The organism is Pseudomonas sp. Ag1 (assembly GCF_000278565.1).
Taxonomy (GTDB): domain Bacteria; phylum Pseudomonadota; class Gammaproteobacteria; order Pseudomonadales; family Pseudomonadaceae; genus Aquipseudomonas.
This window is the reverse complement of record NZ_AKVH01000096.1, coordinates 57106-112820: the sequence shown is the minus strand read 5'-3', so window position 1 is coordinate 112820 and position 55715 is coordinate 57106. Positions and strand designations below refer to the sequence as shown.

The 55715-nt window shown below is 61.7% G+C and carries 60 protein-coding genes and 1 pseudogene (2 of these 61 only partly in view); 33 read left to right on the top strand and 28 right to left on the bottom strand.

Annotated features, from left to right (window positions below; all coding sequences use genetic code 11):
- A protein-coding gene (locus A462_RS17795; RefSeq protein ID WP_032899322.1) for a LysR family transcriptional regulator crosses the window boundary here: on the top strand, positions 1-79 show its 3' end. The gene continues 818 nt to the left of window position 1, outside the view; 79 of the gene's 897 nt are visible here — the last part of the coding sequence; the start codon falls outside the window, past its left edge; the stop codon is at positions 77-79.
- A gap of 127 nt (positions 80-206) precedes the next feature.
- Here the strand turns inward: A462_RS17795 and A462_RS17800 are convergent, their stop codons facing one another.
- Positions 207-629, bottom strand: a complete 423-nt coding sequence (locus A462_RS17800) for an NUDIX hydrolase (protein ID WP_008434774.1) — start codon at positions 627-629, stop codon at positions 207-209.
- A 394-nt stretch (positions 630-1023) separates the two neighbouring features.
- Between A462_RS17800 and phnC the strand changes: the two genes are divergently transcribed.
- The 15 genes from phnC to A462_RS17875 all read left to right on the top strand — a co-directional run bounded on the left by phnC (position 1024) and on the right by A462_RS17875 (position 15737).
- On the top strand, positions 1024-1857 hold the full coding sequence (gene phnC, locus A462_RS17805; protein ID WP_003210623.1) for a phosphonate ABC transporter ATP-binding protein: 834 nt from the start codon (positions 1024-1026) through the stop codon (positions 1855-1857).
- A gap of 32 nt (positions 1858-1889) precedes the next feature.
- Positions 1890-2891, top strand: a complete 1002-nt coding sequence (gene phnD / locus A462_RS17810; RefSeq protein ID WP_003210622.1) for a phosphonate ABC transporter substrate-binding protein — start codon at positions 1890-1892, stop codon at positions 2889-2891.
- A gap of 148 nt (positions 2892-3039) precedes the next feature.
- Positions 3040-3822 carry a phosphonate ABC transporter, permease protein PhnE gene (gene phnE, locus A462_RS17815; RefSeq protein ID WP_003210621.1) on the top strand — a complete coding sequence of 261 codons (783 nt, stop codon included), beginning with the start codon at positions 3040-3042 and terminating at the stop codon, positions 3820-3822.
- 35 nt (positions 3823-3857) lie between these two features.
- The gene (gene phnF, locus A462_RS17820) at positions 3858-4562 is read left to right on the top strand and encodes a phosphonate metabolism transcriptional regulator PhnF (protein WP_023659262.1); all 705 of its coding nucleotides are present in this window, start codon (positions 3858-3860) and stop codon (positions 4560-4562) included.
- A gap of 11 nt (positions 4563-4573) precedes the next feature.
- Entirely contained in the window at positions 4574-5011 is a 438-nt protein-coding gene (gene phnG, locus A462_RS17825) for a phosphonate C-P lyase system protein PhnG (RefSeq protein ID WP_003210619.1), read from the top strand.
- A complete protein-coding gene (phnH, locus tag A462_RS17830) occupies positions 5011-5601 on the top strand; it encodes a phosphonate C-P lyase system protein PhnH (protein WP_008434769.1) in 591 nt (196 codons plus the stop codon). Before phnG ends, phnH begins: the two co-directional genes overlap by 1 nt.
- Positions 5601-6677 carry a carbon-phosphorus lyase complex subunit PhnI gene (locus A462_RS17835; protein ID WP_008434767.1) on the top strand — a complete coding sequence of 359 codons (1077 nt, stop codon included), beginning with the start codon at positions 5601-5603 and terminating at the stop codon, positions 6675-6677. The genes phnH and A462_RS17835 overlap by 1 nt, the downstream gene beginning before the upstream one ends.
- Positions 6670-7536 (top strand): alpha-D-ribose 1-methylphosphonate 5-phosphate C-P-lyase PhnJ, encoded by an 867-nt coding sequence (locus A462_RS17840; RefSeq protein WP_008434764.1) that lies wholly within the window; start codon positions 6670-6672, stop codon positions 7534-7536. Before A462_RS17835 ends, A462_RS17840 begins: the two co-directional genes overlap by 8 nt.
- Positions 7497-8306, top strand: a complete 810-nt coding sequence (gene phnK / locus A462_RS17845) for a phosphonate C-P lyase system protein PhnK (protein WP_085984643.1) — start codon at positions 7497-7499, stop codon at positions 8304-8306. The genes A462_RS17840 and phnK overlap by 40 nt, the downstream gene beginning before the upstream one ends.
- Positions 8306-9025 (top strand): phosphonate C-P lyase system protein PhnL, encoded by a 720-nt coding sequence (phnL, locus tag A462_RS17850; protein WP_008434762.1) that lies wholly within the window; start codon positions 8306-8308, stop codon positions 9023-9025. The genes phnK and phnL overlap by 1 nt, the downstream gene beginning before the upstream one ends.
- Positions 9015-10160 (top strand): alpha-D-ribose 1-methylphosphonate 5-triphosphate diphosphatase, encoded by a 1146-nt coding sequence (locus tag A462_RS17855; RefSeq protein WP_008434759.1) that lies wholly within the window; start codon positions 9015-9017, stop codon positions 10158-10160. Before phnL ends, A462_RS17855 begins: the two co-directional genes overlap by 11 nt.
- Positions 10160-10723 (top strand): phosphonate metabolism protein/1,5-bisphosphokinase (PRPP-forming) PhnN, encoded by a 564-nt coding sequence (gene phnN / locus A462_RS17860; RefSeq protein WP_003210611.1) that lies wholly within the window; start codon positions 10160-10162, stop codon positions 10721-10723. Before A462_RS17855 ends, phnN begins: the two co-directional genes overlap by 1 nt.
- Complete coding sequence (gene phnP, locus A462_RS17865; RefSeq protein ID WP_003210610.1) at positions 10714-11463, top strand: phosphonate metabolism protein PhnP; 750 nt, start codon at positions 10714-10716, stop codon at positions 11461-11463. The genes phnN and phnP overlap by 10 nt, the downstream gene beginning before the upstream one ends.
- Positions 11464-11811: 348 nt before the next feature.
- On the top strand, positions 11812-13308 hold the full coding sequence (locus A462_RS17870; protein ID WP_008434756.1) for a M10 family metallopeptidase C-terminal domain-containing protein: 1497 nt from the start codon (positions 11812-11814) through the stop codon (positions 13306-13308).
- 446 nt (positions 13309-13754) lie between these two features.
- On the top strand, positions 13755-15737 hold the full coding sequence (locus A462_RS17875; protein WP_008434752.1) for a M10 family metallopeptidase C-terminal domain-containing protein: 1983 nt from the start codon (positions 13755-13757) through the stop codon (positions 15735-15737).
- Positions 15738-15894: 157 nt separating this feature from the next.
- Here the strand turns inward: A462_RS17875 and A462_RS17880 are convergent, their stop codons facing one another.
- Positions 15895-17091: an MFS transporter gene (locus A462_RS17880; protein WP_032899318.1), complete on the bottom strand. Its 1197-nt coding sequence runs from the start codon at positions 17089-17091 to the stop codon at positions 15895-15897.
- A gap of 178 nt (positions 17092-17269) precedes the next feature.
- Here A462_RS17880 and A462_RS17885 point away from each other — a divergent pair, with 178 nt between their 5' ends.
- Positions 17270-17884: a DUF5666 domain-containing protein gene (locus A462_RS17885; protein WP_008434747.1), complete on the top strand. Its 615-nt coding sequence runs from the start codon at positions 17270-17272 to the stop codon at positions 17882-17884.
- A 177-nt stretch (positions 17885-18061) separates the two neighbouring features.
- Here A462_RS17885 and A462_RS17890 read toward each other — a convergent pair whose 3' ends face one another.
- From A462_RS17890 to A462_RS17915, 6 genes are all read right to left on the bottom strand, one after another.
- A complete protein-coding gene (locus A462_RS17890) occupies positions 18062-19066 on the bottom strand; it encodes a sulfate ABC transporter substrate-binding protein (RefSeq protein ID WP_003210600.1) in 1005 nt (334 codons plus the stop codon).
- Between the two features lie 107 nt (positions 19067-19173).
- On the bottom strand, positions 19174-19998 hold the full coding sequence (locus A462_RS17895) for an ion transporter (RefSeq protein ID WP_008434745.1): 825 nt from the start codon (positions 19996-19998) through the stop codon (positions 19174-19176).
- A gap of 31 nt (positions 19999-20029) precedes the next feature.
- The gene (locus A462_RS17900; RefSeq protein WP_008434742.1) at positions 20030-20905 is read right to left on the bottom strand and encodes an urea transporter; all 876 of its coding nucleotides are present in this window, start codon (positions 20903-20905) and stop codon (positions 20030-20032) included.
- Between the two features lie 153 nt (positions 20906-21058).
- Positions 21059-21868: a helix-turn-helix transcriptional regulator gene (locus A462_RS17905; protein WP_008434741.1), complete on the bottom strand. Its 810-nt coding sequence runs from the start codon at positions 21866-21868 to the stop codon at positions 21059-21061.
- 5 nt (positions 21869-21873) lie between these two features.
- On the bottom strand, positions 21874-22413 hold the full coding sequence (locus tag A462_RS17910) for a kinase inhibitor (RefSeq protein ID WP_008434739.1): 540 nt from the start codon (positions 22411-22413) through the stop codon (positions 21874-21876).
- A gap of 101 nt (positions 22414-22514) precedes the next feature.
- Positions 22515-23378: a LysR family transcriptional regulator gene (locus tag A462_RS17915; protein ID WP_008434736.1), complete on the bottom strand. Its 864-nt coding sequence runs from the start codon at positions 23376-23378 to the stop codon at positions 22515-22517.
- 114 nt (positions 23379-23492) lie between these two features.
- On the opposite strand from A462_RS17915, the gene A462_RS17920 reads away from it, so the two are divergent.
- Positions 23493-24101, top strand: coding sequence for a LysE family translocator (locus A462_RS17920; RefSeq protein ID WP_003215589.1), 609 nt, complete (start codon positions 23493-23495; stop codon positions 24099-24101).
- 17 nt (positions 24102-24118) lie between these two features.
- Here the strand turns inward: A462_RS17920 and A462_RS17925 are convergent, their stop codons facing one another.
- On the bottom strand, positions 24119-24691 hold the full coding sequence (locus tag A462_RS17925; protein WP_008434733.1) for a helix-turn-helix domain-containing protein: 573 nt from the start codon (positions 24689-24691) through the stop codon (positions 24119-24121).
- A 309-nt stretch (positions 24692-25000) separates the two neighbouring features.
- On the opposite strand from A462_RS17925, the gene A462_RS17930 reads away from it, so the two are divergent.
- Positions 25001-25864, top strand: coding sequence for a sensor domain-containing diguanylate cyclase (locus tag A462_RS17930; RefSeq protein WP_008434731.1), 864 nt, complete (start codon positions 25001-25003; stop codon positions 25862-25864).
- On the opposite strand, the gene A462_RS17935 is transcribed toward A462_RS17930, so the two are convergent.
- Positions 25861-26487 (bottom strand): LysE family translocator, encoded by a 627-nt coding sequence (locus A462_RS17935; protein ID WP_003215595.1) that lies wholly within the window; start codon positions 26485-26487, stop codon positions 25861-25863. The genes A462_RS17930 and A462_RS17935 overlap by 4 nt on opposite strands.
- A gap of 95 nt (positions 26488-26582) precedes the next feature.
- A complete protein-coding gene (locus A462_RS17940) occupies positions 26583-27209 on the bottom strand; it encodes a glutathione S-transferase family protein (RefSeq protein WP_003215600.1) in 627 nt (208 codons plus the stop codon).
- Between the two features lie 145 nt (positions 27210-27354).
- Between A462_RS17940 and A462_RS33370 the strand changes: the two genes are divergently transcribed.
- Positions 27355-27516, top strand: a complete 162-nt coding sequence (locus A462_RS33370; protein ID WP_008434728.1) for a DUF2986 domain-containing protein — start codon at positions 27355-27357, stop codon at positions 27514-27516.
- A 46-nt stretch (positions 27517-27562) separates the two neighbouring features.
- Positions 27563-28093: a hypothetical protein gene (locus A462_RS17945; protein ID WP_008434726.1), complete on the top strand. Its 531-nt coding sequence runs from the start codon at positions 27563-27565 to the stop codon at positions 28091-28093.
- A gap of 62 nt (positions 28094-28155) precedes the next feature.
- On the opposite strand, the gene A462_RS17950 is transcribed toward A462_RS17945, so the two are convergent.
- From A462_RS17950 to A462_RS17975, 6 genes are all read right to left on the bottom strand, one after another.
- Positions 28156-28572 (bottom strand): addiction module antidote protein, encoded by a 417-nt coding sequence (locus A462_RS17950; RefSeq protein WP_008434724.1) that lies wholly within the window; start codon positions 28570-28572, stop codon positions 28156-28158.
- A 1-nt stretch (position 28573) separates the two neighbouring features.
- Positions 28574-28891 carry a type II toxin-antitoxin system RelE/ParE family toxin gene (locus A462_RS17955; RefSeq protein ID WP_008434722.1) on the bottom strand — a complete coding sequence of 106 codons (318 nt, stop codon included), beginning with the start codon at positions 28889-28891 and terminating at the stop codon, positions 28574-28576.
- Positions 28892-29079: 188 nt separating this feature from the next.
- On the bottom strand, positions 29080-30645 hold the full coding sequence (locus A462_RS17960; RefSeq protein WP_008434720.1) for a DHA2 family efflux MFS transporter permease subunit: 1566 nt from the start codon (positions 30643-30645) through the stop codon (positions 29080-29082).
- Complete coding sequence (locus A462_RS17965; RefSeq protein ID WP_008434719.1) at positions 30642-31751, bottom strand: HlyD family secretion protein; 1110 nt, start codon at positions 31749-31751, stop codon at positions 30642-30644. The genes A462_RS17960 and A462_RS17965 overlap by 4 nt, the downstream gene beginning before the upstream one ends.
- Before the next feature lie 22 nt (positions 31752-31773).
- Positions 31774-32295 carry a winged helix-turn-helix transcriptional regulator gene (locus tag A462_RS17970; RefSeq protein ID WP_008434717.1) on the bottom strand — a complete coding sequence of 174 codons (522 nt, stop codon included), beginning with the start codon at positions 32293-32295 and terminating at the stop codon, positions 31774-31776.
- Between the two features lie 185 nt (positions 32296-32480).
- The gene (locus tag A462_RS17975) at positions 32481-33665 is read right to left on the bottom strand and encodes an MFS transporter (protein ID WP_003215607.1); all 1185 of its coding nucleotides are present in this window, start codon (positions 33663-33665) and stop codon (positions 32481-32483) included.
- A 94-nt stretch (positions 33666-33759) separates the two neighbouring features.
- Here A462_RS17975 and A462_RS17980 point away from each other — a divergent pair, with 94 nt between their 5' ends.
- From A462_RS17980 to A462_RS17995, 4 genes are all read left to right on the top strand, one after another.
- Positions 33760-34653 carry a LysR family transcriptional regulator gene (locus A462_RS17980; protein WP_032899315.1) on the top strand — a complete coding sequence of 298 codons (894 nt, stop codon included), beginning with the start codon at positions 33760-33762 and terminating at the stop codon, positions 34651-34653.
- A 250-nt stretch (positions 34654-34903) separates the two neighbouring features.
- Positions 34904-35359 carry a (2Fe-2S)-binding protein gene (locus A462_RS17985; protein WP_008434715.1) on the top strand — a complete coding sequence of 152 codons (456 nt, stop codon included), beginning with the start codon at positions 34904-34906 and terminating at the stop codon, positions 35357-35359.
- Positions 35359-37611 (top strand): xanthine dehydrogenase family protein molybdopterin-binding subunit, encoded by a 2253-nt coding sequence (locus tag A462_RS17990; RefSeq protein WP_008434712.1) that lies wholly within the window; start codon positions 35359-35361, stop codon positions 37609-37611. Before A462_RS17985 ends, A462_RS17990 begins: the two co-directional genes overlap by 1 nt.
- 17 nt (positions 37612-37628) lie before the next feature.
- On the top strand, positions 37629-38972 hold the full coding sequence (locus A462_RS17995; protein WP_003215611.1) for a c-type cytochrome: 1344 nt from the start codon (positions 37629-37631) through the stop codon (positions 38970-38972).
- A gap of 139 nt (positions 38973-39111) precedes the next feature.
- Here A462_RS17995 and msrA read toward each other — a convergent pair whose 3' ends face one another.
- From msrA to A462_RS18030, 7 genes are all read right to left on the bottom strand, one after another.
- A complete protein-coding gene (gene msrA / locus A462_RS18000; RefSeq protein ID WP_003215613.1) occupies positions 39112-39618 on the bottom strand; it encodes a peptide-methionine (S)-S-oxide reductase MsrA in 507 nt (168 codons plus the stop codon).
- Positions 39615-41102, bottom strand: coding sequence for an MFS transporter (locus A462_RS18005; RefSeq protein WP_003215615.1), 1488 nt, complete (start codon positions 41100-41102; stop codon positions 39615-39617). The genes msrA and A462_RS18005 overlap by 4 nt, the downstream gene beginning before the upstream one ends.
- Before the next feature lie 201 nt (positions 41103-41303).
- Positions 41304-41774 carry an Lrp/AsnC family transcriptional regulator gene (locus A462_RS18010; protein ID WP_003215617.1) on the bottom strand — a complete coding sequence of 157 codons (471 nt, stop codon included), beginning with the start codon at positions 41772-41774 and terminating at the stop codon, positions 41304-41306.
- A 27-nt stretch (positions 41775-41801) separates the two neighbouring features.
- Positions 41802-43109, bottom strand: a complete 1308-nt coding sequence (locus A462_RS18015) for an NAD(P)/FAD-dependent oxidoreductase (RefSeq protein ID WP_008434708.1) — start codon at positions 43107-43109, stop codon at positions 41802-41804.
- Between the two features lie 83 nt (positions 43110-43192).
- Positions 43193-44032: a transporter substrate-binding domain-containing protein gene (locus A462_RS18020; protein WP_008434706.1), complete on the bottom strand. Its 840-nt coding sequence runs from the start codon at positions 44030-44032 to the stop codon at positions 43193-43195.
- Positions 44033-44106: 74 nt separating this feature from the next.
- Complete coding sequence (locus A462_RS18025; protein ID WP_008434704.1) at positions 44107-44871, bottom strand: amino acid ABC transporter ATP-binding protein; 765 nt, start codon at positions 44869-44871, stop codon at positions 44107-44109.
- A gap of 15 nt (positions 44872-44886) precedes the next feature.
- A complete protein-coding gene (locus A462_RS18030) occupies positions 44887-45852 on the bottom strand; it encodes an amino acid ABC transporter permease (RefSeq protein ID WP_008434702.1) in 966 nt (321 codons plus the stop codon).
- A gap of 215 nt (positions 45853-46067) precedes the next feature.
- Between A462_RS18030 and A462_RS33365 the strand changes: the two genes are divergently transcribed.
- Positions 46068-46475 carry a VOC family protein gene (locus A462_RS33365; protein ID WP_083853205.1) on the top strand — a complete coding sequence of 136 codons (408 nt, stop codon included), beginning with the start codon at positions 46068-46070 and terminating at the stop codon, positions 46473-46475.
- A gap of 33 nt (positions 46476-46508) precedes the next feature.
- On the opposite strand, the pseudogene A462_RS35240 reads toward A462_RS33365, so the two are convergent.
- The 4 genes and pseudogenes from A462_RS35240 to A462_RS18045 all read right to left on the bottom strand — a co-directional run.
- A pseudogene (locus A462_RS35240) lies at positions 46509-46640 on the bottom strand (DUF6124 family protein); the annotation flags it as partial.
- A 303-nt stretch (positions 46641-46943) separates the two neighbouring features.
- Positions 46944-48194: a flavin-containing monooxygenase gene (locus A462_RS18035; RefSeq protein ID WP_008434698.1), complete on the bottom strand. Its 1251-nt coding sequence runs from the start codon at positions 48192-48194 to the stop codon at positions 46944-46946.
- Positions 48195-48303: 109 nt separating this feature from the next.
- The gene (locus A462_RS18040; RefSeq protein WP_032899328.1) at positions 48304-48747 is read right to left on the bottom strand and encodes a type II 3-dehydroquinate dehydratase; all 444 of its coding nucleotides are present in this window, start codon (positions 48745-48747) and stop codon (positions 48304-48306) included.
- Positions 48748-48764: 17 nt separating this feature from the next.
- A complete protein-coding gene (locus A462_RS18045; protein WP_003215629.1) occupies positions 48765-49199 on the bottom strand; it encodes a RidA family protein in 435 nt (144 codons plus the stop codon).
- A 217-nt stretch (positions 49200-49416) separates the two neighbouring features.
- Here A462_RS18045 and A462_RS18050 point away from each other — a divergent pair, with 217 nt between their 5' ends.
- The 7 genes from A462_RS18050 to argE all read left to right on the top strand — a co-directional run.
- Positions 49417-50391, top strand: a complete 975-nt coding sequence (locus A462_RS18050; protein ID WP_008434694.1) for a LysR family transcriptional regulator — start codon at positions 49417-49419, stop codon at positions 50389-50391.
- 380 nt (positions 50392-50771) lie between these two features.
- Positions 50772-52289 (top strand): amino acid ABC transporter permease/ATP-binding protein, encoded by a 1518-nt coding sequence (locus A462_RS18055; RefSeq protein ID WP_003215631.1) that lies wholly within the window; start codon positions 50772-50774, stop codon positions 52287-52289.
- Between the two features lie 35 nt (positions 52290-52324).
- Positions 52325-53197 carry a phytanoyl-CoA dioxygenase family protein gene (locus A462_RS18060; protein WP_008434690.1) on the top strand — a complete coding sequence of 291 codons (873 nt, stop codon included), beginning with the start codon at positions 52325-52327 and terminating at the stop codon, positions 53195-53197.
- Between the two features lie 28 nt (positions 53198-53225).
- A complete protein-coding gene (locus A462_RS18065; protein ID WP_023658745.1) occupies positions 53226-54059 on the top strand; it encodes an ABC transporter substrate-binding protein in 834 nt (277 codons plus the stop codon).
- Positions 54060-54153: 94 nt separating this feature from the next.
- The gene (locus tag A462_RS18070; RefSeq protein WP_008434687.1) at positions 54154-54885 is read left to right on the top strand and encodes a class II aldolase and adducin N-terminal domain-containing protein; all 732 of its coding nucleotides are present in this window, start codon (positions 54154-54156) and stop codon (positions 54883-54885) included.
- A 27-nt stretch (positions 54886-54912) separates the two neighbouring features.
- Positions 54913-55590 (top strand): DUF1028 domain-containing protein, encoded by a 678-nt coding sequence (locus tag A462_RS18075; protein ID WP_008434686.1) that lies wholly within the window; start codon positions 54913-54915, stop codon positions 55588-55590.
- Positions 55587-55715, top strand: the start of a protein-coding gene (gene argE / locus A462_RS18080; protein WP_008434684.1) for an acetylornithine deacetylase. It continues 1029 nt past the right edge of the window; only the first 129 of its 1158 coding nucleotides appear in the window; the start codon lies at positions 55587-55589; the stop codon falls past the right edge of the window. The genes A462_RS18075 and argE overlap by 4 nt, the downstream gene beginning before the upstream one ends.

Here is a 55715-nt window from a genome sequence, read left to right as displayed (position 1 = left end):
TCAGTCGCCGTTGCCGCTGAAGCTGCGGGCGTTTCTGGATTTTGTGATGCCGCGATTGCGCGCCCGCATCGCTCAATAACACCGACGAATTTGGACCTGATGAATCAAAATGTGGGAGCTGGCTTGCCTGCGATAGCGGTGTATCAGGTTTTGAAACTGTTGCTGATCCACCGCTATCGCGGGCAAGCCCGGCTCCCACATTGGATTTACGTTGCCAGTTGGATCTCGGCAAGGCGCGGCTTTAGAAACTCCAGGGCATCTTTAAACACCTGATGCCACTCTTCTGACGGTTCGCTCGCCAGCGGGGGCCAGAAGAACTGGAACTCGTGGCCGCCATCATCCTTTGCAAAATGGGTCCAGGTATCTGGCAGGTCTTCAGGGATCAGGCATTGATGAAAGGCCCATGTATGCCCCGTGGACGCTGAGTGCCAAGTGCCCAGGTCACGTATCACCTTGCCGGTTATCCCGGCCTCTTCAAGCAACTCTCTAACTGCCGCAACCTCGGTACTTTCGCCAGGCTCCACGCTGCCCTTGACCAGTTGAAGACCTGCCAGTGGGTGTTTGAAGGCGAGGATTTCCAGGGATTGGCGGGTTCGCAGGATGACCGGACATGCCTTGTCTTTTCCCATCACGTTGTCCTTTTGCACATATTGGCGGCCAGCTATTGCACCACAGTCCGGCACATTTCCAATGCCGGGCGAAGACCTTGTGGCGAGGGAGCAAGCTCCCTCGCCACAGGTTAGGTATGGATCGTTCCCACGCTCTGCGTGGGAATGCATCCCGTGACGCTCCGCGTCACCACTGCGCAAGACTTCAATGGACGCAGAGCGTCCGAGGCGGTATTCCCACGCAGAGCGTTGGGAACGATCAACGTCCTACAGCTACTTCCAACCTTTCATCAAACCTTCATCAAACGGTTTTACTCCAGTCATGTGCAAGTCATAGGGCTGACACAGCCCGCGCCTACTGTCGTTTGAACTCAAACGCAGCCACGGATGGCTGTTCAACCAGACAGAGAAGCCCATGACTCCAGCTATCCATGTCGATCATCTGAACAAGACCTTTGCGAAGAAATCCGCGCTGGTCGACCTCGAACTCACCGTTGCCACCGGTGAGATGGTCGCGCTGATTGGCGCTTCCGGCTCCGGCAAGTCCACCTTGCTGCGCCACCTCGCGGGCCTGGCCTGTTGCGACAAGAGCAACGGCGGCAGCGTCAAGGTGCTGGGCCGGGAAGTGCAGGCCAGCGGGCGGTTGAATGGCAAGGTGCGGCGCCTGCGCGCCGACATCGGCTACATCTTCCAGCAGTTCAACCTGGTCAACCGCCTGAGCGTGCTCGACAACGTACTGCTCGGTTGCCTGGGCCGCATGCCGCGCTGGCGCGGCAACCTCGGGTTGTTCAATGCCGAGGAAAAACAGTTCGCCATGGAATCCCTGGCCCGCGTCGGCCTGGCAGACCTGGCCAGCCAGCGCGCCTCCACCTTGTCCGGCGGCCAGCAGCAACGCGTGGCAATCGCCCGCGCTTTGACGCAACGCGCCGAAGTGATCCTGGCGGATGAACCCATCGCCTCCCTGGACCCAGAGTCGGCGCGCAAGGTCATGGAGATCCTCGCCGACATCAACGGCCGCGACGGCAAGACCGTGGTGGTCACCCTGCACCAAGTCGATTACGCCATGCGTTATTGCCCCCGAGCCGTGGCGCTCAAGGGCGGGCGGATTCACTTCGATGGCCAGGCCAGCGAGCTGAGCAGCCAGTTCCTCAACGATTTGTACGGTGCCGATGTGGACACCAGCCTGATGTTTTCCGACCAGACCCGCACACCCGTCGTCCCCGCACGGTTGGCCCTGGCCCGCGCTTGAAACCTTACTAACGACCCACAGGAATCCTCTCCATGTTGAACCGTATCGGTCATGTGTTTCTGTCTGCCGTGCTGCTTGCCAGCGTGGCCATGGGCACTGCCCAGGCCGCCGACAAGGCGATCAATTTCGGCATCATGTCCACCGAGTCTTCGCAGAACCTCAAGAGCATCTGGCAGCCCTTCCTGGATGACATGCACAAGAAGACCGGCCTCACCATCAACGCCACCTTCGCTTCCGACTACGCCGGCCTGATCCAGGGCATGCGCTTCAACAAAGTCGACGTGGCCTGGCTGGGCAACAAGGCCGCGATGGAAGCGGTGGACCGTTCCAACGGCGAAATCTTCGCCCAGACCGCCGCCGCCAACGGGGCTGCCGGTTACTGGAGCGTGCTGATCGTGCGCAAGGACAGCCCGATCAACAACGTCGATGACATGCTCAAGAACGCCAAGAACCTGACCTTCGGCAACGGTGACCCGAACTCCACTTCGGGCTACCTGGTACCCGGCTACTACGTGTTCGCCAAGAACCACGTCGACGCCGCCACCGCCTTCAAGCGCACCCTCAACTCCAGCCATGAAGTCAACGCATTGAGCGTGGCCAAGGGGCAGTTGGACGTCGCCACCTTCAACACCGAAAGCTGGGACCGCCTGGAAGTCACCCAGCCGGACAAGGCCGCCATGCTCAAGGTGATCTGGAAGTCGCCGCTGATCCCGGCCGACCCGATGGTGTGGAGCAAGGCCCTGAGCGACAGCGAGAAGACCAAGATCCGCGACTTCTTCGCCAACTACGGTGACACCGACGAAGAGAAGGCCGTGCTGAAGAACATGCAACTGGGCAAGTTCCTCAAGTCCAGCGACGACCAGCTGTTGCCGATCCGCCAACTGGAGCTGTTCAAGCAGCGCACCACCATCAGCGCCGACGACAAGCTGGAAGCGGCTGACAAGGCCAGGAAGCTTGCCGACATCGACGCCGACCTGGCCAAGCTGCAAGAGCGCATCACCGAACTAGACAAGAAGACCGCAGCCAACGGCTAACCCCCTGTAGGAATCGGGTTCATGTGGGAGCGGGCTTGCTCGCGAATACGGTGTGTCATTCAACGCATCCGGCGACTGAGTCACCGCATTCGCGAGCAAGCCCGCTCCCACATTAAGCCCAGTTCCAACCCTACACCGAGAGTGACCCATGACTACCTTGCATGCTGAAGCAGTGGGCAAAAGGACTTGGCCGCAATACCTGGGCTGGGGCCTGTTCCTGATCCTGCTGGCCTGGGCCTGGCACGGCGCCGAGATGAACCCGCTGGCGCTGTACCGCGATTCCGGAAACATGGCGACCTTCGCCGCCGACTTCTTCCCGCCGGACTTCCACGAATGGCGCTCCTACCTCAAGGAGATGATCGTCACCGTGCAAATCGCCCTCTGGGGCACGGTGCTGGCGATCGTCTGCTCGGTGCCCCTGGGCATCCTGTGCGCCGACAACATCACCCCATGGTGGATTCACCAGCCGCTGCGCCGGGTGATGGACGCCTTCCGTTCGATCAACGAAATGGTGTTCGCGATGTTGTTCGTGGTCGCCGTCGGCCTCGGTCCTTTTGCCGGTGTCCTAGCCTTGTGGATCAGCACCACCGGGGTCCTCGCCAAGCTGTTTGCCGAAGCCGTCGAAGCCATCGACCCGGGCCCCGTTGAAGGTGTGCGAGCCACCGGTGCCAGTGCCTTGCAGGAAGTGATCTACGGCGTGATCCCGCAAGTGATGCCGCTGTGGGTGTCCTACGCGCTCTACCGCTTCGAGGCCAACGTGCGTTCGGCGACGGTGGTGGGGATGGTCGGTGCCGGCGGGATCGGCGTGATCCTCTGGGAGAACATCCGCGCGTTCCAGTTCGTGCAGACCTGCGCGGTGCTGCTGGTGATCATCGTGGTGGTGAGCTGTATCGACGTGCTGTCCCAACGCCTGCGCAAGCAGTTCATCTGACGTCGGAGGGGTGCCCCAGGGCGCTTTTTTTAAGCATGCAGTTGTCTAGACAAGATGAGCCGGTGTACCGCGAACTCGCTGACATCCTGCGCCGCGAACTGAGCAGCTACCAGGCCGGTGAATTCCTGCCGGGCGAGGTGCAACTGGCTGAACGCTTCGGCGTCAACCGCCACACCCTGCGCCGCGCCATCGACGAGCTGGTGTTCGAAGGCAGCCTGTTGCGCCGCCAGGGCAAGGGCACCCAGGTGCTGGACCGCCCGCTGATTTACCCGATGGGCGCCGAGACCTCCTACAGCCAGTCCTTGTCGGCCCAAGGCGTGGGCGTGGAAGCGATGCTGCTCAAGCGCCGCTACTGCTTTGCCAGCCGCGAAGAGGCCCAGCAACTGGGCATCGCCGAGATGGCGCCGATGATCGAGCTGCAAACCCTGCGCAAGCTCGACCACCAGCCGGTCAGCCTGATCCGCCACCGTTACTGCGCCAGCCATGCGCCGCTGCTGGCGGACTACAACGGCGGCTCGCTGCGCCACTACCTGCGTGAGCGCGACATGCCGTTGACCCGTACCCAAAGCCTGATCGGCGCGCGTTTGCCCAACCGCGACGAAGCCGCACTGCTGATGATGCCCCGGCACTTGCCGGCGCTCACCGTATTCACCCTTTCCCGCGATCGCGACGGCCGCCCGGTGGAGCTGGCGCAGTCCACCAGCCGTTCGGATCGCTTCCAGTACCAAGTGGTGACCTGATGGAGACCCCGATGAACCTGTCCCCGCGTCAACACTGGATCGGCGTGCTCGCCCGCGCCTTTCGCAGTGAATTGCTGCCCCATGAAGACGCCTTGCGCGACGTGGATTACCAACTGATCCGCGCCCCGGAAATCGGCATGACCCTGGTGCGTGGCCGCATGGGCGGCAATGGCGCGCCGTTCAACCTCGGCGAAATGAGCGTGACCCGCTGCGTGGTGCGCCTGGCAGACGGGCGCACCGGCTACAGCTACCTGGCCGGGCGCGACAAGGTCCATGCCGAACTGGCGGCCCTGGCGGATGCGCATTTGCAGGGCGCACACCCGAGCCCCTGGCTCAGCGACCTGATCGGCGCACTGGCCAACGCCCAGGCCGAGCGCCGGGCGCAAAAAGAGGCCGACACCGCCGCCACCAAGGTCGAGTTCTTCACCCTGGTTCGAGGAGAAAACTGATGAATGCCCAACGCTTGCAACCGGCCTTTGTAGACCCGGTGCTGGACGCCCAGCGCGGTTTTCGCGGGGCCCTCAAGGCCCTCGCCGAGCCCGGCCTGATCCAGTCCTTGCCCGCGGCCCCCAGCCTTGAAGGCCTGGCGCCCGCTACCTATGCGCTGTGCCTGGCGCTGCTGGATATGGACACACCGCTCTGGCTGGCGCCGTGCTTCGACACGCCGCTGATCCGCGCCAACCTGTCCTTCCACTGCGGCTGCCCGCTGACCGCCAACCGGGAAGAGGCCGCGTTCGCCTTGCTCGGTGAACAGGACTTGCTCGACCTCAGCGGCTTCGACCACGGCAATGACCGCTACCCGGATCAGTCCTGCACCTTGCTGGTCCAGTTGACCGACCTGGAAGCCGGTCGCGCCTTGAACTGGCGCGGTCCGGGGATCAAGACCCAGCGTCAGGTCAACCTGCCGGTGCCTCAAGCATTCTGGCTGGAACGTCAACGCCGCGAGACGTTTCCCCGTGGCCTGGACGTGTTGTTCGCCGCCGGCCATCACCTGATCGGCCTGCCACGCAGCACCCGAATTCCACAGGAGCATGCCTGATGTACGTAGCCGTCAAGGGTGGCGAACAGGCCATCGACAATGCCCACCGCCTGCTGGCGAAAAAACGCCGGGGCGATACTTCCATTGCGGAACTGAGCGTGGAGCAGATCCGCGAGCAACTGCCGCTGGCGGTCGCGCGAGTGATGAGCGAAGGCTCGCTGTACGACACGGAGTTGGCTGCACTGGCGATCAAGCAAGCGGCGGGGGATCTGGTGGAAGCGATCTTCCTGCTGCGGGCCTACCGCACCACGTTGCCGCGCTTCAGCCCGAGCCTGCCGATCGATACCGCGCAGATGTCACTGAGTCGGCGTTTGTCGGCCACCTTCAAGGACGTGCCGGGCGGGCAACTGCTGGGCCCGACCTTCGATTACACCCACCGCCTGCTGGACTTTGCGCTGCTGGCCGAAGGTGAATACCCCGGCCCGCAAACCACGCCGGATGCCACTCTGGAAGCGTGCCCGCGGGTACTCGGCCTGCTGGCCAAGGAAGGGCTGATCAAGAACGAATCCGACGACACCGGCAGCGTCGCCGACATCACCCGCGACCCGCTGGAATACCCGGCCAACCGCGCCCAGCGCCTGCAAGCCCTGGCCCGTGGCGACGAAGGTTTCCTGCTGGCACTGGGATACTCGACCCAACGTGGTTACGGCCGCAACCACCCGTTCGCCGGCGAGATTCGCATCGGCGATGTGGAGGTGTGGATCGACCCGGAAGAGCTGGGTTTCCCGATCTGCCTGGGCAGCATCGAAGTCACCGAGTGCGAGATGGTCAACCAGTTCGTCGGCTCGGCCACCGAGCTGGCGCAGTTCACCCGGGGCTACGGCCTGGCATTCGGGCATGCCGAGCGCAAGGCGATGGGCATGGCCCTGGTGGACCGCTCGCTGCGGGCCAATGAGTTCAACGAAGAGATCGTCTCGCCGGCCCAGCAGGAAGAATTCGTGCTGTCCCACTGCGACAACGTCGAGGCGGCGGGCTTCGTTTCCCACCTCAAATTGCCTCACTACGTGGACTTCCAGTCCGAGCTGGAACTGATCCGCAAACTGCGCCAACCGGCCGAGGGCACCCGCCATGAATGACCTGACTCAAGCGCCTGCGCGTGACCCGGCGTACAACTTCGCCTACCTCGACGAGCAGACCAAACGCATGATCCGCCGCGCCTTGCTCAAGGCCGTGGCGATCCCCGGTTACCAGGTGCCGTTCGGTGGCCGCGAGATGCCGCTGCCTTACGGTTGGGGCACCGGCGGCATGCAACTGACCGCCGCGATCCTGGGGGCTGACGACGTGCTCAAGGTGATCGACCAGGGCGCCGACGACACCACCAACGCCGTGTCGATCCGCCGCTTCTTCGCCCGTACGGCGGGCGTCGCCACCACCGAAAGCACCCCGGACGCCACGGTGATCCAGACCCGCCACCGCATCCCGGAAACCCCGTTGCAGGCCGATCAGATCATGGTCTACCAGGTGCCGATCCCGGAGCCGCTGCGTTTTATCGAACCGTCGGAAACCGAGACCCGCACCATGCACGCCCTGAATGACTACGGGGTGATGCACGTAAAGCTCTACGAGGACATCGCCACCTTCGGCCATATCGCCACCAGCTACGCCTACCCGGTGATGGTGGATGAGCGCTACGTGATGGACCCCTCGCCGATCCCGAAATTCGACAACCCGAAACTCGACATGAGCCCGGCGCTGATGCTGTTCGGTGCCGGTCGCGAAAAGCGCCTGTACGCGGTGCCGCCGTACACCCAGGTCACCAGCCTCGACTTTGAAGACCATCCGTTCGAAGTGCAGAAGTGGGAACACACCTGCGCGATCTGCGGCAGCCATGAATCGTTCCTCGATGAGCTGATTCTCGACGACGCCGGTACCCAGAGTTTTGTGTGTTCCGACACCTGGTACTGCGCCCAACGGGTCAAGGAGAACAACCAGTGAGCCAGCCTCTTTTGCAAGTGCGTGACCTGTCGTTGTTGTACGGGGAAGAGAAGGGCTGCCAGGACGTCAGCTTCGATTTGTACCCCGGTGAAGTGTTGGGGATTGTTGGTGAGTCGGGCTCAGGCAAGTCCACCTTGCTCTCGCTGCTCAGCGGGCGTCTGCCACCGCAGGCCGGCCACATCGGCTATCGCGGCAAGGACGGTGAATGGCTGGATCTGTACAGCGCCAGCGAAGCCGAACGCCGCACCTTGCTGCGCACCGAATGGGGCTTTGTCGAGCAAAACCCACGGGACGGTTTGCGCATGGGGGTCTCTGCCGGCGCCAATATCGGCGAGCGCCTGATGGCCCAGGGCGTGCGCAACTATGAGCAACTGCGTGGCGCCGGCCTCGACTGGCTGGGCCAGGTGGAAATCGACCCGCAGCGTATCGACGACTTGCCCCGGACCTTCTCCGGCGGCATGCAACAACGCCTGCAAATCGCCCGCAACCTGGTCTCCAGCCCGCGCCTTGTGTTTATGGACGAACCCACCGGCGGCCTGGACGTGTCGGTACAGGCGCGCTTGCTCGACCTGCTGCGCGGCCTCGTTCGCGAGCTGGATCTGGCGGTGGTGATCGTGACCCACGACCTCGCCGTGGCGCGCCTGCTGGCCGACCGCCTGATGGTGATGCGCCGTTCCCGCGTGGTGGAAACCGGGCTGACGGACCAGATCCTCGACGATCCACAGCACCCTTACTCTCAACTGCTGGTGTCTTCGGTATTGCAGCCATGATGAATGCCTTGATCGAGGTCCGTGACCTCTCGAAAACCTTCACCTTGCACCAGCAGAACGGCGTGGTGCTGAACGTGCTGCGCGGGGTGGAGTTCAGTGTGAAAGGCGGTGAGTGCCTGGTGCTGCATGGCCAGTCCGGCGCCGGTAAAAGCACGTTGCTGCGCACCCTGTACGGTAACTATCTGCCGGCGGGCGGCAGCATCCGGGTACAGCACCTTGGCGAATGGCTGGAGCTGGTTGGTGCCGAGCCGCGTGAGGTGTTGCAGGTGCGCCAGCAGACCCTGGGCTACGTCAGCCAGTTTCTGCGGGTGATCCCGCGGGTGGCCTGCCTGGATGTGGTGATGGAGCCCGCCCTGGCCCGTGGCTGGTCGAAGGCCAATGCACAGTCGCGCGCCGAGCATCTGCTGACCCGCCTGAATATCCCGCAACGCCTGTGGCAGCTGGCGCCCGGTACGTTCTCCGGCGGCGAGCAACAGCGGGTCAACATCGCCCGCGGCTTCATGGTGGATTGGCCGGTGATGCTGCTGGACGAACCCACCGCGTCCCTCGACGACAGCAACCGCCAGGTGGTGCTGGAACTGATGAACGAAGCCAAGGCTGCCGGCGCGGCCTTGATCGGCATCTTCCACGACCGCGCCGCCCGTGAAGCGGTCGCAGACCGCCATTTCGACATGACCCCAGCGCCTGTTGCCCAAGAGGAATACGCCCATGCCCGCTGAACAGATCCTCAGTAATGCCCGGCTGGTGACGGCTGATCGCATGTTCCTTGGCAGCATCGTGCTGCGTGACGGGCTGATCGTCGACATCGCCGAAGGCCGCAGCCAACTGCCCCAGGCCCAGGACCTTGACGGGGATTTCCTGTTGCCGGGCCTGGTGGAACTGCACACCGACAACCTGGAAAAACACATGACCCCGCGCCCCGGCGTGGACTGGCCGTCGACCTCGGCGGTGCTCAGCCATGATGCGCAGATCATCGCGGCCGGCATCACCACGGTGTTCGACGCGGTGTCCATCGGCGACGTGAACCCCAAGGGCAACCGCATGCAGAAACTGCCGGCGATGCTCAATGCCATCGCGGCAGCAGAAAGCGCCGGCCTGACCCGCGCCGAACACCACCTGCACCTGCGCTGCGAGCTGTGCCACCCCGACACCCTGAGCGTGTTCCGCGACCTGGTGGAAAACCCGTTGGTGCAGTTGGTGTCAGTGATGGACCACTCGCCGGGCCAGCGCCAGTTCGTGCTTGAATCCAAGTACCGTGAGTACTACATGGGCAAGTACCACCTGAACGACGAGACCATGGACGCGTTCATCAAGCTGCAAATGGCCAACTCCAGGGAGTACAGCGACCGCTACCGCGCCGCGATCGTCGAGCATTGCCTGGAACGCGGCCTGTCGGTGGCCAGCCATGACGATGCGACCCTGGCTCACGTCGAGGAGTCGGCGCGCTACGGCATGACCATCGCCGAATTCCCCACCACCCTGGAAGCCGCCCGTGGCTGCCGGCAACTGAACATGAAAGTTCTGATGGGCGCGCCGAACGTGGTGCGTGGCGGGTCCCACTCGGGTAATGTGGCCGCCGCCGGCCTGGCCGCCGAAGGATTGCTGGATATACTTTCCAGTGACTACTACCCGGCCAGCCTGTTGCAGGCGGCGTTCGTGCTGGCCGATCAACAGGATGGCGGCGATCTGTCGCGGGCAATCAGGATGATCAGCCTGGCGCCCGCGCACGCGGCGGGCCTCAGCGATCGCGGCGAAATCGCCACGGGTCTGCGGGCCGACCTGGTGCAAGCCAGGAGCCGCGACGGACTGCCCGTGGTCCAACAAGTGTGGCGACAAGCGAAGAGGGTGTTTTGATGGCAGGCAGGTTGATCTATCTCATCGGACCATCGGGTTCGGGCAAGGACAGCCTGCTGGATGCCGCACGACCGCGTCTGGCCGAGCGTGGCTGCCGCATTGTGCGGCGGGTCATCACCCGCTCGGCGGAAGCGGTGGGCGAAGCCGCGCAGGGTGTGAGCCCGGCGCAGTTTGCCGCAATGGAGGCCGAGGGCGCATTTGCCCTCAGCTGGCACGCCAACGGGTTGTCCTATGGCATCCCACGGGAAATCGATGAGTGGCTGGCGGCGGGGCACGATGTGCTGGTCAACGGCTCCCGCGGCCATCTGGCGCAAACCCGGCTGCGTTACCCGAACCTGCTGGTGGTGCTGCTGACGGTAGACCAAGGGGTGTTGCGCCAGCGCTTGTTGGCGCGGGGTCGCGAATCCCTGGCGGATATTGATCTGCGCCTGGCGCGCAATGCGCGATTCGCCGAGGGTTTGAGCGCTGCTGCAGATGTGTTCCTGCTCGACAATTCCGGCCACCTGGAACACACGGTCGAGCGCTTGCTGGGCTGCCTCGACGGGCAACCCGCATGCGCCTGACACTGCTGGGCACCGGCGATGCGCGGCAAGTGCCGGTGTATGGCTGTGAGTGCGCCGCCTGTGGCCTGGCCCGCCATGACCAGAGCCTGCGCCGCCGCCCATGCAGCGCATTGATCGAGTGTGGCGACCAGCGCTGGTTGATCGACAGCGGGTTGCCCGACCTCACCGAGCGCTTCCCGCCGCGCAGCTTCAACGGGATTCTCCAGACCCATTACCATGCCGATCATGCCCAGGGTCTGCTGCATCTGCGCTGGGGCCAGGGGCTGGTGATTCCGGTGCATGGGCCGGTGGATCCGGAAGGGTTGTCCGACCTGTACAAACACCCCGGCATCCTCGATTTCAGCCAGCCGTTTGCCGAGTTTGAAACCCGCCGGTTGGGTGAACTGAGCGTCACCGCGTTACCGCTGCTGCATTCCAAGCCCACCCTGGGGTATCTGCTGGAAGGTGAAGGGCGGCGCATTGCCTACCTTACCGACACCGTCGGCCTGCCACCCGCCACCCGCGATTGGCTGCAACGCGAGCCGCTGGATGTGCTGGTACTCGATTGCTCCATGCCGCCGCAGCCGCAGGCACCGCGCAATCACAATGACCTGACGCTGGCATTGCAGTGTATTGAGGAGGTGGGTGCGCAGTTGGGGGTGCTGACCCATGTGGGGCATACGCTGGATGCGTGGTTGTTGCAGCATCGGCGGGAGCTGCCGCGGCATGTGACGGTGGGCTGGGATGGGCGGGTGATTTAGCGTGGGAAGTTATGTCAAGCGGTGAGGTCCTGATCGCCGGTGGATTTGGATGAAAAGTTTGAGTGGATGTATCTTTGTTGATGCCGGTTTGGAGTATTCATATTGGCGGCATTGTGTAGATTTTTGTTTTTTTTCTGATAAACCAAGGCGCTGCCGCAACGGCTGGTGTGTGTTCAGTTGTTGAAATTGCAAGTAATTTATTGAGTTTCTTAGCGGGTGTTTCATCGCTTTTAAGTGTTTCGATGAGAACTAAATAAGCGCTGTCCCGTGCTTTCCATGCATGGGAGCTTAATGGCTGATGCCGATTGTTCCGGCTCGTCTATTAATTAATAAAGAGTGCTCTTTCTCATGAACGTTTTTGACGCGATCTCCATCAGGCCCATGCTTCAAAACTTGCCGGAGTCTGACCCCGGTCCGACTGGCTTCGGCGCGAAAGCCAAGCCGACCTACACCACGGATCAGGCCGGCAAGCAGATCTCGCGGGACAACCTGCGGTTTCACGATCGTAACGGCGACATGAAAGTTGATCTGTCCTACACCGTCGACCCCAGTTTCACCGCGCAGCAGCAACAACGCGTTCGTCAAGCGGTGCAGTCCTGGCAGGATGTTGCCAACATTAACCTCAAGGAGCAGGCAGATGGGGCAGACGGCACGGTAAACATTAAAAACAACCCTCGCGGTGACCGTGGTGTTGCCACATCACCTACACGCTCCAACACCAGCACGACCGCGACGATAGGCACGCTGAAAGCAGGGAGCAGACCTGGCCTGGGCAGCCACTTTTCGGTGACCGCGGTACATGAAATCGGGCACGCCATCGGCCTGCAGCATCCAGGCAACTACAATGGTGGCGGCTCTGCCTACAACAGTGGCGCGGTCTATGCCGGGGATACCAAGGCGCGCAGCGTCATGAGCTACTGGTCGGAGAAAAACCAGGCCGGCCACGACTTTCAGTCTTCGAATCCATCCGCGCCAATGATGGACGACATCGCGGCAGCGCAGCGGTTGTATGGGGCCAATCACCAAACCCGCAATACCGACACCACGTATGGTTTCAACTCCAACACCGAGCGGGAGGCGATGACGCTCAAGAGCGCCACGGACAAACCCGTTTTTTGCGTATGGGACGGCGGCGGTGACGATACGTTGGACTTTTCAGGGTTCTCACAGAACCAGAAGATCAACCTCAATGCCGAGTCGTTCTCTGACGTGGGCGGCTTGAAGGGCAATGTCTCGATTGCCAAGGGGTGCACAATTGAAAACGCAACAGGTGGGGCCGGTCGCGACACCCTGATCGGTAACGAGGCGGGCAATCGACTCAAAGGTGGAGCAGGGGCTGATACGTTGCGCGGTGGCGGCGGAGCGGACATGTTTATCTACGACAAGGCCAGTGATTCCACGCCTCAGGATCCTGACTTGATCGAGGACTTTACCAGCGGTACCGACAAGATCGACCTGTCGGGCGCATTGAAAGAAGCCGGGGTGGGCACCCTGGTGTTCACGGACCGATTCACGGGGCGCGCTGGCGAGGCCTTGCTCAAGTACGACGCCGCCACGGGCCGGTCAAGCCTTGAAGTTGACCTGAACGGCAGTGGCAAAGCCGAGTTGTTGATCAACAGTGTTGGCCAGATCAAGTCGACGGATGTGCAGTGGGCGGGGGCGACGCCTGGGTTCAAGCCGGTGCCATTACCCATGCCAAATGTAGTACCGTCCCCGGCGCCGCCCCCTGAGCCTGATTCGAAAACGACCACGCTTGCAGTGTTGAACGAGATGATCGCCAAGACATTGTCGACGTTGCTGCAGCTATTGAAAGGTCTGCTTCAACAGCCGGGCGCCCCTGGGTAACCGCCAGAGTGAAGGCAGAGTCTGGCCCTGTTTCCAGTGCCTGACTCTCAGCCATCAGCACCACGTGGTGCAGCAGCCGGATGTGTAGCAGATTGTTTTCATGCCCGGGTTAGGGCGATGGTTAATTGTAGGTTTATATGTCTCCGGTTTTCTTCGTATCGCATATTGAATGCAGAGCTGGCCTGATCTGAAACTTCTGAATATAAATATAGTGCGCTTGAAAAATTGGCGATGTGTTTCTGGCTGTTTGGATATTTAAATTGAAACGTTCGTAGGGGTGACATTCGGTTTTTTCATGTGAGATTTTAAGGCGGCTGTTAAGTGAAACAGTCGCGTTGAAAGTCTGTTTCCTGATGAATCAAAGTCTCAACTAAAAGGATGTTGTTTGTATGAGAGTCACTGCTTCTTTCGTTAGTCCGCCTGTATCAAGTCATGAGCTATCTACGTTGAATGCGGCCACTACCAGTGATGGCGCAACCTCAAAAAAAACCTTCACCACGGATGATGCTGCAAAGCAGATCCTGCGAGAGGGTTCGAGGCATTACGATCGTAATGGCGATAACAAAATTGAGCTTTCCTTCACCCTTGACGATCAATTCTCTGTGCAACAGAAAGCGTCCTTGCGCAAAGCCCTGACGTCTTGGCAGGACGTGACAAATATTGTCTTCAAGGAGGGGGCGCCAGGTCCGGATGGTTCAATAACCATCAAGGCCAATCCCGATGACAATGGCGGGGTGTCTGGGCTGCCTAATCGCTGGTACGGTGATATGAGCACTACGGTTGGAACGAAAGGCGCTTCTGATGCCCCACGGCATGGCGATGTTTTTTTATCAACGGCCATACATGAGTTGGGACATGCCCTGGGGCTTGGCCACCCTGGGGACTATGGTGAAAGTGTGCACTCTTATGCAGATGCCCTATACACGCAGGACACCAGAGCCCACAGCGTGATGAGTTACTGGCGAGAAACCAATCATACGGGCCATGACTTCAAATCGCGCGAACCTTCAACGCCAATGAAAGATGATATTGCTGCCGTACAGAAACTCTACGGGGCCAATCTCAATATTCGGAATACCGATACTACTTATGGCTTTGAATCCAATACTGACCGTGACCACTTCAGCCTTGAGTCCTCGAAGGACGCCCCGATATTTTCGGTATGGGACGGGGGCGGGAATGACACGCTGAACTTTTCGCTATTTTCCCAGAACCAGAAGATCAACCTGAATGCGGAGTCGTTTTCCAATGTGGGTGGCTTGAAGGGTAATGTGTCTATCGCCAAGGGCGTTGTCATTGAAAATGCCACAGGTGGCTCAGGTGACGATGAGCTCATAGGGAATGAGGCCGGCAACCGGCTCAAGGGTGGAGCGGGTTCAGACAGGTTGACAGGCGGCGCAGGCGCGGACGTGTTTGCTTACGATAGAGCGAGTGACTCGACACTCACCAGGCCTGACGAAATCCTGGATTTCACCAGCGGCACAGACAAGATCGACCTTTCGGGCTTATTGAAAAATACCTCAATCAAGCATTTCAACATTGTTGAGCGGTTTACGGGGCGTGCTGGCGAGATTGTCCTGAGCCATGACCCGCGCAGCGGAAACGGTAGTCTGGGTCTCGACACCACTGGCAGGGGCAAAGCGGATTTTCTGATTAAGAGCGTGGGTGGCATTCAGGCAAGTGACATAGTCACTGGCGGGGCACACGAACCTGGAGTTTCCAAGCCGGAGCCCCAACCAGAGCCCAAGCCAGAACCTCAACCGGACCCGAATCCGGAACCTTTTCCTGCTCCGCACGATACTGTCTATGGCTTCAACTCCAACACCGGTGATCCCTTCCTTAGCCTGCATTCCCAGAGTGGCGCTCCCAGGTTCCTGGTGAGGGACAAAGGTGGCGATGACACCCTGGACTTTTCGGGCTTCCGGCAGAACCAGACCATCGACTTGCGCGAGGGCGCAGCCTCCAGCGTAGGCGGCTTGCGCAATAACGTTGGTATAGCCAAAGGTGTCACCGTGGAGAATGCGATTGGCGGCTCAGGCCGTGACACGCTCATAGGCAATACGGTGGATAACGTTCTCACCGGCGGGGCAGGTGGAGATACGCTCTGGGGTGTGGGCGGTAGAAACACGTTCAGGTATGAGAAGGCCAGCGACTCGGCCTATGACGACGCTGACCTGATCATGGATTTCACCAGTGGCCAAGACACAATTGATCTGACGGGTTTAATGACAGAAGTCGGAACGCCCTTGCGGCTGGTGGATAGCTACACGGGCCGTATTGGAGATACCGTCGTCAAATACAACCAGCAGAGCGGGCGTTACTTTGTGGGCATCGACTTACTGGGACGGCGTCAGACAAACTTCCTGCTTAAAAGCACACGCTTGATCCGGCCAGAGGACGTGATCGGTCTGTCTACTCACCTGCGCTGAAAAGCAACGCGCCAGGGCGCTCGCCATCCTCCTGGAGGGGATACCGCCCATAAATCCCTGGGCGGTAATTTCCAATCAGTCAGCAAGCCCTTGACCTCGTCACTCGTCATTTCTGGCGGATGCGGCGTTGGAGCCGTTGATGCGGTTGTAAGGTGGGTCAGGCAGTCGCCACCGCCCCTTGCCGCGAGGCGCTCAAGAAGCGCAGCAACGCCACCAGCGGGAATGCGCTGCCCACCAGCATCACCCCCAGCCAGCCGCCGTGTTCGTACACGCTGCTGGCAATCGCCGAGCCGAAGGCGCCGCCGATGAAGATGCTGGTCATGTACAGCGCGTTCAGTCGGCTACGGCTGTTGGCGTCGAGGGCGTAGATGGCGCGCTGGCCAAGGACCATGTTCATCTGCACGCAGAAGTCCAGGACCACGCCGGTCACCGCCAGGCCGATCACGCTGTACAGCGGGTGCACGAAGGCCGGCAGGAAGCTCAGTGCGGCAAACAGCATCGCCAGCAGCGAAGCGCGGTGGGTGTGGCCGGCGTCCGCCAGGCGCCCGGCGATGGGTGCGGCGATGGCGCCCAGGGCACCGACCAGGGCAAACAGGGCGATCTGGCTTTGGCTCAGGCCGTGGTTGCGGGACAGTTCCAGCGGGGCGGCGGTCCAGAACAGGCTGAAGGTGGCGAACATGCAGCCCTGGTAAAACGCGCGCTGGCGCAGCACCGGCTGGCGGCGCAGCAGGGTGCCCAGCGAGGCGAGCAACTGGCCATAGCTGGCCGCGTGATCCGGTTGGCGCTTGGGGATGGTCAGCATCAGCACCACGCTGATAAACGCCATCAGTGCCGCAGCGGCCATGAACATGGCGCGCCAGCCGAAGTGGTCGGCCACCACGCTGGACACCGGTCGCGCCAGCAGGATACCCAGCAGCAGGCCACCCATGATGCTGCCGACCACCCGGCCACGGGATTCAGCCGGCGCCAGGTGCGCCGCCAGCGGAATCAGGATCTGTACCGACACCGAGCTGAAGCCGATCAGCAGCGACACCAGCAGGAACAGGTTCGGCTGTTCGGTGAACGCCGCACCCAGCAGGCTGGCGATGGCCACCACGGTGGTGATGATCATCAGCCGGCGGTTTTCCAGCAGGTCGCCCAACGGCACCAGGAAGAACAGGCCCAGGGCATAGCCGATCTGGGTCAGGGACACGATCAGGCTGGCCATGGCCGGCGTGAGGCCGATGTCCGGGGCGATCAGCTCGATGATCGGTTGCGCGTAGTAGATGTTGGCGACGATGGCGCCGCAACAGAACGCAAACAGCATCACCATGCCTCGGGTCATCGTGCTTGTAGCGGGGGGCGTGGCGTTCATGGCGTTCTCATAAAAGCGAAGGATTGTGGCGAGCGAGGATAAAGACTGGCCCCGGGCGCGAGTAGCCTGTCTGTGGTGATAACACTCATGCCGGGAATTAATGACTGAAACGTTAACTTTCGCGCTGAAGGTCGATGATACATTCAGTCACAACTGCATAAACAGGAAATCGACTGCCATGAAGACGACATTCAACAAGATGCTCCTGGCCTCCAGCCTGGCCGCGCTGATGACCGTGGGCGTTGCCCAGGCCGCAGATGCCCCGCGTGTCGGCGTGCGGGGTGCGATTACCGCGATGGACGGCGACGCGATGCACGTCAAGGTCAACAGCGGTGAAGACGTCACCGTGCACCTGACCAAGGACACGCAGGTGCGTGCGGTCACCCTGGCAAAAATCGAAGACATCAAGCCCGGCAGTTACATCGGTTCGGCGGCCATGCCCAACGCGGATGGCACCCTGACGGCGCTGGAAGTGCATGTATTCCCACCGGCGATGGCCGGTACAGGCGATGGGCACCGTGCGTTCGACCTGAAGGAAGGCAGCAGCATGACCAACGGCACCGTGGGTGACCTGGTGGTGAGCAATGGCCGCACGTTGACCGTCAAGTACAAGGGCGGCGAGCAGAAGATCGTGGTGCCGGATGATGTGCCGATCGTCAACCTGGAGCCGGGTGATCGCAGCTTGCTGAAGCCTGGGGTGAAGGTGGTGATGTTTGCGGCGAAGGGCGCGGACGGGAGCGTGACGGCCCAGGCGATTTCCGCGGGTAAGGATGGCGTGACACCGCCGATGTAACGGCTGTAGATAGATCGTTCCCACGCTCCGCGTGGGAATACATCCAGTGACGCTCTGCGTCCCCAGCACGGTCCAGGTCTTGCGGCGCGACCTGGACGCGGAGCGTCCTATGATGCATTCCCACGCGGAGCGTGGGAACGATCCGCGCGTGGGAACGATCAGCGATCAGGGTGCGGATTACTGCCCGGAGTAGATCTGGTCAAAAACCCCGCCATCATTGAAGTGGGTCTTCTGCACGGTGCGCCAGTCGCCAAAGGTCTTCTCTACCGACAGGAAGTCGACTTTCGGGAAACGGTCGGTGTACTTGGCCAGCACTTTCGGGTCACGTGGACGCAGGTAGTTGTTGGCGGCAATTTCCTGGCCTTCCGGCGACCACAGGTACTTCAGGTATTCTTCGGCAGCCACTTTGGTGCCTTTCTTCTCGACCACTTTGTCGACGATCGACACTGGCGGCTCAGCTTCTGCGGAAACGCTCGGGTAGATCACTTCGAACTGATCACGGCCGAATTCACGGGCGATCATTTCTGCTTCGTTCTCAAAGGTCACCAGCACGTCGCCGATCTGGTTGGTCATGAACGTGGTGGTAGCGGCACGGCCACCGGTGTCCAGCACGGGTGCGTGCTTGAACAGGTCACCCACGAACTTCTTGGCCTTCTCTTCGTCGCCACCGTTTTTCAGCACATAACCCCAGGCCGAGAGGTAGGTGTAGCGGCCGTTACCGGAGGTCTTCGGGTTCGGCACGATGACTTGCACGCCATCCTTGAGCAGGTCCGGCCAGTCTTTCAGGGCTTTCGGGTTGCCTTTGCGCACGATGAACACCGTGGCCGAAGTGAACGGCGCACTGTTGTTCGGCAGGCGGGTAACCCAGTTGTCCGGCACCAGTTTGCCGTTGTCCGCCAGGGCGTTGATGTCGGTGGCCATGTTCATGGTGATCACGTCAGCCGGCAGGCCGTCGATCACCGAGCGCGCTTGTTTGCTCGAACCACCGAAGGACATCTGCAGGGTCAGCTTGTCGTTTGGATGCTCGGCGGCCCAGTGCTTCTGGAAGGCGGCGTTGTAGTCCTTGTAGAAGTCACGCATCACGTCATAGGAGACGTTGAGCAGGGTGACCGGGGCGGCCTGGACGACGCCAGCCAGTGCGAGGCCGGCGGCCAGGAGAGAGGCACTAACGAGTTTTTTCACTGCTCATTCCTTGTTGTTCGAGAAGGTTTTTGAAACGCATGGGGGCAATATGCCAGCGACTATAACGGGGGGGCGCATAGTCGCTTAAAGATTAAAAAGAACTTTGCTTATTCCAGTTTCTTGAAAAGCGCGCTGCCACACCGTGAGCAAAACGCTGCATTGGGCTCATGGCTGTTTTTCTTGCACACCGGGCAATCCGTTTGCAATTGCTCACCGCGCATGGCGTTGGCCAGTTCGGCGGTGAAGATCCCGGTGGGCACCGCGATGATCGAATAACCGGTGATCATCACCAGCGACGAAATCACCTGGCCCAGCGGGGTCTTCGGCACGATATCGCCAAAACCCACGGTGGTCAGTGTCACGATTGCCCAATAGATGCCCTTGGGAATACTGGTAAAGCCGTGCTCCGGGCCTTCGATCACGTACATCAAGGTGCCGAACACCGTGACCAGGGTGCAGACGCTGACCAGGAACACCACGATCTTCTGCTTGCTGCCCCGCAGCGCCGACATCAGGTAGTTGGCCTGCTTGAGGTACGGGCCGAGCTTGAGCACGCGGAAAATCCGCAGCATCCGGATGATTCGGATAATCAGCAGGTACTGCGCGTCGCTGTAGTACAGCGCGAGGATCCCGGGCACGATCGCCAGCAAATCCACCAGCCCATAAAAGCTGAAGGCATAGCGCAACGGCTTGGGCGAGCAATACAGCCGCAGGCCGTATTCGATGGCGAAGATGATGGTGAAGCCCCACTCGATATAGGCCAGCACGTTGGCGTAGTTGTCGTGGACTGCCTGGATGCTGTCGAGGATCACGATCACCAGGCTGGCCAGGATGATCAGCAACAGGGTGCTGTCGAAGCGTCGGCCGGCCGGGGTGTCACTTTGGAAAACCATGACGTAGAGACGCTCACGCCAGTGCTTGTTGCTGTCCATGGAAGTCGCCTGAATCGAAGATCAGCGAAGCCTAGGGGGATTCGAAGGGGCTGTCCATGCGGGTTTTCTGCATCACCCGCTGACTGGCGCGCACCAGCCAGGTGGCGAGGATAAACGGCGCGGTCAGCGCGGGCAGGTTCAGGCCGGTGAAGCCGGGCGTGAGGATGATCGCCAGCAGGATGCCGATCAGCGGCAGCCAGGGTTGGCGACGATACTGGCTGAGGGCCAGGGCGGCCAGCGCCGGGTTATAGCTGTGCAGGCCGAGCAGGGCGCTGGCGGGCTCGTCCATCAACAGGGCGATCAACACGCCGAGGCTCGCGCCGGTCAGCGCCCACAAGGCCGCGCGGCGGCTGGCTATTAAAAGGCCGAGGGCGATCAGCAGGCCGGCGAGGGGGTGGTCCATCAGGATGACTTGGGCCAGACCTGTGAACGGCGCGCAGATTAGCGCCCAGGTGCCGGGTTCGCTGGCGGCAAATGCGGCGGGCGCGGTGGTGCCCAGCAGCAGCCAGCCGAGTACCACAAACGGTGCGGTGTAGGCGGGCAGGTCATCGGGGTTGGCGGCGCGTTTGAGCCACTGGCGAGTGAGGATTGCGCTGAGGCCACCGCAGGCGAGAATCAACGGCGGCAGCAGTGCCGACCAGCTGAAGTGCTGGCTGATCAGCAAGCCGAGCAGCACGCCGTTGTAGCTATAGAGACCGGCCTGGCGTTCGGCCTTGGGATAGCCGCGGCGTTGGGCGGTCAGCAAGCCGGCGACACCGCCCAGCAGCGCGCCGCCGAGCAGGGCCGGGGCGCCGACCAGGATCGCCAGCAGGCAGAGCAGGCCACACAGCGGGTGGCGCTGCAGGAATATCTGGCTGAAGCCGTTGAGCAGGGCTTCGGCCCAGTCGGGGCAGGGTTGGTTGGGCATGATCAATAATCTGCAGGAAAGCGCCGAATCTTGTGGCGAGGGAGCTTGCTCCCGCTGGGGCGCGCAGCGGCCCCAAAARATGGGCCTGCTGCGCAGTCCAGCGGGAGCAAGCTCCCTCGCCACAGGTTATGGGCTACTCAGGTAGTGTGTACCTCACATCGCCGCCCGCAACGAGCGCGGTGAAAGCCCGTAATGCGACTTAAACCTCACCGCAAACCGCGACGCCGACGCATACCCGCACGCACTGGAAATCTCCCCGATGGAATCCCTGGAGGTTTGCAGCTGTTGCAACGCCGCCCCCAGCCGAACATTTTCCAGGATGGTCCTGAAGCTTGCATCCTCATTGGCCAGCTGCCGACGCAACGTCGACTCCCCCAGATTCAACTGCTGCGCGACCGTGGCAACGGTCCAGTCCCTGGACAGGTTGCTGCCGATCAACCGCTGCACGCGCTCACTCAAGGGGTCGTTGCGATCCATCAGCAACGGTCCCGCCTGGCCGGCCAGGCACAGACAGAGCAACACGGCCTCGCCATAGTGGGTGCACAGGGCCGCCGGGGCGCCGGTGCTCAGTGCGGTCAGCAGTTGGTCCCAGGCTTGTCGGGTCTGTTTGTCCAGGCGTACGCACAGGTCGGCATGCATGCTGCCCTTGAACTGCGCGCCATACCGGGCAACGAAGTTACGCAACACCGTCACCGGAAACGACACCACATCAGCGATGTAGTCACCCTGGGCACCGGGAAAGTTGGTCACCCCAAGCTCGCGGCCCGCCGGCAGTAGAATCAGGTGCTGTGGGCCGGCACGCATTTCGCGCTCATCCCACTGCATCAGTTTTTGCCCCTGTCGCACGCGGCACAGGGCGGTCATGAAGATCGGCACGCGTTGCAGGGTATGGTGTTGCCGGGCCCTGATCACGCAGCTTTCGATGATGCTTTCCCGGTGCCGCAGACCTTCGTGAACATCCATCGTGACTAGCGTCCGTAAGGGGCCGTGATTGTGGCCTTGGCCAAGCTGTTGGCATTGAGCATGTAGCCGACCAGGGCGCCGCTGGATTGATTGTCGATCGGCAGGGTGTCGACTTTCAACGCCCACACGGTGAATTGATAGCGATGCGGTTTATCACCCACGGGCGGGCAGGCGCCGCCGAAGCCGGGTTGGCCGTAGTCCGTGCGGCCTTGCACCGCCCCGGCTGGCAGGTGGGTGCCCACGTTACTCGGCAGGCTGGAGACGGTGACGGGCAGGTTCACCACCGTCCAGTGCCACCAGCCGCTGCCGGTCGGGGCGTCGGGATCGTAGACGGTGATGGCGAAGCTTTTGGTACCCGCCGGGGCGTTGGCCCAGGACAGGGCAGGGGAGGTGTTGCCGCCGCTGCAGCCGAAGCCGTTGAATTCCTGCAGGTGCGTCAGCGGGCGTTGGTCGGCAATGTCCGGGCTGCTGAGTGAGAAGCTGGCGGCGTGTCCGCTGGCGACCATGATCAGGGTGATCGCGGGGGCAAGTGCTTTGAGTTTCATTGCGGTGATGTCCAGGCGTGGTTTGAGCCTTGATCCTAAACAGCGCAGGGGCACTGCACTGCGCCGAAGCGCTCGATGATTGTGCCGAAACGCTCTGCCCACTAAGGCTGAACCCTCAGCGTCCGGATGATGAACGCATGCAGGCTATTGACCGCCTTGGAACCGCGGGACGCCCGGCTACGCAGAATCGAAACCTCCATGGGCTCAATGCTGCCCAAACCGTGCTCGTCACCGAGTACCTGAAGCGAATCCTGCACGGTGCATTGAGTGATCGCGGCAATCGCGAGCCCGCCCTCGACGGCGGCCACCTGGCCGGCAAGGCTGGAGCTGTTGTACACCACCTTGAATTCGCGCCCTTGCTGGGTGAGTGCGTTCACCGCATACCGCCGGGCGAGGCTTGCGCTTTCGTAGACGGCGATGGGGATCGGGTCGCGCCGCCACAGTTCGAACTGGGGTGAGCCTACCCACACCATGGGCTCCTTGAACAGGAAGGTGCCGCTTTGGGGCGAGTCCCGAGACACCAGCGCCAGGTCAAGATCGCCGCTGCGCAACTGCGGGATCAGCGTGGTCGACTGTTCACAGGTCAGTTCGATTTCCACACCGGCGTAGCGCGGCGAATAGCGCTTGAGCAGCGGCGTGAGGTACCGGGCCGCGTAGTCTTCGGCAACGCCAAGGCGGATGCGCCCGGTCAGCTCTTCACCGTGAAACGCCGCCTGGGTTTCAGCGTGCAGGGCGAGCATGCGCCGGGCGTAGCTCAGCAGCGTCTGGCCATCGGCAGTCAGTTGCAGGTGCCTCGGGCCGCGACTCAAGAGCTGTCGTCCAAGGGCGGCTTCGAGTTTCTTCATCTGCATGCTGACGGCGGACTGCGAGCGGTTGACCTCGTGGGCGGCGCCAGACAACGAGCCGGCATCCACCACGGCCACAAAGCATTTGAGCCAATCGAGTTGCAAATCGCTGGCGGGCATCGCGCTGACCTCTATTCGTTAATCGAATGGCTAAGGCCTGAATTATGCGCTTTTCATGGACGCTTGTTCACCCGCAATATTCTGCCTTGAACCAACACCTTCTGGATCGGATCCATGCCCTTTGATACCTGGTTGCTTTACCTGGTTACCTGCTTCGGCATCTCGGTGGTGCCAGGGCCCAATGCGTTATTGGCGCTGACCCACGGTGCGCTTCACGGCAGCCGCAAAACGCTGTTCACCATCAGCGGTGGCGTGCTCGGTTTTGCGATTGTGCTGGCGCTGTGTGCGTTGGGGTTGGGTGCGCTGATCCAGGCGTCGGCCAGCCTATTCACGGCCTTGAAGGTGGCGGGTGGGCTGTACCTGATCTGGCTGGGCTTCGGGCTGTGGCGGGCGGCACCGGTCAGCCTTGAGGCGACCGGAACTACCAGCTCGCGGAGCTGGCCGCTGTTCCGCCAAGGGCTGGTATCGGCGATCTCAAACCCCAAGGCCTTGCTGCTGTTCACCGCGTTTATTCCACCGTTCCTGGACCCGCACCGGAGCATCGTTGCGCAAACGCTCACCATCGCCCTGACCTACGCCGTGGTGGAGTTCATCGTCGAGTACCTGGTGGCCAGCGCCGCGCACCGGGTACGGCCCTGGCTGGCGCGAACCGGGCGCCGATTCAATAAAGTCTGTGGCGGTTTTTTTGTGCTGTTCGGGTTGGCCCTGCCTATCCATGCCTGAGGGCACATCCCCGCGGCTTAGGGATGTTCGATCACCATCACCGCCGTGGTATCCGCCTCAAGTGCTTCGAACACATGGGGCGCATTCGCCAGGTAGCTGATGTAGTCGCCGGCGTGCAGCAGCACAGGCGCACCGGCCGGGCCGATATTCGCGCTGCCGCTGCACAGCAGCACGTGCTCGACGGTGCCGGCAGGGTGGGGCTGAGACAGGCGCGCTTCGCCCGGCTGTACCTTTAGCCGGTAGATATCGCGACGCACGCCCGCCGGGCAATCCGCAAGCAGTGTGGCCGCGTAGTGGCCGGTTTCGGTATAGGTGGTCAGGCCCTCGTTGGCGCGAATTACCCGCAGGTGTTGCTGGGGTTGTTCGAAGAACCGGGTCACCTGCAAGCCCATCGCCGTGGCCAACGACCACAGGGTCTCGATGCTGGGGTTGCCGATGCCGGACTCCAGCTGGGACAAGGTCGACTTCGCCACGCCTGCGCGTTTTGCCAGTTCAGTCAATGAAAGCCCCGCGGCCTGGCGTTCGCGCTTGATCGACAGGGCCAGCAGGTCGATTCGGCTTGGATTGAGATTGTTCGTTATGTCGGTCATTTGTTCTTCAAATCATCCATAAATGGGTTGACGCTTTGTCGCCGGGTGTTCAGCATAGCAATCATTCGTTCATTATAAAAACCGAGTGTCGAATGATCTGGTGCGTGTTCCACCTCTGCGATTATTGGCCATGGCTGCTCTGGCGGGCGCTCTCCTACGACCTTGAAGGGTGGCGCAGCCTGCTGGTGGCGACGCAGTTGGCGCAGCAACATTGCCGGGGGCTATTCTGCGGGCCGCTATGATTCCTTTTCGCCATCCTTCGGGATCGGGCTATGATCGCCCAATCCGAACCAGACGCTCCCCAGACCTATGCCCGTTGACCTGCAAGCCCTCTATCCCAAACTGATCCACTTGATGCTGGATACGGTGTTCGTGGTCGACAGTGAAAACCAGATCGTGTTTGTGAGTGATGCCTGCGAAGCGCTGCTGGGGTACCGCGCCGAGGAACTGACCGGCACCCTGATCACCCACTACATGCACCCTGAAGACCTGGCCCGCACCCGGGCGTCGATTGTGCGGGTCATGAATGGCAAGCCCCACGTCGACTTCCGCAACCGCTATATCCGCAAGGATGGCAGTGTGGTGCACATTCTGTGGGCGGCCTTCTGGTCCGAGGAAGTGGGGGCGCGGATCGGTGTTGCGCGGGACGTAACCGCCCTGACGCAGGCGGAGGAAGAGCTGCGTTTCCTCGCCCATCACGACCCGTTGACGGCTCTCACCAATCGCTCGCTGTTCAATGACCGGTTGGACGAGGCCCTGCAAGCCGCCCACCACCACAAAAGTCCTCTGGCCTTGCTGTTTCTGGACGTGAATGACTTCAAGGCCATCAATGATGTGCACGGGCATGCCGTGGGCGACCGCGTGCTTTGCGTGATTGCACGACGGTTGGAAGGGTGTGTGCGTGAGAGCGACCTGGTGGCCCGGATGGGCGGGGATGAATTCACCGTGCTGCTGACGGATATTCAATCACCGGAAGCCGTGTCGGCCAAAGTGCAGCAGATAGTTGCGGTGATGACCCAGCCCCTGAGCGCTGAGTTTGGCGCGGTCAAGATGCCGTCCTGCAGTATCGGCGTAGCGTTTTACCCGGCGGATGGGGCAGATGCCGACAGCCTGCTCAGCCACGCGGATGGTGAGATGTACCGGGTTAAAAGGCAGCGGTTTGCAACCGATTAACGCTGCTGGAAAGCAATCTTCAGCCCCAATCCCATGAACAACGTCCCAATGATCTTTCCCTCCCAACGGCGCAGCCTTGAAAGGCCCACCATCCATTGGCTCAACGGACGAATCGCCAGCGAAATCAGCGTGGTGTACATCGCACTGAGCCCCGAGAAGATCAACCCCAACACCGCGAACTGCGCCAGGGAAGAACCCGATTCCGGGTGAATAAACTGCGGCAGGAAGGCCAGGAAGAAAATCGCGGTTTTCGGGTTCAGCACTTCGGCACCCACCGCCTGGAAATACGCCTGGGTCGAGGTCACGGTGGGCAGGTCTTTGCGCGTGGTGGCGCCAGGCTTGGCCATAAACGCACGTATGCCCAGGTAGATCAGGTAGCAGGCACCGACGATTTTGACCACGTTAAACGCCACGGCCGAGGTCATCAGGATGGCCGACAGGCCGAGCGCCGCGCACAGCGTATGGATCAGGTCGCCCGAGGCCACCCCCAGCCCGGTGGCAATCCCGACCTTGCGCCCACCCTGGAGGGTGCGGGTGATCACCAGCAGCACGGCTGGGCCGGGAATCAGGAAAAGGCCGATGACCACGGCGACATACGTCAGGATGGGGGCGAGTTCGAACATGCTGTGTTATCTCAATGCCGGATGCGTCCTACAGTAATCCTCATCCCGGGGATTAACGCAATACAGATGAACACCCGCCGGAACCGCCTGGCCTTTTACTTCGCGAACGCGTATGCGCCACCCTGTTCCAGCGCCTTGCGATACGCCGGCCGTTCCTGAAAGCGTTGCACCCACGCCGCCACATTCGGGTAGGCCTGCAGCTTGCCCTGAGCCCGGGCGATTTCGCCGATGAAGCTCATCTGGATATCCGCGCCGGTCAATTCGTCACCCACCAGGTACGGCGTGAGCCCCAGTGCGTTGTCCAGATAACCCAGGTAGTTCGCCACCTCGGATTCGATACGCGGATGCAACGGCGCACCCGCGTCACCCAGGCGCCCGACGTACAGGTTGAGCATCAGTGGCAGCATGGCCGAACCTTCGGCGAAGTGCAGCCATTGCACGTATTCGTCATAGGTTGCAGTGGCCGGATCCGGTTGCAGGCGGCCGTGGCCATGGCGGCGAATCAGGTAGTCGATGATGGCGCCGGACTCGATCACCACGTGGGGACCGTCTTGAATCACCGGTGATTTGCCCAGGGCATTGATCGCCTTGAGTTCAGGGGGCGCGAGGTTGGTTTTCGGGTCGCGCTGGTAGCGCTTGAGCTCGTAGGGCAGGCCGAGTTCTTCGAGCAGCCACAGGATACGTTGCGAACGGGAGTTGTTGAGGTGGTGGACGATGATCATGGTGGCTCCGCTGGGCGAGAATAGAGGCGTATAGGGACAGACCGCGGTGGCGCTGTGGAGTGCCGTGAATTAAATCTGCTTCGATAAAGGCATGAAAGATGGATAATCACGCCGGCAAGCACTGATTACACACCGGATAGAAAACATGAATCGTCAAAAAAAACTACAGCAGCTGTTCAAGGCCAAGGCCAAAAAGGCCAGCGCCAAATTGGCACCGGCCAAAAAGGATAAATACATCAGCAAAGCAGACCGATTGAAGCTGGCTGCCGAGTCCGGTGATGAGCCTGTTGTTACCTCTGAGAGCTGATCCAGAAGGCCTAAGCATTACCTGATAGGGAATCGACGGAAAAACCATGAACACTGCTCAACTCGCGATTCAGCACTACATACTCGCCAAGGACGGCAACCGCCCGCATTTGCTCAGCCGGGCGTTTGTTCCCGAGGCAATCCTGGACATGGTGGTGCGCACCGGGTCCATCTCGTTTCCGCCCCACGTCGAAGGGATGGGCGGCATCGGCGATGTGCTGGTGAGGCGGTTCGGGCAGACCTTTGAAAACGTCTATACGTTTTGCCTGGGGCAGCCACCCGAAGCGGGGGCCAAAACCTATCAGTGCAAATGGCTGGTGGGGATGTCCGACAAAAACTCCGGCGAAGCCCGGGTTGGGTGTGGGGTGTATGAGTGGCAGTTCAGTGTTGAGTCGGGGCTTGTTGAAAAGCTCACCATCACTATCGAGCATATGAAGACGCTGCCCGCTGCGGATTTGGGGAGCGTCATGAAGTGGGTGTCAGGTCTGAGTTACCCATGGTGCAACTCGGAAGCAGCAGTGAGCGATGCTCCCGATATTGACGCGATGGGCGAGGTGATCCAGTACCTCACTGTCTGACGGCGACTCAATGCGCATCAACGGCACCAGCAACACGGCCACAACAAAACACACAGTGATGATCACGAGCGCGTCTTCGCTGCAGGCTTGGCGGCTGAAACGGGCTTGCCAGCCCTTGGATCAACGGGTTTTGAAGTGACAGCCAGCGCTGTTACCGGTTGTACGGTGAGTTCGACACCGATTGCGGTCATCAGCTTCCTTATGGTCTCAAATCGCGTTTTCGAGCCGGCTTTCAGCACCTTATAAAGGCTTTCACGATTGACCCCCGCATCCTTGGCGACCTTATTTACGCCTTTGGCTTTTGCGACCTCGGCCAACGCATGAATAAGGCCCTCGGTATCACCGGTTTTCAGACTTTCAGCCAAATAGGCCGCCATTGCTTCCGGGCTATCGAGAAAGCGCGAGGCTTCGTAATGAGTCGTACCCGTCGTGTCGAGGCTGAGGATTGGCATCTCCTCGGGATTGAATTTATCGCTCATATCATTTACCTCTCAGGCCAGCGAGTATTGCTTTAGCTTTTTGTATGCCCCGTTTTTGATCCGTTTTATCGCTCCCGCTGAGCATCAAGTACTCTGCGATTCCCGAGCGCACATAGTAAATTCTGTAGCCCGGGCCAACAAAAACACGCATTTCGCTCATCCCATCGCCAACCGATTCGCAATCACCAAAGTTGCCCGCTCCGGCACGATCCAGTCGGGTCAGAATTGCCGCTTTTCCCTGAGTGTCCTTCATACGTTTAAGCCAGCTCTCGAACTCGGGTGTTTGGTGGATCTCGTATATTTTTTTCTTGTTGATCATAGTTCCATTTGTAGCTAGATGGCTACATCTTGTCGACGCGAGGTTGAGTACAGGTAAAGGGGTATTCAGCGCCTGGGCAACCTTAGAGAGGTGCCTCCCAGATGCACAAGCTGGCAAATTCCGACGCGACTGTAGGCAATGGAGCCGGGTGCTGTACTCACAGCCTCAAACGTTGTGACAAGTCCTCTCTAATGCGCATCCGCCGTCGGCTGCTTCGGCGGTTGCACCTTGCGCATCAACGGCACCAGCAGCACCGCGACGATGAAGCACACCATGATCATCAGGAATGCGTCCGCATAGGTCAGCGTTTGCGCCTCGCGCCAGGTCAGCGCCCACAGCTGACTCAGCGCGAACTGGCTCGAATCCAGGCTGTTTTGCCCGAGCAACTGGGCATTCCCCGAAAGCTGGTCAAGCCAGACGTTCATCGATTCGTTCCGGATGTTCAGGTGTTCAGCCAGGCGCAGGAAGTGCAGGTTGGTGCGGTCATTGAGCACCGTGGCGCAGGCGGCGATGCCGATGGCGCCGCCGAGGTTGCGCATCAGGTTGAACAGGCCCGAGGCGAGCTTCAGGCGGTCGGGGGCCAGTGCGCCGAGGGTCAGGGTGACCACCGGCGGCACTGCCATTTGTTGAGCAAACCCGCGTATGGCTTGGGGCAGCAGCAGCTCCTTGGCGCCCCAGTCGTGGGTGATGGGGGAGAAGTCCCACATCGACAGGGCGAATAACGACAACCCGAACATCAAAATCCAGCGCAGGTCGAAACGATTGGCCAGCAAGGCGTACACCGGGATCGCCAGCAACTGGAACACCCCCGTGGAAAACACCGCCAGGCCGATATCCAGCGAGCCGTACCCGCGCACCCGCCCGAGAAACAGCGGCGTGAGGTAGATGGTGGCGAAAATGCCGATGCCGGTGATAAATGAAAACAGGCAGCCCAGGGCGAAGTTCCTGTCCCGAAGCGCGCGCAGGTCGACGATCGGCTCCTTGATTTCCAGGCAGCGCCAGATAAACAGCCCGCCGCTGATGGCGGCTATCCAGGCCGTGGTCGAGATGGTGCTGTCGCTGAACCAGTTCCAGCGCGGGCCTTCTTCGAGGGTGTATTCCAGGCAGCCGAGAAACACTGCCATCAACGCCATGCCGATATAGTCGGCGCCCTTGAGCAATGACGGGTTGGGGCGGTCGACCTTGACCAGCATCGGCACCGCAAAGGTCACGAAGAGGCCGGGCAGCAGGTTGATGTAGAACAGCCAGTGCCAGGAGGAGATGTCGGTGATCCAACCGCCCACGGCCGGGCCCAATGTGGGGGCCAGGGACGCGATGGCGCCGATGGTGGAGGCGGCGATCACCCGCTGCTTGCCGTTGAAGTACATGAACGCGGTGGTGAACACCAACGGAATCATCGAGCCCCCCAGGAACCCCTGCAAGGCGCGAAACGCGATCATGCTCTGGATGTTCCAGGCCATCGCGCACAGCAGGCTGGTCAATGTGAACCCGGCCGCCGACGCCGCGAACAGCCAGCGCGTGCTCATCACCCGGGAGAGCCAGCCTGACATGGGGATCACGATGATTTCCGCGATCAGGTAGGCGGTCTGCACCCACGCCGTATCGTCCGCGCCGGCAGACAACCCGCCGCCGATGTCCTTGAGGGAGGCGGAGACGATCTGGATGTCGATCAAGGCGATGAACATGCCCACGCACATGGTGGCGAAGGCCGCGACCTTTTGTGCGGTGCTGAGGGCGGGCAACGGGCTGTTCATAGCTGGGCCTTGAGGGCGCTGGCCTGGTCCTCGAACGCCTCATCGGTGTTGACCTTCGCCATCACCGACAGGCCCGGACGCAGGGCGCCGAAGTCGGCATCGTTGCTGTCGAGGCGCACGCGCACCGGCACTCGCTGCACGATCTTGGTGAAGTTGCCGGTGGCGTTTTCCGGCGGCAGCACACTGAATTGCGCCCCGGTGGCAGGGGCCAGGCTCTCGATGTGCCCGTGGAATTCACGGCCGGGGAGGATGTCGGCGCGGATGCTCACGCTTTGCCCGACCTGCAGGCGCCCCAATTGGTCTTCCTTGAAGTTGGCATCCACCCACAATCCTTTCGCGGGCACCACCGAGATCAGTTGGCTGCCGGCCGCGGCGTAGGCACCGACCCGGGCGCGGCGGTTGCCCACGTAACCATCCACCGGCGCCCGCAGTTCGGTATAGCTGATGTTCAATTGCGCCTGGTCGCGTTCGGCCTGCGCCTGTTGCAACGCGGCACGCGCCTGGCCGCGCTGGGTTTCAATCACGTCGATTTGCCGGCGCGCCGCCATCAACCCGGCCTGCGCCCGGGAGTGGTCGGCGCGGGCGGTCTTCCATACGGCGCTGACCCGCTGTGCGCTTTCGACCGATACGGCCTGGCTGCGCACCAGGTTCTGGTAACGCGTTTGATCGTCGCCGGCCCGTTGTGCTTCGGCATCGGTGGCGTCGATCTGTGCCTTGGCCTGGTTGATCACCGCCAGTTGCAGTTGTTCGGTGGCGTCGAGGTTGGCGAGCGAGGCCTGTTGCGCGGCCACGGCGCCGTCGGCCTTGGCCAGGGCCGTGCGGTAGTCGCGCACATCAATGCGCGCCAGCACGTCGCCGGCCCGTACGAACTGGTTGTCCTGCACCGTCACTTCGCTGATGTAGCCCGGCACTTTGGCGCTGATCACCGTCACATCCGCCCCGACATAGGCGTCGTCGGTGTCTTCGATAAACCGGCTGACCAGCCACCAGTGACTGGCGTACCACACGCCGCCCGCCACGGCCAGGGTCAGCAGCCCCAGGCGTAAAACCTGTTTGCGCCGGGATGGTTGGGTGGGTTCGGGCACAGCGCTGACTGGAGCGTCCATGACGAAATGACCTCGTTGAGTATTAGTGGGGGAAGGGGCTGACCAGCTGGTCTTTTTCGGCGTAGGCCCGGCCGGTTCGTGCGCGCCACAGGGTCAGCGGTTCGGCATCGGCGCTGACATGTACGCGGTGGCCCGCACGGGTGATGGGGTTGCCGGTGTTGGCATCCATCAACGCCAGCACCACCGGGCGCCCGGTGGACTCATCGGCGAGAAACACCTTGGTCGAGCCCTCGGCATGCCGCGCGCCCCAGGCCATCAGCGTGAGGATGACCTGGCGCAAGTCCCGGCCCGCTTCGGTGAGGTGGTACTCATGGCGCGGCGGGTTGTCCTGGTACGGGCGCCGTTCCAGCAAGCCGCCGGCCACCAACGCATTCAGGCGGCGGGTCAGGGTGTTCGAGGCGATCCCGAGGCTCTGCAGGAACTCGTCGAAACGGCGCAGCCCGTAGAACGCATCACGCAGGATCAACAGGCTCCAACCATCACCGATGTGCTCCAGGGCACGGGCGACCGGGCAGGACATGGGTTGGAAGCTGGCTTTCTTCATGAGGGACTCCGGGATCTGTTGCTAAATATTACGCAAGTAATATTGCACAGTGGATTTCATAATGAAAGTCACTAGTTGAAATTTTTTGCAACGCTGGATGGCGGCCAGGCAGACGCAAAAAAGCCCCGGGATTCGGGGCTTTTCAGAGGGGAGGGTGCAGGGGGGCCGTTTGAGCGCGGCTGTCCTTATGCCTGCGCCGGTTCCTGGCAGATACGTGAACCTGTGCGCCGCGAGCGCCAGCCGAGGCCCAGCACCATCAGCAAACCCAGGGCCGCCATGATCGCGCCAGCCAGCGAAATGGCCGGGTAGCCCAGCCCTGCGTTGATCACTGCTCCCCCCAGCGCCGCGCCAATGGCGTTACCGAAGTTGAACGCACCGATGTTCATCGCCGAGGCCAGGTTGGGTGCATCCTTGGCGGCTTCCATCACGCGCATCTGCAGGGGAGGTACCAGCGCAAAGCTGGCGGCGCCCCACAGCAGGATCGACAAGGCGGCGGGCAGCGGCCATTGCATGAGCACAGAGAAGGCCAGCAGCACGGCAATCAGGACCACGAGCGACGTTATCAGGGTGCGGTCCACCGAACGGTCCGCAGACTTGCCGCCCCAGACGTTGCCGAGGGTCAGGCCGATCCCGAACAGCACGAGCATTGCAGTGACGAAGTTGGTCGAGGCGTGGGTGACATCCCGCAGAATCGGCGCGATATAGGTAAACACCGTGAACATGGCGCTGGACCCCACCACGGTCAACGCCAGCGCTGCCAGTACCGGCCCGCGGCCCAGTACGCGGATTTCGGCCATCAGGCTTCCCCCTTTTGGAGCGGGCGTATTCGGTAGCGCCCACCACAGGGCCACCATCACGAACGCCCCGAGCCCGCTGATGCCCCAGAACGCCGTACGCCAGCCGAAGTTCTCGCCGAACCAGGTTGCCAGGGGCACGCCACCGATGGTCGCCAGGGTCAGCCCGAGGAACATCGCGGCGACGGCCCCCGCGCGTTTGTCGGGCGCCACCACACTCGCTGCCACGATGGAGCCGATGCCGAAGAATGCCCCGTGATTCAGCGATGTCACCAACCGGGCGACCATCAGGGTCTGGTAGTCGGTGGCCAGGGCTGACAGCAGATTACCCAGGGTGAAAATGGCCATCAGGCCCACCAGCAGATAACGGCGCGCCACCCTGGCTGTCGCGAGGGTCATGATCGGGGCGCCGATCAGCACGCCCATGGCATAGGCGCTGACCAGCAGCCCGGCGGCGGGAATGGAAACACCGAGGTCGGCGGCGATCCCGGGCAACATGCCCATGGGGGCAAACTCGGTGACCCCGATGCCGAAGGCGCCGATGGACAGTGCTACAAGGGGTGGGTTGATACGCATAGGTGACTCCTCATCTTTGTATCAAATGCTACAATCACGACTTTTCAGGCGGTAGCCCTCGGCGGGGCACTACAGCTTTGCGTGGAGATCACAAGTGGACATAGACGGTCGGTCGGGGGAGATGGCGGTGTTCGCCATGGTCGCGGAGCAGGGCAGCCTCTCGGGGGCGGCTCGGGTGCTGGGCCTCACGCCGTCATCCATCAGCCGCATCATCACCCGCATCGAGGGGCGCATAGGCACCCGCCTGCTGCTGCGCACCACCCGGGCGATCACGCTCACGGCCGAAGGCGAAGCGTATTTGCGCGGCGCCCGGCGGATCCTGGCGGACATGGCCGAAGTCGAGGATGCGATCACCGACCAGGGCGCGCCACGGGGGCGGCTGAGGGTCAGCGCGGCGCTCGCACACGGGCGGCTGTCGATCGTGCCGCTGGTTGCCGCGTTCAGCGCGCGCTACCCGGCCATCGTGGTTGAGTTGCGGCTGGAGGATGAGGTGGTGGATATCCTGGGCGGGCAAGCGGACGTTGCAATCCGCTTCGGTCAATTGGCCGACAGCCCCTTGACCGCTCGCCTTATCGGCTCCATCGGCGAGGTCATAGTCGCTTCCCCGGACTACCTGGCGCGTCATGGCACGCCGCAGGTGCCGCAGGATTTGCTCAACCACAACTGCCTGCGTTTCAACTTCCGCCGGGCAGCGCCCGACTGGCCGTTTCGCGTGGACGGGCGCGATTTTTCGCTGCAGGTGTCGGGTACGATCGAGGGTAACAGCGGGGAGGTATTGTCCCAGCTGGCCAAGCTGGGTGCCGGCATCGCACGCATTGGCGCATTCAGCGTGGCAGATGACCTGGCCAGCGGTGATCTGGTGCCGTTGCTTGAAGCGTACAACCCCGGAGACCAGGAGCCGATTCACGCGGTGTTCGTCGGCGGCGCGGCGATGCCTGCGCGGGTCAGGGCATTTGTCGACTTTCTGGTGGAACACCACCCGGCGTGACCGCCACTGACACCACAGGCCGCTCCTCCTGACGCAATCCTCTTGAATACTTGCCTAATCCTGCGATCTTGCCCACCCCTGCATAGCGCCTTGATGAACCAGGGTCTAAAGTCATTCCCATCGCCCGCTAGACTAGTCAAACCACGCGCGCGCGAACCAGACGGGCCATCGATGCCCAGCGGCGAGGCCCCGTCTTGCCGTCTAAAAATACTAAAAAATGCAACACCAACCGATGATCAGCGGGTGAGCCATGGAATTACGAATTAACCAGCAGACCCACCAAGTCGACGCCGAACCCGACACGCCCCTGCTCTGGGTCATCCGCGACAACCTGGACATGACCGGCACCAAATACGGCTGCGGCCTGGCGCAATGCGGTGCGTGTTCGGTGCTTGTGGACGGCAATGTCGTGCGTTCCTGCGTCACGCCCGTTTCCGGCGTGGTCGGCCGAGAAATCACCACCATCGAAGCCATCGAGTCCGATGACGTCGGCAAGCGGGTCGTCGCCACCTGGGTCGAATACCAGGTCGCCCAATGTGGCTACTGCCAATCCGGCCAGGTAATGGCGGCCACCGCGCTGCTCAAGCACACGCCCAAGCCCAGTGATGCGCAGATCGAGGCCGCCATGGTCAACCTCTGTCGCTGTGGCACCTATAACGCCATTCATGCCGCCGTGCATGACCTTGCGCAGAAGGGAGAGGCCTGATGAACATTCGCATTGATCCCACTGCGCTGCCCTTGGTCGCGGCGCTGACTGACCCGGTGAACCTGTCCCGCCGTCGCTTCCTGGCCAGTACGGCCGTGGGCGCGCTGGTGATCGGTTTTGGCCTGCCGCTGGGGTCTGGCCGAGTGCAGGCGGCCACCGCCGCGGCCACGGCCGAGCGCGGTACGCAGGTGCCGGCCTTCCTGGAGATTCGCCCGGACAACACGATTCGTTTGCTCAGCCCGTTTATCGAAGGCGGCCAGGGCACGTTCACCGCGATGGCGCAGATTGTCGGCGAGGAGTTGGACGCCGACCCGGCCACGTTCCTGGTTGAGTGTGCCCCGCCCGGTGAAGCCTTTGTGGTGATGGAGAACGGCATGCGCATCACCGGCGGCAGTATGTCGGTGCGGATGAGTTACCCCACGATGCGCCGGCTGGGTGCGCTGGCCCGGGCCATGTTGCTGGAGGCCGGGGCGCAGGCGCTGAAGGTACCGGTGAGCGAGCTGTCGACCGAGCCGGGCAAGGTGGTACACGCGGCGTCCGGGCGTTCCCTTGCGTATGGCGAGTTGGCCGGGCGGGCGATGGACCTGCCGGTACCGGATGTGTCCAGTGTGAAGCTGCGCGACCCAAGCCAGTTCCGTTGGATCGGCAAGCCGGTGAAGCGTCTCGATGCGTATGACAAGTCCACCGGCAAGGCGCTGTACAGCATTGATATGAAGGTCGACGGCATGCTCCATGCCGCCGTGCAGCATGCGCCCCGACTCGGCATGACCGTGGGCAGCCTGCGCAACGAAGACCAGGTCAAGGCCATGCCGGGCGTGCATTCGGTGCATCGCCTGCCCGGTGCGGTGGCGGTGGTGGCCGAGCGTTGGTGGCATGCCAAGCGTGCGGTGGAGTCGATTCAGGTCGACTGGCTGGAGCCGACGGCTGATTCCAAGGTGCGCGGGATGCCGAAGGACTTTTCCAGCGACGAGCATTTCAAGCGCCTGGCCGCAGAAACCGGCCCGGCCCGTGATGATGAGAACGAGGGCGACGTGGCCGGCACGCTGGCCAATGCCAAGACCAGGGTCGAGGCCACTTACCACAACCAGTACCTGCACCATGCCCAGTTGGAGCCGCCTTCGGCGCTGGCGCGCTTCAACCCTGACGGTTCGCTGGAGATCTGGCTGCCGAATCAGGCGCAGGACATGTTCCTGGCCGATATCGCCAAGCGCACCGGCCTGGCCCCGGAGCGGATTACCCTGCATTCGCCGTTGTTGGGTGGTTTTTTCGGGCGGCACTTCCTGTATGACTCGGCCAGTCCTTACCCGCAGGCCATCGAGTTGGCCAAGGCGGTGGGGCGCCCGGTGAAGTTGATCTGGAGCCGCGAAGAAGAATTCCTGCGGGATGTGCTGCGCCCGGTCGCAGCGGTGAATTTCCGTGGGGCGCTGGACAGCGACGGCTGGCCGGTGGCGATTGAAGCGGTGAGTGCCACGGAGGGACCGACCGAGGCCCTGGCGGGCAAGCAGGGCGAGAAGCTCGACCCGACGGCCCTTGAGGGACTGTCCGGCAAGTCCTATGCGATTCCCAACAAGCGTATCGCACAGATCTATGTGAAGGGCCCGGTGATGCTGGGCTACTGGCGTTCGGTGGGCAATTCGCTGAATGACTTTTTCTACGAATCCTTCCTGGATGAACTGGCCGACAAGGGGGGCAAGGACCCGTTCGAGTTGCGCCTGCATCTGTTGCGGGATAACCAGCGGCTGACCACCCTGCTGAAGGCGGTGGGCGAGTTGTCGGGTGGCTGGAAACGTGGGCCGTTTGTTGCCGAGGACGGCAGCAAGCGCGCACGAGGGGTGGCGATGGCGTCACCGTTCGGCACCCAGACGGCGGTGATTGCCGAGGTGTCGATCGAGAACGGCCAGGTCAAGGTGCACGACATCTGGCAGGCAATCGACCCGGGCAGCATCGTCAACCCGGCGATTGTCGAGGCGCAGGTGAATGGGGCAGTGTCGCTGGGCTTGTCCCAGGTGCTGTTGGAGGAAGCGGTGTATGTGGACGGCTTGCCTCGGGCGCGTAACTACGATTTGTACCCGGTGCTGCCGCCTTCGCGGATGGCCCGGGTGCACGTGCGCGTGATCGAGAGCGGGGAAAAAATGGGCGGTATTGGCGAACCGCCGCTGCCCGCCGTGGCGCCTGCCGTGGCCAACGCCGTCGCGGCGTTGACCGGGCAGCGCGTTCGCAGCATGCCGTTAAGCCGCCACTCCTTCACCTGACCGGGGCCTGAGCACTTATGAACAACCGTCGATTCGCAAGAACCGTTGGCTGGCTGGCGCTGCCGTGCCTGGTCGCCGCAGGCCTGCTGGCCTGGTATGTCACCCGCGAGCCTGTCTCGCCGCTGGGGGCCGAGCCCGTCGCCACGGACCCGGCGCTGGTCGCCCGAGGCGAGTATGTCGCCCGGCTCAGCGACTGTGTGGCGTGCCACAGCGTGCCCAACGGCAAGCCCTTTGCCGGTGGCCTGGAGATGGCCACGCCGCTGGGGGCGATCCACGCCACCAACGTCACGCCAGACCCGGAAACCGGTATTGGCAGCTACAGCCTCGCCGACTTCGACCGCGCGGTGCGCCAGGGTGTCGCGCCGGGTGGGCGCCGCCTGTATCCGGCGATGCCGTATCCGTCCTATGCCAAGCTCAGCGACGATGATGTGCGCGCCCTGTACGCGTTCTTCATGAAGGGCGTGGCGCCGGTGCAGCAGGCCAATATCAAGAGTTCGATCCCGTGGCCATTGAATATGCGGTGGCCGATCGCGCTGTGGAATGGCGTGTTTACCGACAGCAAGCCGTATGTCGCGAAGGCCGGGAAGGATGAACTGTGGAACCGGGGCGCCTACATCGTGCAGGGCCCGGGGCATTGCGGCAGTTGCCACACGCCACGGGGCCTGGCCTTCAACGAGAAGGCACTGGATGAAAGTGGCAAGCCGTACCTGGCCGGTGGCTTGCTCGATGGCTGGTACGCACCGAGCCTGCGGGATGATCCCAACACCGGCCTGGGGCGCTGGAGCGAGCCGGAAGTGGTGCAGTTCCTCAAGACCGGTCGCAACAAACATGCGGTGGTTTATGGCTCGATGACCGAGGCGTTCAACAACTCCACGCAGTTCATGAGCGACGATGACCTGGCGGCGATTGCACGCTATCTGCGGTCATTGCCGGGCGACGAGCAGCGCGACGGTGCGGCCTGGCAGTATCAGGCGGTGTCGGCTGCGCAACGCCTGGATGCGCCGGGTGCGCATACCTATGTGACCCGCTGCGCCTCGTGCCACGGGCTGGAAGGCAAAGGGCAACCGGACTGGATGCCGCCGCTGGCGGGCGCCACCTCCGCACTGGCCAAGGAGGACGCCTCGGCGATCAACATCACCCTCAATGGCTCGCAGCGCGTAGTGGCGGCCAATGTGGCGGACGCTTATCGCATGCCGGCGTTCCGTGAGCAGTTGTCGGACCAGGAGATTGCTGAAGTGCTGACGTTTGTGCGCGGCACCTGGGGCAATCAGGGTGGGGCGGTGGATGCCAAGGCGGTGGGCAAGTTGCGTGAGCACACGGGCCCGGCGAGCAGCAGCCCGATCATTCTGCAAATGCGCTGAGGGAAATGCGCCTTGTGAGGGAGGCGCTTTGTGTAGGAACTGCTTTATGTGGGAGCGGGCTTGCTCGCGAAGGCGGTGGGTCAGTGAAGAACTTGCTGACTGACACACCGCCTTCGCGAGCAAGCCCGCTCCCACATTTTCAACCGCGTTTCGGCAGTTTCCAGTTGGGTCGGATGAAGTGGCAGGTGTAGCCATTCGGAATCCGCTCCAGGTAATCCTGATGCTCCGGCTCCGCCTCCCAGAACGGCCCCGCCGGTTCGATCTCGGTGACGACACGGCCCGGCCACAGCTTTGAGGCGTCGACGTCGGCTGCGGTGTCTTCAGCGATGTCGCGTTGCTGTTCGCTCAGGTAATAAATCGCCGAACGGTAGCTGGGGCCCAGGTCGTTGCCCTGGCGGTTGGGCGTGCTGGGGTCGTGGATCTGGAAAAAGAACTCGAGGATCTGCCGGTAAGTGATCACCGTCGGGTCGAAGACGATCTCGATGGCTTCGGCATGGTTGCCGTGGTTGCGATACGTGGCATTCGGCACATCGCCGCCGGTGTAGCCGACCCGCGTGTGCAGCACGCCGGGGTAGCGGCGCAGCAGGTCTTGCATGCCCCAGAAGCAGCCGCCGGCGAGCAGGGCGGTTTCGGTCGGGTTGGTCATGGTCTGTGCTTCCCCTTGTTGGATACCTCGCTAGTTATGGGGGCAGGTTGGACGATTCCAAGGTCGAGGGGCGCGCCTTCGATCGGCTTCGTCCGCGTTGCCCGCAGCGCCATCAACAGCGCCAACACGGGTGCCAGGGTAAACAGCGCGAACAGCCAGCGCGCGGCATGGGCGATGCCGCCATTGCCCGCCACTTCATTGATGCCCGCCATGTTCGAGATCACCCCCGCCAGCGCCGCGCCCATGGCCATGGCGAACAGTTGCAGGGTGGTGATCGACGAAGCGGCCGTGTCCTTGTCCTGTTCCGAAGCCACTTGCAGGATGCGCGTCAGCAGGTGCGGCCAACCCAGGCCGATGCCGAACCCCACCAGGAACAGCCCCAGACAGATAGGGGCCAGCAATGTCCATTCGCCCTGGCTGGCGATGGGCGTAGTGATCGCCAGCATCATCAAGCCCGCCACGATAAACAATGGCCCCGCGATGATGGCGCGATGTGGACCGCGGCCGGTCCAGCCGGAGCTGATGATTTCCGAGACCGTCCAGCCGGCCGCCATCAGCGCGGCCATGTAACCGGCGATCAGCGGCGACTGGCCATGCAAGTGCTGCAGAAAGTACGGCATGAAGATCTCGCTGCTCATGCCGATCACCAACAGACAGGTGGTCGCATAAAGCGCGCAGAGCGGGGTGCTGAACTTCAATGCATCCCGGGGCAAAAGACGCACGGTGGCGCTGGACTCCTTGCGGATCAACAGCACCACCAGCACGACGCAGGTGGCGATACCCAACAGGTTCCAGCTCGGCAGCGCCGAGACGCTGCCGGCACACACTGCCAGCACCGCGCCCGCCAGCAGCACCAGTTGCGGCACCGGCAAACGGGCGGTGGCGGTCGCCGTGGTGTCGCGCGGGGGCAGGGCGCGGCTGGTGAGTACCATGTACGCCAGGCTCACCGGCACCATCGAGCCGAAGGCCAGGCGCCACGCGTCCATCTCGGCAAACACACCACCCACCGCCGGCCCGACGAGCGTCGCCACGCCCCACATCCCCGACACCAGTGCCATTGCGCGCGGCCACAGGCGCTCTTCGAACACCAGTTGGATCATCGAGTAACACAGGGCCAGCAAGACCCCGCCGCCCAGTCCCTGGATGGAGCGCCCCGCGAGCATCACCGGCATGTTCGGCGCCAGGGCACAGATCAGCACGCCCACCATGAACACCAGTGTGGCCAGCGCATACGCCAGCCGTGGACCGGTGCGTTGCAACAGCTTGGAGGTGAGGGCGGAACCGAGGATCGAGGCCACCACGTACAGTGTGGTGCTCCACGCATAAAGCGCCAGGCCGCCGATTTCGGCAACCACCGACGGCAGGATGGTGGTGGCGATGTAGGTGTTGGTGGCATACAGCGCGATGCCGCCTGAAAGGGCAATGGAGCGGGTGGCGTTCTTGCCGCTAAGCAACTCGCCCCAACTGCTGTCTTGGGTTTGCATCAACGATTCCTTGTAATGCGTTCGCGGTATGGAAGCCGGCGAAGGGCATAAGCGTCAGGCTTGAGGTGATTAACCAAGCAATTGCTTTTAATATTGCGTTGAGGCGAATTATTTTGCAAGGAATGACTTGTCAGGTGGCTGAGTCGCTATGGCAGTCGAGGCGGAGCGTGAGACGCGCGGTTTCCCACGGCCGGCAGCACTTCACACCATCAGTTTCCGGCTGAACTTGGTTTCCATCACGATATGCGAAGCGGTGTGCGCCACCCCTTTGATCATGTTGATCCTGATGAGCTCGGCATTGAGTTCGCTCAGGGTGGCGGTGGCCAGGTGAATGATGAAATCGGACTCTCCCGAGACCGCGTAAACGGCCTGCACCGCTTCCATCCTGCGCAGCGAGGTCATCACATCGGTGTAGCTCTTGTTGGTGCAGGAGGTCATGGTAAAGCAGGTAACCGTCTGCTGAAGTCGGTCCTGGTCGATGCGCACGCTGTAGCCGGTGATGACGCCGGCCTTTTCCAGGCGGGTAATCCGCTCCTGCACCGCAGAGCGCGAGACCCCGAGCTTGCGGGCCAATGACGCGGTGGGTTCGCGTGCGTTGGCTTGCAGCAGGCCAAGCAATTGCCTGTCCTTGTCGGTGAGGTTAAACAGTGGACCGGGATTCTGCGTATCCATGGACACGTCCTTGACCCTCGCTGGGGTTCAGTTTTTATGAGTCGCCCTGTGTTGCGAGCGCTTTTCCTGAAACATATCCATCATTTTCAGGCCGGCGTAAACCGTTTGTGCGGCCGCCGGGCCCAGGGGGCCGCCATTCCATTCCAGGCCGTAGGCATCGAACAGGCGGTAGCGATCGGTTTCGCCGCAGATCGCCTCGGCGATGACGCGTGCGCCGATCGGCGCGGTGTTCATACCATGGCCACCAAATGATGTACACGCCCACAATCCCTGCCCCAGCGGGCCAATGTGCGGCATCTTGTGCCGCGCATAACCCATCAACCCGGACCAGGCCTTGTCGATCCTGATGCCGCGCAATTGTGGATAAACGTCGAGGATATCCTGCGTCAGCAATTGCCCTAGGCGTTTCTCATCCTGCAGGTTGCGCGTGGTAATGCGGCCGCCCCAGAGCAGGCGGTCGCCCTCGACGATGCGGTAATAGTCCGAGGCCCGGCGGTTATCGCCCACGGCATCGGAGGTACAGACCGCCTCGGCCAGGCGATCGCCCAGGTGCTCGGTCAGCACTGCATAGGTCGCGATGGGCAGGAAGGCGCGGCGTAATTTGCCGAACTCAGGCCCCCCATAGCCGCCGCAGCAGTACACCACGTGGGCACAATCGACAGTGCCCTGATCGGTGATGACCCGGTGTCGCCCGTTGCGGCTTTCGACGGCGGTCATGGGCGAGCGTTCATGGATTTTGCCACCACTTTGCTCGATCAGTCGGGCCAGGCCGAGGCAATAGTTCAAGGGGTGGAAGTGAAAGCCATGGTTGTCGCGCAGCGCCTGGAAATACCGCTCGGTCTTGAGCTTTTCGCGCACCGCCTGGCGATCCAGGTAGTCGAGGTGAAAGTCGAAATCCGCGGCCATTTTGTCCCGCACGCGCTGCAGGTTGTCGCCATCTTCGTAGCGCACCACACTCAGTTTTCCCGGGGTTGGCGTGCAGCCGGGCAACTGATGATGGGCGATCATGCCCCGAACAATCTCGACGCCTTCAAGCGACAGTTTGAACAGCGCGGCGGCCGTCGGTTTGCCGCAGCGTCGCTCGATGGCGGCCAACCCTTCGGACCAGCCCTGGAGCACGAAGCCACCGTTGCGCCCCGACGCTCCCCAGGCCACGCGACCGGCATCCAGCAGCACCACCGACTGCCCGCGGGACACCAGCTCCCACGCCGTGCTCAGCCCCGCCAGCCCGGCGCCGATCACGCACACATCGGCCCGGGCGTTGCCACACAGCGCCTGGCGTTCAGTCGTGTCGCGCATCGTGGCGGTGTAGTAATTGTTGTTATAGGTGTACATGAAGTCGGTCGTCCTTTTTTCGCGGCGCAGGCATACAGCGCGCCGCATCGGGGACGGGGCGCCTGTACGGCCTGTGAGGGTTTTTACTGCACCTGGGTGAGGTCGGCGCCGTACCATTTCTCTGACAATTGCTTGAGCGTGCCGTCGGCTTTCATGTCGGCGACGATCTTGGTCAGCGCGCTGTTGAACGCCTCATCGCCTTTGTCCACGGCGATGGCCAGGGGTTCGTAGTAGGCGGGTTTGCCTTCCACCCTGACGATGGGGTAGCCATTCTTGACGGCGGCGACGATGGTGGGCAGGGCGGACAGGGTTGCGTTCAGCCGCACCCCGTCTCCCATGCGCAGGTCATCCAGCGGGCCCATGCTGTCGCCGTACGTGCGAACCTCGCCGGGGGTGACTTCGTAAGTGAACGGCGGCACATCGGCGGCGTCGATCTTCAGGCGGCGGTTGATATAGTCCTCCGAAGTCGTACCGGCTTCGACGCCTATGATCTTGCCGTTCAGGTCCGCCACTTTGGTCTCGGCCGCGTCCTTGTGCACCGCGTATACATACGGCGTGTAGTAGTAGATCGCGGGGAAGTCGAGCACCCGGGTGCGCTCGGTGGTCGGGGTCATGGAGCCGACCGACAGGTCCCAGCGGCTCGACCAGCGCCCGGCGGTGATGATCCCGTATTCGGGCGTCACGAAGTCGACTTTGCTGCCCAGGCGTTTGCCGATTTCGCTGGCGACGTCGATATCGAAGCCTTGCAGCTTATTGTCCGGGCCCAGGAACGATTGCGGTGGCCAGTTGGCCGACGTGGCCACCTTGATCACCTTGGTTTCATGGATGCGATCGAGGGTCGAGCCCGCCCAGGCCGCACCTGTGAGGCTGGTGAGGGCGGTGGCGACAGCGGCTGCGGTGAAGAAGCGAGTGAACGAGATCATGGGTAAGCCTCCAGTATCTTGAGTGCGGTGCCTGTTGTTTTTATCGGTGACTTCGCAAGGTTCGACGGTGCTGCTCAGTGGCTGAGAATCTGCGACAGGAATTCCCGGGCACGCTCGTGCTGCGGGTTGTCAAAAAACTCGGTGGGTTTGGCTTGCTCGATGATGCAGCCCTGGTCCATGAAGATGATCCGGTCGGCCACCCGCCGGGCGAATCCCATCTCGTGGGTGACGCAGACCATGGTGATGCCGTCCTGGGCCAGTTCGCCCATCACGTCCAGCACTTCCTTGACCATCTCGGGGTCAAGGGCCGACGTGGGCTCGTCGAACAGCATAATGCGCGGGCGCATGCACAAGGCCCGGGCAATGGCGACGCGCTGCTGCTGGCCGCCCGAGAGCTGGCTGGGGTATTTGCCGGCCTGGTTCCCGATGCGCACCCGATCCAGGTATTCATAGGCCAGTTCCCGGGCCTGGGGCTCGCTGAGCTTGCTCACCAGACGCGGTCCCACCATGAGGTTCTCCAGCACCGTCATGTGCGGGAACAGGTTGAACTGCTGGAACACCATGCCGACCTGGCGCCTTATGCCCGCCACGCAGGCGGCATCACGGGTCAACTCGGTGCCCTCGATGAACACGTGGCCTTTCTGGAAGTCTTCCAGCAGGTTCAGGCAGCGAATCAACGTGGACTTGCCGGAGCCCGACGGCCCGCAGACCACCACGATTTCACCGCTGGCAATGTGCAGGTCGATGCCCTTGAGCACATAAAAATCGCCATACCATTTATGCATGTCCTGGATCGATATTGCAGGGTATGGAGCAGGGACTATTGAGGGCTGATTCATCGTCATGCTCCTGGTTCAGCGATGGGCGCGGTTGAAGTGCTTTTCCAGGCGGGCCTGGACGGTTTCCAGCACGATCGACAGCAGCCAATACAGCACGGCGGCGGTGATCAGCATTTCCAGGTGCCGGAACTCGGCGCGTCCCTGGGTTCGTGCCAGGAACATCAGCTCCCAGACGCCGATCACCGACACCAGCGAACTGTCCTTGAGCATCGAGATGAACTGGTTGCCCGTTGGCGGAATGATCAAGCGCATGGACTGCGGGAGAATCACCCGGGTCATCGTCTGGAACGGGTTCAGGCCAATCGCCCGCGAGGCTTCCCACTGGCCCCGCGAGATGCTGCTGATACCGGCGCGGAAGATCTCCGTCATGTAGGCGCCATAACACAGCGAGAGCGCCAGGATCCCGGCTGGAACCGCCCCGACGACATAGCCGAGCTGGGGAATGCCCAGGTAAATCAGATAGATCTGGATCAGCAGCGGAACGCCGCGGAAAAACGAGGTGTAGAAGCTCGCAATCGCAATCGCGAAGCCGTTGGAAGACAAGCGCGCGGTGGCGCCCAGCAGCGCCAGGACGAACGCAATCGCAATCGAAATCGCCGACACGTAGACGGTGGTGAACACCCCCTGGGTGATCATGAAGCCGATTTTGGTCGCGATGAAACTGTAGGAAAGGTTGAAGGTGTCGAAGAACAACAGGAACAGCACCAGCAACTCGCACCAGACCGTGATGATCTGCGCGCGTAAGGGAAAGCGGCCAAGGATGAACAGGTTCAGCACCACCGTCAGGGTGAACGTGCCGCCCACTGCAATATCTCGTGCCAGTGGTGCCTTCAGGTCGAGAACGATGGGGCCCATCAAGTGGGAGAGGCGGCCTTCACCGACGCCGCAGGCGAGCGTGATGATGAAAATCACCACGGCCACCGCGCCCATGAATACCGCGCTGTCCGTCATGCGGGTCTTGACGATATGGTCTCTGTACATGGCTTACACGCCCCGGGGTGAGCCCCTTTATTGTTGTAAGCCCATTATGGGTTGACGAAATGCCGGGCGGCACCCTGCGGATTGTTGGGATTTGCGGTTTTTATGAGCGTATGAGGGGAGGGGAGCCGTACATATGCCGGACGGAGTCATCAGGCTTTCGCCAGCAATCATTTCGCGCCAGACTCATGGGCATTCATCGCCCCAAGGTAGCCACCATGATTTCCCATGTGTTTTTAGGTACAGGTGATTTTGATCGGGCTTTTGCTTTCTATTCGAAGGTGATGGCTGAGTTGGGCCTCAGGTTGAAATTTTGCGATGCGGATAAACCGTGGGCCGGTTGGGTGGCTGAAACCGAACCTCGCCCGATCTTCGTCATTGGGGCGCCATTTGATGGCAACCCGAGTGCACCCGGGAATGGGCAGATGGTGGGGCTACTTGCGCCCAGTCGGGAAGCGGTTAGAAGAAGTTATAGAGCGGCGTTGGCGCTCGGCGGGATATGTGAAGGAGAGCCTGGATTAAGGCCTCACTACCACCCCGATTATTACGGCGCGTATTTTCGAGATACTGATGGCAACAAGCTGTGCGTGTGCTGCCATGATCCACAAGCAAATTACCCTCGGTGAGGGTGAGTTGAACGAGCAAAAGCTGAGGCTGGGAACGCTGAACAGGGCTGAGGGCGTTGGGGCGGGTTTGGAACTGGGATTGAGGTAGTGATCCATGGCGCGCTGGGCGGCCTGGTGGAGTTTTGGATCGGAAGTTCCCGGAGGATTAGGGGTAACCTTGAACATTGTCTGGATGCTCCATTTTGGCCCCCGCCTTATCGCCACTAAACGAAAGGTGGCAGCTGTGTGCAGGTTAGTAGAGCGGATATTCCAGACAAAACCGGCGCGCCCGAGGGCGCCCTGCACACAGCCACCATTAAGCACAGACAAAGACGTCTGACAGATGATGCTTATGCACATTGCCTAGAATACTTCGGGCTACTAAACCCGATCACTGAGGTTTCAGCGACCGAGCAACCTCAGAGCCCCATACCCAAGCGCACAAGCCGGCGGATTCTGACGCAACTGTAGGCAATGGGGCAAGGCACCTCACGGCTTGCTATAGGCCATGTACTCATTCTGCAAGACAATATGGTCGGCCACGTACTTCGCATCATGCCAAACCCCGTAGATAAACGAAGACGCGCGGTTCACCAGGTTCGGCAAACCCAAAAAGTAAATCCCGCTTTCCGCCGAAATCCCGCGCTTATGGAAAGGCTCACCTTTCTCGTCGAACGCATTCACTTTCAACCAACTGAAATCAAAACTGAAACCCGTGGCCCACAGAATCGTGGTCACACCGGCCTCAGCCAAATCCAGGCTCAGGATCGGATTCACCAGGCACTCCGGGTCAGCCAACAATTCCCACGCTTCCGACTCCGGCTCAAACGGCAGGCCGTTCTGCTCGATATAGGCGTCGGCATCCCGCAGCACATCAAAGTAGGCACGGTCACCTTCAGCCACGTTAGCCGCCAGGCCGGGCTCAAACTCCATCACGCCTTCATTCCACGACCGAGTAACACCCACCAGCGTAATGCCCATGTGCGCCAGGCGGCGGAAGTCGACGGTCTTGCCGCCTTCATAGCCACTGACGGCAAACGCCACATGCTTCTTCTTCGGCTGGATTTTGACCTCGTCCCACAAGCCCAGCGCGCCCAGCCACCAGCAGTAATCACGGCCACGATACGAGCGAGGAGGGCGATAGTGTTCGCCCACCGAGAGGTACACGGTCTTGCCGGCCTTTTGCAGTTCCTCGGCAATTTGTGAACCCGATGCGCCAGCGCCCACCACCAACACAGCACCCTCGGCCAACTGGCCGGGATTCTTGTAGGCCGAGGAGTGCAGCTGTTGAACCGTGGCGTGTGCGGGCACCAGATTCGGAATGGACGGACGTTGAAACGGGCCTGTCGCCGCAACAACGTTGGTGGCCTCGATCACACCCGCCGAGGTGGTCACCTTGAACCCGGGGCGACCCACGTGGCGTTCCACTTGCTGCACTTCAACCCCGGTGCGCACCGGAGCCTTCAGCATGTTCACGTACTCTTCAAAGTAGGCCGCCATGCGCTCTTTCGGCGGGAAGCTCTCGGGGGAAATGCCTTCGAATTTCATGCCGGGAAAACGGTCGTGCCAGGCCGGGCCGTTGGCGACCAGCGAGTCCCAGCGCTCGGACCGCCAGCGCTCGGCGATGCGGTTACGCTCCAGCACGATGTGCGGCACGCCCATGAGTGACAGATGCTCGCTCATGGCGACCCCCGCCTGGCCTGCGCCCACCACCAGGGTGTTGATCTTTTCAACTGACATGTGAGCTTCCTAAAGATAAGCGACCATCGACCGGTATCAGTGTGATCAAGCAACCGCCAGCCGGAAATTATGCTTTTTGAACGTAGAGGTTAGGCAAAACCAAAGCCCTTCAATCGGTCTCCAGCAGCTCGGCCACCGCCGTCAGGGCCAGGCGGTAGCCCAGCGCGCCGAGGCCTGCGATCACGCCGGTGGCGGCTTTGGACACATAGGAGTGATGACGGAAAGCCTCGCGCTTCCAGATGTTGCTCATGTGCGCTTCGATGATCGGGCCGTCGAACGCCAGCAGCGCATCGAGAATCGGCACCGAGCTGTAGGTCAGGCCGGCGGCGTTGATGATCACCGCGTCGGCGTTGAGCCGGGCCTCCTGAATCCAGTCCACCAGCACCCCTTCATGGTTGCTCTGGCGAAAATCCAGGGTCAGGCCCAGTTCGATAGCGTGGCGCTGGCAGCACGCTTCGATGCTGGCGAAGCTTTCGCTGCCGTAGGTGCCGTTCTTGTCCAGCCCGTACAGGTTGGCGTTGGGGCCGTTGAGGAAATACACAGTGCGGGGCATGGCAAGCTCCAGGTGGCTCATGGTTGCTGGTTGGGGTTCCAGTCATCCGGCACCACCGCAATCACATCGATCTCCATCAACCACTCCGGCTGGCCCAGACCCGAAATCACCAGGCCGGTGGAGATCGGGAACACGCCCTTGAGCCATTTGCCGACCTCCTGGTACACCGGTTCGCGGTAGCGCGGGTCGATCAGGTAGGTGGTGGTCTTCACGATGTGCGACAAATCGGAACCGGCTTCCTCCAGCAGTTGCTTGACGTTTTTCATTGCCTGTTCGGCTTGCGCGCGCGGGTCGCCGAGGCCGATCAGGTTGCCGTCGAAGTCCGTGCCGATCTGGCCACGTACATAAATGGTATTGCCGGCGCGCACGGCCTGGCACAGGTCGTTGTCCAGCGCCTGGTTGGGGTAGGTCTGCTTGGTGTTGAACATGCGGATACGGGTATGGGTGGGCATTGCTGGCAACTCATGAGGCGCGGAATAAATCCAGCTTCACATTGGCCTCGCCCGCGCGAAACCAGCATTTGCGCGAGGTAATGCTTAGGCAAAACCGAAGCGCCATCCGCCGGCGTCAGCGTCGGGCTAAAACAGCAATCGGCATGAACCATGCAACGCTGTGTTTGAGGCAGGCGGCGCCGGCTTGGCGTCAGCTTATTGATGATGTGGAGGCGTGATGCTCAGTCGTATTACCCAGCGCCAACTGGAATATTTCGTGGCTTCCGGTGAGGCAGGCAGCATCAGTGCGGCGTCTGAGCGCATTCATGTGTCGTCGCCGTCTATCTCGGCTGCGATCACCCACATGGAGGCCGAGTTGGGCATCCAGCTGTTTGTGCGGCATCACGCCCAGGGCATTTCCCTCACGGCAGTGGGGCGCCAGGTGATGCAGGAGGCCAAGCTGATCCTGGAGCAGATGACCAACCTCTACACCATCGCTTCCGAGTCGCTGAACACCGTGCGCGGACCGCTGCGGGTGGGTTGCCTGGAGTGGCTGGCGCCGATGATCACCCCTGAGCTGGTGTTTGGTTTTGGCCGCGCGTTTCCAGGTGTACGCCTCACGCAAGTGGAGGGCAACCACGAGGAAATGCTGGAAAAACTGCGCAGCGCCGAGATCGATATCGCCCTGACCTACGACCTGGTGACCAGTGACGACATCGACTTCCAGCCGCTGGCGCAATTACCGCCGTATGTGATGGTGGGTGAGTACCACCCGCTCGCAAGCCTGTCGGCGGTGAGCATGCTCGACCTTGAGGATTACCCGGTGGTGCTGCTGGACACGCCCTGGAGTCGGGAATATTTCCTCAGCTTCTTTATGCAGGCCGGTACCACACCGAACATCATCATGCGCTCCAGCAACCTTGAAACCGTGCGCTCGATGGTTGCCAATGGCATCGGCTATTCCTTCGCGAATGCCCGGCCCAAAGCCAATCTTTCCCAGGACGGCAAGCGCTTGATCCGCCTGCGCTTGTCCGGCCCGCACCGGCCCATGCAGCTGGGCTATGCCACGGCGAGCAATACCCAATTGTCCCGCGTGGTGTCGGCGTTTGCCGAGCGTTGCCGCATGTTCGTTTCAGACCAGTACATCCCGGGCATGGCGGCCCCGAGCTTTTTTGATGCCCATGCGGTGCGCACCCTGAACGGCGCGGGCTGAGCCGCGTGCTTTCCTGCTTTTCTGTGGGAGCTGGCTTGCCTGCGATGCAGGCACCTCGGTCTTCCAGGTACACCGGGGCGATGCTATCGCAGGCAAGCCAGCTCCCACAGGGGATCGCGTTTGCTTCGCACCAAGATGTGGCGCTGATTGCCTGATGGGCGAGGTGTCGCCCCATTAAGAGACAGGCTGTTTTACCAGTCCAGTCGTCACCCAGGGAACGGTGACGCTGCGTAGGTTCTCCCTACCCAATAGGCCGGCTTTTACGAATTGACCCCAAGGGCCTCTCCCCACGAATCTCAGTCCATCGGTGCAGATCAGGGTTCGACCTTCACGTTGAGCATTCGGTGGGCATTTTCATTTTTTTGTCGAGCACAGTGACGATGACTTTCAACTGGAATTACATGTTTGGTTTGCTGGCCGATGCCGAGTTCTGGCGGGCGACATGGACGGTCATCCAGCTCAGTTCGTTGACATGGGTCCTGAGTATCGCGCTGGGCTTCCTGCTGGCCCTGGCCAAGCAGTCAAAGCACGCGCTGATTAGCCTGCCGGCGCGTGGCTATATCTGGTTGTTCCGCAGCCTGCCGCTGCTGGTGCTGCTGATCTTCATCTACAACCTGCCACAGGCGATTCCCGCCACGTCGGTGATTCTGGCGGACCCGTTCTGGGCCGGCCTGCTGGCGCTGGTGATCTGCGAAACCGCCTATGTCGCTGAGATTCACCGGGGCGGCCTGCTGTCGATTCCCAAAGGTCAGGGCGAGGCCGCCCGGGCACTGGGGCTGAAGTTTTTCGGGATCCAGTGGCGGGTGGTGATCCCGCAGGCATTGCGGGTGGCGCTGCCGTCGCTGGCCAACGAATACATCTCCATCGTCAAGCTGACCTCGTTGGTGTCGGTGATTTCGCTGACCGAGATCCTGATGGTCGGCCAGCGCCTGTATTCGCAGAATTTCCTGGTGATCGAGACGATGGCGGCGGTGGCTTTTTTCTACGTGTTCATCGTCACGGTGTTCGACTTCCTGCTCAAACGGCTCGAGCGTTTTCTCGACGTCAATCAACGCAACGTGTCCCGGGTACCTGATGCCGAGGTGCTGGCGCTGGCGACCCGACAGCACGTCGCCCTGCAACGCCCTGTCAGTACCGAAGGCCCGGCGCTGCAGGCCAGCCGGCTGCACAAGGCCTACAACGATGTAGAGGTACTGGGCTCGGTCAACCTGCAGATCCAGCCCGGCGAAGTAGTGTCGGTGATCGGGCCTTCGGGCTCCGGAAAAACCACCCTGATTCGCCTGCTCAACGGTCTTGAGCAACTGGACAACGGCGAGATCCAGATCAACGGCCAACCCTTTATTCACCTGAACAAAGTCGGCGCGCAGAAGCCGCAGTATGTCGAGCACGCCGAGCATCGCCTGAACATCGGCATGGTGTTCCAGAGCTTCAATCTATTCCCGCATCTGAGCGTGCTCGACAACTTGCTGATGGCGCCGAAGTACCACCACCTCGGCAAGCTGGATGAGCTGAAGCAACAAGCCTACGCGCTGCTGCACAAGGTCGGCATGCTCGATCACGCCTGGAAGTACCCGCATCAGCTTTCCGGTGGCCAACAGCAGCGCGTGGCCATCGCCCGCGCCCTGATGATGCGCCCGCAAATCATGCTGTTTGACGAGCCCACCTCGGCCCTGGACCCGGAAAAAGTCAACGAAGTCCTGCAGGTCATCGAGGCCCTGGCCCAGGAGGGCATCACCATGGTGATCGTCACCCATGAGATGAATTTCGCGTTCAAGGTCTCCGACCGGATCGTGTTCATGGAGAGAGGCCGTGTGGTGTGCGACGACACGCCGCAGGCGCTGCGCAGCGGCGAAAACCCACGTGTGGAGGCGTTCCTCAAGGACGTCTCGCTGGCGTAACCCCTTTAACGTTCGAGCGACAAGAGAGCCACAACATGATCGAGCAAGCGCAAATTGAACAGTTTCACCGGGACGGTTTTCTGGTGGTGCAAGACGTGCTGTCGGCTGAAGAAGTCGCCGCGTTGCAGCACGACTTCGACCAGTGGGTAGAAGACAGCCGCAGCCACGAACAGGGCTGGGGTGAAACGGCAGATGGCCGTGCGCGTTTCGACCTGGAAGGCGACCATCGCCCGGATCATCCCTCGCTGCGCCGAGTGAGTTCGCCCACCGAAATTTCGCCGGCATACCAGCGTGTGGCGTTGCATTCGCGGATGGCAGCGATCTCCGCGCAACTGATCGGGGGCGGCGGCACGCGTTTTCATCACAGCAAGATCAACTCGAAACTGCCCCACACCGCCACGCAGGTGAAGTGGCACCAGGACTTCCTGTTCACGCCCCACAGCAATGACGACATCGTCACGGCCTTGCTCATGGTCAGTGAAGTCACACCGCAGAATGGCCCGTTGAATGTGATTCCCGGCAGCCACAAAGGCCCGTTGTGGTCCCACTGGCGCGACCAGCGTTTCACCGGTTCGGTGGACGACACGGTGGTCGACGACCTGTGCCACGACCCGGTCGCCTGTTATGGCCCGGCCGGTTCCGTGTGCTTCATGCACACCCGTCTTTTGCACGCTTCAAGCCCTAACGAGACCGAACTGCCGCGCACCCTGTTCATCAGCGTCTACGCCGCTGAAGACGCGCTTCCATTCGGCGAAAACCCGCTGCCCAGCGCGCACGCCGGCCTGATAGTGGCCGGTGAAGAAAGTGGGCTGGTGCGTTCCACGGAAAACCACCTGCGCTTGCCGCAGAAGCCCCGTGGCGCCTCTTTCTTTGTGCAACAGGCCGGCCAGGATTCAGTCACTGCCTAACCTTCTTCTCACCTTGCAGGGTATTACCATGACAGCGTTTCAGATGATTGCTCGCCCTATTGCCGTGTGCCTGCTGGGCGCTGCGGTTGCAATGACGTCGTTGGCGGCTTCGGCTTTCCAGAAAGACGGGAAAATCGTCGCAGGTTCCGATGTGACCTTCTTTCCCTATGAATACATGGATAACAACAAGCCCGCCGGCTTTGATATCGAATTCATGGATGGCCTGGCCAAGACCATGGGGCGCACCGTCGAGACCCTCGACACGCGCTTTCCCAACCTGATCACCGGCCTGCAGGCGGGGCGATTCGACGTGACCAACTCTTCGATGTACATCACCGCCGAACGGGTGAAAGTCATCGATATGATTCCCTACCTGAAAAGCGGTGAGTCGATCCTGACGCTCAAGGGCAGCGACTTCCAGCCCAAGACCCCTGAAGAGTTCTGCGGCCACAAGATCGGCTCGATGGGCGCCACCTCCTGGCTGGCGCAGATGCACAAGCTGTCGGATGAGTACTGTGTGAAGAAAGGGCTGAAGCCGATCGCGATCAGCGAGTACAGTACCGACCCGCAAACCACCCAGGCCTTGCTGGCTCATGCTGTTGAAGCGCAGATCACCGATGCGGCCGTGGCCCGTGGCGCAGTGGAAAAACTCGGCGGGCGCGTGGTGATTTCTTCCGATACCTTGATCTACCCGGTGTTGAACGGCTTTGGTGTGAAGAAGGGCAATGACGAGGTCAAGAACGCCTTGATCGAAGGCATCAAGAAGTTCAGCGCCACCCCTGAATACGCCGCCTTGCTCAAGAAATACAACTTCCAGGCGCCTACCGATGCCGACATCGCCGAGCTGATGCCGAAGTCCTGACCGGAAACTGTTCACTTAAGGAACACGCCATACCTGTGGCGAGCGAGCTTGCTCACTACAGATTATGGGGTACTTGTCCTGCGGAGAAAGCTACATGGCGTTATCACTTGAAGAGCAAACCCGCATCGACCTGGCGGCAACTTTCCGCATCGTTGCGCACCTTGGCATGCATGAGGCAGTGGCCAACCATTTCAGCGCGGCGGTGTCGGCCGACGGCAAACAGTTCCTGCTCAACCCGAAGTGGAAGCACTTCTCGCGTATCCGCGCCAGTGACATGCTGCTGTTGAATGCCGACGACGCCGGCGGTGCCGATCATCCGGAGGTAGACGCTACCGCCTGGTCGATCCACGGGCAGATTCACCGGCTGTTGCCGCAAACCCGCGCCGTGCTGCACCTGCACCCGGTGTACACCACGGCGGTAGCCTGCCTGGCCAAGCCGCATATCCCTGCGATCGACCAGAACACCGCGCGCTATTTCAATCGCGTGGCGGTGGACGAGCTGTACGGTGGCATGGCCGACACCGAGGCCGAGGGCGAGCGCCTCGCCGGTTTGCTGGATGGCAAGAGCCGCTTGTTGATGGGCAACCATGGGGTGATGGTCACAGCCACCTCCATCGGCGAGGCATTCGATGATATCTGGACCCTGGAGCGCGCCTGCCAGATCCTCGTCACGGCGTGGTCCACCGGCCAGCCGCTGCGGATACTGTCTGACGAAGTGGCTGAAAAGACCGCGCGGGGATGGGAAGGCATCACGGATTTCTCGCAACGGCATTTTGAAGAAATGAAGCAGTTGATGATCGACGCCGACCCTTCGTTGCTCGACTGATTTCACCCCTCACAGGCAGGAACCCCCATGACCTTTTCGGTTGTCGCCCGCTGTGCCGAAACCGGCCAGTTGGGTATCGCTATCAGCTCGTCGAGCATTGCCGTGGGCGCCCGTTGCCCGTGGCTGCGCCCCGGCGTGGGCGCGGTGGCGTCGCAGAACATCACGTTGCCGGCCCTCGGCCCGCAAACCCTGGACCTTTTGGCCCAGGGCATGGCCCCGAGCGAGGCGCTGGCCACCGCGCTCACCCCGCAGAGCCGTAGCGAATATCGCCAGGTGACAGTGATCGATAGCACTGGCCGAACCGCACACTTCAGCGGCGCGCAGACCCTGGGCATCCACCACGCGGTCAGCGGCGAGCAATGCGTGGCGGCAGGGAACATGCTGGCGAATACCGGTGTGATCGAAGCCATGGTGCGCGCCTTCGAAGATACGCCCGGGCATCTCGCCGACCGGTTGCTCGCCTCCATGCAGGCGGGGGCGGCGGGAGGCGGCGAGGCGGGGCCAGTACATTCTGCCGCGCTGGTGGTGGTCGGTGACCACCTGTGGCCCATCGTCAACCTGCGGGTGGACTGGGCCGACGTGGATCCGATCGGCACCCTGGACCAACTCTGGCAGGCCTATCGCGGGCAAATGCAGGACTATATCGACCGCGCCATCAACCCGCAAAGCGCCCCTGGCTACGCGGTGCCGGGAGATGACCGATGAGCCGCAGCCGTGACCTGCTGGCGCACCTGGTCAGCTTTGACACCACCAGCCGCGAATCCAACCTCGCCCTGATCGACTTCGTGCGCAACTACTTGCAGCACCATGGCGTGAGCTGTGAATTGTTG

Bases quoted from the DNA above. Each gene is read 5' to 3' on its own strand.
- A462_RS18035 (WP_008434698.1), bottom strand. From the start codon at position 48,194: ATGTCAGTTGAAAAGATCAACACCCTGGTGGTGGGCGCAGGCCAGGCG.
- A462_RS18075 (WP_008434686.1), top strand. From the start codon at position 54,913: ATGACCTTTTCGGTTGTCGCCCGCTGTGCCGAAACCGGCCAGTTGGGT.
- A462_RS18015 (WP_008434708.1), bottom strand. From the start codon at position 43,109: ATGTACACCTATAACAACAATTACTACACCGCCACGATGCGCGACACG.
- phnC (WP_003210623.1), top strand. From the start codon at position 1,024: ATGACTCCAGCTATCCATGTCGATCATCTGAACAAGACCTTTGCGAAG.
- A462_RS17985 (WP_008434715.1), top strand. From the start codon at position 34,904: ATGGAATTACGAATTAACCAGCAGACCCACCAAGTCGACGCCGAACCC.
- A462_RS17915 (WP_008434736.1), bottom strand. From the start codon at position 23,378: ATGCCCGCCAGCGATTTGCAACTCGATTGGCTCAAATGCTTTGTGGCC.
- phnD (WP_003210622.1), top strand. From the start codon at position 1,890: ATGTTGAACCGTATCGGTCATGTGTTTCTGTCTGCCGTGCTGCTTGCC.
- phnF (WP_023659262.1), top strand. From the start codon at position 3,858: ATGCAGTTGTCTAGACAAGATGAGCCGGTGTACCGCGAACTCGCTGAC.
- A462_RS17800 (WP_008434774.1), bottom strand. From the start codon at position 629: ATGGGAAAAGACAAGGCATGTCCGGTCATCCTGCGAACCCGCCAATCC.
- msrA (WP_003215613.1), bottom strand. From the start codon at position 39,618: ATGACCAACCCGACCGAAACCGCCCTGCTCGCCGGCGGCTGCTTCTGG.
- A462_RS17920 (WP_003215589.1), top strand. From the start codon at position 23,493: ATGCCCTTTGATACCTGGTTGCTTTACCTGGTTACCTGCTTCGGCATC.
- phnH (WP_008434769.1), top strand. From the start codon at position 5,011: ATGAATGCCCAACGCTTGCAACCGGCCTTTGTAGACCCGGTGCTGGAC.
- A462_RS18070 (WP_008434687.1), top strand. From the start codon at position 54,154: ATGGCGTTATCACTTGAAGAGCAAACCCGCATCGACCTGGCGGCAACT.
- A462_RS18055 (WP_003215631.1), top strand. From the start codon at position 50,772: ATGACTTTCAACTGGAATTACATGTTTGGTTTGCTGGCCGATGCCGAG.
- A462_RS18005 (WP_003215615.1), bottom strand. From the start codon at position 41,102: ATGCAAACCCAAGACAGCAGTTGGGGCGAGTTGCTTAGCGGCAAGAAC.
- A462_RS17900 (WP_008434742.1), bottom strand. From the start codon at position 20,905: ATGCCCAACCAACCCTGCCCCGACTGGGCCGAAGCCCTGCTCAACGGC.
- A462_RS17840 (WP_008434764.1), top strand. From the start codon at position 6,670: ATGAATGACCTGACTCAAGCGCCTGCGCGTGACCCGGCGTACAACTTC.
- A462_RS33365 (WP_083853205.1), top strand. From the start codon at position 46,068: ATGATTTCCCATGTGTTTTTAGGTACAGGTGATTTTGATCGGGCTTTT.
- A462_RS17945 (WP_008434726.1), top strand. From the start codon at position 27,563: ATGAACACTGCTCAACTCGCGATTCAGCACTACATACTCGCCAAGGAC.
- A462_RS18060 (WP_008434690.1), top strand. From the start codon at position 52,325: ATGATCGAGCAAGCGCAAATTGAACAGTTTCACCGGGACGGTTTTCTG.
- A462_RS18065 (WP_023658745.1), top strand. From the start codon at position 53,226: ATGACAGCGTTTCAGATGATTGCTCGCCCTATTGCCGTGTGCCTGCTG.
- A462_RS18030 (WP_008434702.1), bottom strand. From the start codon at position 45,852: ATGTACAGAGACCATATCGTCAAGACCCGCATGACGGACAGCGCGGTA.
- A462_RS18050 (WP_008434694.1), top strand. From the start codon at position 49,417: ATGCTCAGTCGTATTACCCAGCGCCAACTGGAATATTTCGTGGCTTCC.
- phnN (WP_003210611.1), top strand. From the start codon at position 10,160: ATGGCAGGCAGGTTGATCTATCTCATCGGACCATCGGGTTCGGGCAAG.
- A462_RS17960 (WP_008434720.1), bottom strand. From the start codon at position 30,645: ATGAACAGCCCGTTGCCCGCCCTCAGCACCGCACAAAAGGTCGCGGCC.
- A462_RS18045 (WP_003215629.1), bottom strand. From the start codon at position 49,199: ATGCCCACCCATACCCGTATCCGCATGTTCAACACCAAGCAGACCTAC.
- A462_RS17835 (WP_008434767.1), top strand. From the start codon at position 5,601: ATGTACGTAGCCGTCAAGGGTGGCGAACAGGCCATCGACAATGCCCAC.
- A462_RS17930 (WP_008434731.1), top strand. From the start codon at position 25,001: ATGCCCGTTGACCTGCAAGCCCTCTATCCCAAACTGATCCACTTGATG.
- phnE (WP_003210621.1), top strand. From the start codon at position 3,040: ATGACTACCTTGCATGCTGAAGCAGTGGGCAAAAGGACTTGGCCGCAA.
- phnP (WP_003210610.1), top strand. From the start codon at position 10,714: ATGCGCCTGACACTGCTGGGCACCGGCGATGCGCGGCAAGTGCCGGTG.
- A462_RS17895 (WP_008434745.1), bottom strand. From the start codon at position 19,998: ATGGACAGCAACAAGCACTGGCGTGAGCGTCTCTACGTCATGGTTTTC.
- A462_RS17935 (WP_003215595.1), bottom strand. From the start codon at position 26,487: ATGTTCGAACTCGCCCCCATCCTGACGTATGTCGCCGTGGTCATCGGC.
- A462_RS33370 (WP_008434728.1), top strand. From the start codon at position 27,355: ATGAATCGTCAAAAAAAACTACAGCAGCTGTTCAAGGCCAAGGCCAAA.
- phnG (WP_003210619.1), top strand. From the start codon at position 4,574: ATGAACCTGTCCCCGCGTCAACACTGGATCGGCGTGCTCGCCCGCGCC.
- A462_RS17975 (WP_003215607.1), bottom strand. From the start codon at position 33,665: ATGCGTATCAACCCACCCCTTGTAGCACTGTCCATCGGCGCCTTCGGC.
- A462_RS17880 (WP_032899318.1), bottom strand. From the start codon at position 17,091: ATGAACGCCACGCCCCCCGCTACAAGCACGATGACCCGAGGCATGGTG.
- A462_RS17940 (WP_003215600.1), bottom strand. From the start codon at position 27,209: ATGATCATCGTCCACCACCTCAACAACTCCCGTTCGCAACGTATCCTG.
- A462_RS17905 (WP_008434741.1), bottom strand. From the start codon at position 21,868: ATGGATGTTCACGAAGGTCTGCGGCACCGGGAAAGCATCATCGAAAGC.
- A462_RS17870 (WP_008434756.1), top strand. From the start codon at position 11,812: ATGAACGTTTTTGACGCGATCTCCATCAGGCCCATGCTTCAAAACTTG.
- A462_RS17995 (WP_003215611.1), top strand. From the start codon at position 37,629: ATGAACAACCGTCGATTCGCAAGAACCGTTGGCTGGCTGGCGCTGCCG.
- A462_RS17910 (WP_008434739.1), bottom strand. From the start codon at position 22,413: ATGAAACTCAAAGCACTTGCCCCCGCGATCACCCTGATCATGGTCGCC.
- phnL (WP_008434762.1), top strand. From the start codon at position 8,306: ATGAATGCCTTGATCGAGGTCCGTGACCTCTCGAAAACCTTCACCTTG.
- A462_RS17970 (WP_008434717.1), bottom strand. From the start codon at position 32,295: ATGAAGAAAGCCAGCTTCCAACCCATGTCCTGCCCGGTCGCCCGTGCC.
- A462_RS17965 (WP_008434719.1), bottom strand. From the start codon at position 31,751: ATGGACGCTCCAGTCAGCGCTGTGCCCGAACCCACCCAACCATCCCGG.
- A462_RS17990 (WP_008434712.1), top strand. From the start codon at position 35,359: ATGAACATTCGCATTGATCCCACTGCGCTGCCCTTGGTCGCGGCGCTG.
- A462_RS17925 (WP_008434733.1), bottom strand. From the start codon at position 24,691: ATGACCGACATAACGAACAATCTCAATCCAAGCCGAATCGACCTGCTG.
- A462_RS17950 (WP_008434724.1), bottom strand. From the start codon at position 28,572: ATGAGCGATAAATTCAATCCCGAGGAGATGCCAATCCTCAGCCTCGAC.
- A462_RS18025 (WP_008434704.1), bottom strand. From the start codon at position 44,871: ATGAATCAGCCCTCAATAGTCCCTGCTCCATACCCTGCAATATCGATC.
- A462_RS17885 (WP_008434747.1), top strand. From the start codon at position 17,270: ATGAAGACGACATTCAACAAGATGCTCCTGGCCTCCAGCCTGGCCGCG.
- A462_RS18020 (WP_008434706.1), bottom strand. From the start codon at position 44,032: ATGATCTCGTTCACTCGCTTCTTCACCGCAGCCGCTGTCGCCACCGCC.
- A462_RS18040 (WP_032899328.1), bottom strand. From the start codon at position 48,747: ATGCCCCGCACTGTGTATTTCCTCAACGGCCCCAACGCCAACCTGTAC.
- A462_RS17955 (WP_008434722.1), bottom strand. From the start codon at position 28,891: ATGATCAACAAGAAAAAAATATACGAGATCCACCAAACACCCGAGTTC.
- A462_RS17855 (WP_008434759.1), top strand. From the start codon at position 9,015: ATGCCCGCTGAACAGATCCTCAGTAATGCCCGGCTGGTGACGGCTGAT.
- A462_RS18010 (WP_003215617.1), bottom strand. From the start codon at position 41,774: ATGGATACGCAGAATCCCGGTCCACTGTTTAACCTCACCGACAAGGAC.